The organism is Lelliottia nimipressuralis (genome assembly GCF_004115925.1).
Lineage (GTDB): Bacteria > Pseudomonadota > Gammaproteobacteria > Enterobacterales > Enterobacteriaceae > Enterobacter > Enterobacter nimipressuralis.
The window spans coordinates 1-53,241 of the sequence record NZ_SDDX01000034.1; the positions used below are offsets into that span (position 1 = coordinate 1).

Genomic DNA, 53,241 nt, shown 5'->3' on the forward strand with positions numbered 1-53,241 from the left:
ACTTAACGAATTGAACTAAAAATTCAAAAAAGCAGTACATCGGCGAGTAGCGCAGCTTGGTAGCGCAACTGGTTTGGGACCAGTGGGTCGGAGGTTCGAATCCTCTCTCGCCGACCAATTTTGAACCCCGCTTCGGCGGGGTTTTTTGTTTTCCGTCGTTTATTCCTCTGTTGTCATTTCCCGACAACGTTAATTCAGTTTGTCGCGATTCAGAGACAGCTAATTCACTGTTTTATATGACTATTCTTCTTTAGCGATAATTATGTCGCTCTCAGGAGACACTTGCGCCAAATTTTGGTCCTTTTCAGCTGTTCTGAATACCCCATCAAAATAAAAATTCCTTTCTTCTTATCATGTTGCGAAATGTAAAAGTTCTTTTTGTAACCCTGGCACGTAACGTGCAATAATATACGCGTAGATGCTCATTCCATCTCTTATGTTCGCCTTAGTGCCTCATAAACTCAGGAATGACGCAGAGCCATTTAAGGTGCTTATCGTCCACAGACAGATGTCGCTTCGGCCTCATCAGACACCATGGACACAACGTTGAGTGAAGCACCAAATATGTTGTCAAACAGACCTGTTTAACGCCTGCTTTTATAGCAGGCGTTTTTTTATGGGCGATCCTCAGGATTGCGGCAATAAAAAAGGAGGCCCATGGGCCTCCTGATTCGCAGTGCTTAAGCTTACTGACCGTTGTTCTGCAACGTTAACAGCAGGCCATCGCGACGCATGGCAGCGGCTTCTTCCGGCTTGTGCTGTTTGTCCAGCGTATCGGCCAGCCAGGCGTAGTCAAACGCATCCGGGCGCTGTTTCAGCGCTGCGCGGAAGGCGAGACTTGCCTCCTGCCATTCGCCGTGTTTCATCAGCGACTGGCCCAGCGTACTCCACAGCAGCGGGCGGTCACCCACGGTTTTGATCTGCTGGCGCAGCATCTTTTCCATCTGCTCAGGATTGTTGGTTTTAAGACGTGGGATCACCATCACCAGACGGTCATCATACTGGCGTTTCAGGCCATCAAGGATGATCTCCTGCGCTGTGTCATGATCGTCACATTCGATGAGATGTTCGGCCATCGCCACCTGCAGCGGAACTTGCTGGCGCGTTTTGCGGCTCTGATTTTTCCACCAGGTTTTCAGCCCATCGCTACCCAGATCGGCTCGCGCCTGATCCATCAGACCAATCCACGCCTGGCGCTGCAGCTCATCACGATGCTCATCATCGCCCACGTTGGCTTTCGCCATCGACGGGATGATATCCAGCAGTGAACCCCAGGCGCCGGTGCGGATATAAGCCTGCTCGGCAAGACGCAGCACTTCCGGATGGCGCGGGGTGATCTCAAGCAGACGGTCAACGCCATGACGCGCGGCGTGATTCTCATTGCGTGCCAGCTGGATGCGCACGCGGGTAATTTCTACTGGGATCTGATCATTCGATGCCAGCTCAGATGCGCGCTCCAGATGCTGATTCGCACGCGTTTCATCCCCACGCTGCTGGGCCGCTTCGGCGGCTAACAGATAGTTCACCACCGGCTGCTCGGCATGGTCGGCGTTTTTCGACATCAGCTTTTCAACCTGCTGATAATCGCCTTCGGCCAGTTTAAGCAAAGCCTGTTCAGTCTGTTTGCGCGCGCGGCGGCGTTTGCGACCAACGAACCAGCCACGGGTGTGCGCACCGGTACGGAAGATGCGGCGCAGGATCCATTCGATCGCAAACAACACCACCATGGTGAGGATCGCGATGATCACCAGACCCGTCACGCTGGTTTCAATGTTGTAGTTATCGGTCTGGATCAGCACATAGCCCTGATGGCCAGCAATCAGCGGCCCAAGGACGATCCCGGCGATCAACAATAAGAAGAGTAATAAGACTTTTAACATGATCACTCTCCTTGAGGTGCGCTTTCAGGGGCTGGCGCAGGGGCTGCTGCATCCGGCTGCGCTGCAACGCCAGGCTGGGCCAGCAGGTTGCGCACGCGGGTTTGCATCAGTTTTTCCAGAATCGGCTGGCTTTCGAGTTTGTCCGGGACATTCATGGTGATATTTTGCTGGCTGAGCTTATCAACATCGTCCAGGAACGCGGTCGTCGTGGCATCGCTGGTATCGTAGTAAGCACGTACCCACGTTGAAACATTATCCAGCGCCTGCTTGTAGGTCTCTTCCTGATGACGCGGGACGGCCTGCGCCGCAACCAGCAGTCGGGAGCGGATGTTTTCGCGCAGATAGACATCCTGATTCGGCGCTAACAGCGGAACAGCGGTTTCGTCGCGGCGGCGGACGGTGATAAAGCTGTCCATAAAGTTCTGCCAGCTTTTTTGCAGATTGATACGCCACTCGCTCAGGGAGCTGGACAGCTCCGTGCCGTCGGAATCCATCGGGGAGTCGTCGTCGTTGTTATCCGCGAGGCGCAGGTTATCAATCGAATTCGACAGCTGATTGACCTTGAGAATGATGCCGTCGTAATCGACCTGCGAAACGGCACCCAGGCTGGCGATATCTTCGGTAATGGCGCGACGCGCGGCGATCAGGCTCGGGTCGTTCATGTCGGCCAGGCTGGCGTCGGCGCTTTTCAGCAGCGCGGCGGCGGTGGTGACATCCTGATCGCTCCACAGCTTACGTCCGGCCAGTTTGACCAGGAAATCGGCCTGAGAGAGCAGCCAGGTTTTGGCATCGGTGCCGGAAATGGTCGCCACTTTTTGCTGCACTTCGCCGAGCTGTTTCGTCAGCTCTTCCTGGCGAGAGTTGGCTTCGGCCAGCTGCGTAGACTGCTGCTTAATAACGCCTTCCAGCTCCGCTTTCTGTGTCTCCTGCGCTTTTTGCAGGACGGTGATTTGGTTCACCAGCGCATCACTGGTGACCGTCTGGTTGGTGGCCTGTTTTTTTACCAGACCGTATAAACCGACACCGGCCGCCAGGGCAATGGCGATAGCTATCGCGCTCAGCGCCAGGCTGGTTTTATTGCTGCCGTTTTTTTTCTCAACAGTGTGTTCAGTCTTTTCTGGCTGCGGCGGGGTGGCCACAGTCTCCCTGGTCTCTTCAACCACGGCGGAGGATTTTTCTTGTTCCGTCATTATGGCTTCCCATTATGAGAGTTATTGTAATGCGCGCAGCAGCGCATCGTTGTCGGCGTTATCAGCGATCCGAATATCTTGCCAGCCCAGTTCCCGGGCGAGGTTCGCCAGACGCTCACTGACGACAAGAAGCCGACAGCGGAGTAACCAGTTTTCACGATACCATTGCGGAATGAGCGACCAGAGCTGCTGTAGCATTTCGCCGCTGGTGATGACGATGGTATCCACGCCGCGCGTGTGCCAGCGCATCGCTTCCTGCGCGCCGTCATAATATTTTGCACAGCGCTGGTAGCATTCGCAGAACGTGACGTCAGCCCCACGGGCGCTTAAGGTTTCGCCCAGCAGTTCTCGGCCACCGTTTCCACGTAAAATCAGCGCACGCTTTCCCGCAACAGTTTGTAATTCAGGTAATTGTAGCAAGATTTCGCTGATTTCCCGATCTAACGGGTATTGGACGTCAATTCCGCTGACCGCATGCAGGGCCAGGGCGGTGGTGCGTCCAATGGCGAAATAGCGCGGCGCAGTCGGCCAGTGCTGTTTCTCTTGCTGCAGTTGGGCGTGTGCAAATTCCACGGCATGTTGTGATAAGGCGAAAACCAAATCGCCTTCATTCAATGCGTGCAGATGGTCGGCGAGCGCAGAGAGCTGCCGGCCAGGGGAGAACTCAATCAGCGGAAAACTCCATGCCACCTGCCCCAGTGCGCGCAGACGGCTCACTAACTGCTCTCCTGCGGGAGAAGGGCGGGTGACGAGAATATTCATGCTGGTGGCTCTCCGTTGTAGACGTCTGCCAGAATTTCGCGAGCGCCGTTATTCAGCAGTTCTTCTGCAAGCGAGATGCCGAGCGCTTCGGCGTCTTGCGCCAGTCCGCGGCGTTCGCCACGCACCATCTGTGAACCGTCCGGTGCGCCAACCAGCGCACGCAGCCACAGTTCACCGTCAATGAATTCAGCATAGCTGCCAATCGGCACCTGACAGCCGCCTTCAAGGCGGGTATTCATGGCGCGCTCGGCTTTGACACGAATCTCGGTTTCGTCGTGATTCAGCGGTGCAAGCAGGGCACGGGTGCGGTCGTCGTCAAGACGACACTCAATCCCCACCGCGCCCTGGCCGACGGCCGGAAGTGAAAGCTCTGGCGCAAGGGCAACGCGCACGCGAGACTCCAGCCCCAGACGTTTCAGGCCCGCAACCGCCAGAATAATGGCATCGTAATCGCCGTTATCCAGTTTGCCGAGACGCGTACCGACATTGCCGCGCAGGGAGCGAATCACCAGATCCGGGCGACGCTCAGCCAGCTGACACTGACGGCGTAAACTTGACGTGCCAACTACGCTCCCGACGGGTAAATCGTCCAGAGAAGCGTAGTGGTTTGAGACGAACGCATCGCGCGGATCTTCGCGCTCGCAAATCGTCACCAGGCCCAATCCCTCGGGGAATTCGACCGGGACATCTTTCATGGAGTGGACGGCGATATCGGCGCGGTTCTCAAGCAGTGCAACTTCCAGCTCTTTGACGAACAGGCCTTTTCCGCCCACTTTCGCCAGCGGCGTATCAAGGATCACATCGCCGCGCGTCACCATAGGAACCAGTTCGACACGCAACCCGGAATGGCAGGCTTCGAGGCGCTGCTTAACATATTGTGCCTGCCATAGCGCAAGGGGGCTTTGGCGTGTGGCAATTCTCAAAACATTGTCTAACATGCTTGTTACCGTCATTATCGTCCGCAGACCATCCTAACATTGTTGACTCTGGGATGTCAGTTTTACGGTCGATGAAGGGGTGAGGGACAAGGCGGTGCGCAGGACACCCGCTGCCGTATTAAGGAATTTACACGTACAGAACGGTGCTACACTTGTATGTAGCGCATCTTTCTTTACGGTCAATCGGCAAGGTGTTAAATTGATCACGTTTTAGACCATTTTTTCGTCGCTACCACCATTGAGTGATGACGAAAAAGGGTAACGGTTCTTTTTTGAAATACTGCGGGCTCGTAATCATTGCTCTTTTGAACGATTGCTACGTCCGGCAACATCAGGCGATATGTCTTGTACCTCTATATTGAGACTCTGAAACAGAGACTGGATGCCATAAATCAATTGCGCGTGGATCGTGCGCTTGCTGCCATGGGACCTGCTTTCCAACAGGTTTACAGTCTGCTGCCAACATTACTGCACTATCACCATCCGCTGATGCCAGGTTACCTCGATGGTAACGTTCCCCAGGGCATTTGCCTTTTCACGCCTGATGAAACTCAACAGCACTATCTGACCGAGCTGGAACTCTACCGTGGCATGCCGCCGCAGGTGTCTCCAAAAGGTGAGCTGCCGATAACCGGCGTCTACACCATGGGGAGTACCTCATCCGTAGGGCAAAGCTGTTCTTCTGACCTCGATATCTGGGTCTGCCATCAATCCTGGCTCGATAATGACGAGCGCCAGTTGCTGCAGCGTAAATGCAGCCTGCTGGAGAGCTGGGCGGCGTCGCTCGGCGTGGAAGTGAGCTTCTTCCTGATTGATGAAAACCGTTTCCGCCATAACGAAAGCGGCAGTCTCGGTGGTGAAGACTGTGGCTCCACGCAGCATATTTTGCTGCTCGACGAATTTTACCGTAGCGCCGTGCGCCTCGCCGGGAAGCGTATTCTGTGGAATATGGTACCGTGCGAAGAAGAAGAGCATTACGACGATTACGTCATGTCGCTCTACTCGCAGGGCGTCCTGACGCCAAACGAATGGCTGGATCTGGGCGGTTTAAGCTCCCTGTCCGCCGAAGAGTATTTTGGCGCGAGCCTGTGGCAGCTCTATAAGAGTATTGATTCCCCGTATAAAGCGGTGCTGAAAACCCTGCTGCTGGAAGCCTACTCCTGGGAATACCCTACGCCGCGACTGCTGGCGAAAGATATCAAACAGCGTCTGCATGATGGAGAGATCGTCTCCTTTGGCCTCGATGCCTACTGCATGATGCTTGAACGCGTGACCGAATACCTGAAAGCCATTGATGACACCACACGTCTCGACCTGGTGCGTCGATGTTTCTATCTCAAAGTCTGTGAAAAACTCAGCCGCGAACGTGCATGCGTTGGCTGGCGTCGTGAAGTGGTCAGTCAGTTAGTCAAAGAGTGGGGCTGGGACGAAGAACGTTTGTCTATGCTCGATAACCGCGCCAACTGGAAAATCGATCAGGTGCGTGAGGCGCACAACGAACTGCTCGATGCGATGATGCAGAGCTACCGCAATCTGATTCGCTTCGCCCGCCGTAACAACCTCAGCGTTTCCGCCAGCCCGCAGGATATCGGTGTTTTAACCCGTAAATTGTACGCTGCGTTCGAAGCGCTGCCCGGGAAAGTCACGCTGGTTAACCCGCAGATTTCTCCGGACCTGTCAGAACCTAATCTGACCTTTATCTATGTTCCGCCAGGCCGCGCCAACCGCACGGGCTGGTATTTGTACAACCGTGCGCCAAGCATGGATTCGATCATCAGCCATCAGCCGCTGGAATATAACCGCTATCTGAATAAGCTGGTGGCCTGGGCCTGGTTTAACGGCCTGCTGACATCGCGGACGCGCCTGTTTATCAAAGGCAATGAGGTCGTTGATCTCGCCAAATTGCAGGAAATGGTTGCCGATGTGTCGCACCACTTCCCGCTGCGTCTGCCAGCACCAACACCAAAAGCGCTCTACAGCCCGTGTGAGATTCGCCATCTGGCGATTATCGTCAACCTGGAATACGACCCGACGGCGGCCTTCCGCAATCAGGTGGTCCATTTTGATTTCCGCAAGCTGGATGTCTTTAGCTTTGGCGAGCAGCAAAACTGCCTGGTCGGCAGCGTGGATCTGCTGTATCGCAACTCGTGGAACGAAGTGCGTACCCTGCATTTTAACGGCGAGCAGGCGATGATCGAAGCGCTGAAAACCATTCTCGGCAAAATGCACCAGGACGCCGCGCCGCCGGACAGCGTGGAAGTGTTCTGCTACAGCCAGCATCTGCGTGGCCTGATTCGTACCCGCGTACAGCAGCTGGTGTCAGAGTGTATCGAACTGCGCCTGTCCAGTACGCGTCAGGAAACCGGGCGCTTCAAAGCGCTGCGCGTCTCCGGCCAGACCTGGGGCCTGTTCTTTGAGCGCCTTAACGTCTCTGTGCAGAAGCTGGAAAACGCGATTGAGTTCTACGGTGCGATTTCCCACAACAAGCTGCACGGCCTCTCTGTGCAGGTGGAAACGAACCACGTCAAACTGCCGCAGGTGGTGGATGGGTTTGCCAGCGAAGGGATTATCCAGTTCTTCTTCGAAGAAGCGGCCGATGAGTCCGGGTTTACCATTTATATTCTGGATGAGACCAACCGCGCCGAGGTGTATCACCACTGCGAGGGCAGTAAAGAAGAGCTGGTGCGCGACGTGAGCCGCTTCTATTCGTCCTCACACGACCGCTTCACCTACGGCTCAAGCTTTATCAACTTCAACTTGCCGCAGTTCTATCAGATTGTGAAAGTCGATGGCCGCGCGCAGGTGATTCCGTTCCGCACCCAGGTTATCCCCGCTCCGCCGGCCAACCAGGACGCGAATCAGCCCCTGTTGCAGCAGTATTTTTCCTGAGCCACCATGCCGGATGCACTTCGCTTATCCGGCCTAAGGTTCAGTCGTTGTAAGCCCGATAAGCGTAGCGCATTCGGGCTGCCGCCTAATAAGTCGTTTCAGACACGCCGCAATGATTCACCAAAAACTAGATGGTGGGGCAATGCTCTTACATAAATCTAAATCAATCACAAAGTACCCATGTAGTGAGGCCCCCTGGCACGGATGATATCCAGAAAAAATCAGCCATAATGGCACTAAATAAGATGCGATGATGAAGATTCCGAAAATAACAATGCTAAAAAATAAAAATATACTTCCTGCTAATGTTGGTCGTTCTGTAGTTATGGTTCTTTTCTGAAATAAAGTACGAAGCGTAAAACCAATAATATATAGCGCAAATGGCAATCCTCCAAAACATGCGATTGACATACCATAATTGAAGATAATATCGTTGCGATTAATTAATGATATAACACTTCGTAATGGAACTGATTTAATATTGAATATAATAAATAGAGAGAATACTCCTATGATAAAAATGGATACGATTTTTTTGATGATAAACACTTTCCAGATTAACGTTGTATTTTTTTTCATTCTTACCATCCCTGGCTGAATGAATTGCTAAAAAAATGATCGTTGTGTTGTAGGTTCCAAGCACTGATTTTATTCCTTTCTGTGATCGCTGTAAGGAGTCCTTTTTTTAGGCTTGTAGATAAATTTAATTTATCATCAATAATGTTAAATCCTATGTTCGTAGCAAATCCTATAGCAATTATACAAAAAGGAGTAATTAATATTGATCCGCTTATTAACATAAATCCCCCACCAATCGCTCCAATCACCACTCCGGCAACCATCGCTTTCACCGCATCCATAGGAATATCTACCAGAAAATCATTCAATGTATAGTCAGATTTAAAAATGAGTTCTATCGCTCGCCACGCAAGAGAAAAATAGATACAACATTTAATTCCGCCCGTAATAGCACCGAAATATCCAAGCCTTCCAATCCCCATTTCCATTATCTGTACATTGCGAGCACCATAGCGGGTCCCCTGCAAAATACGACGCAGGCCTGGATAACCAGTGATTTTGATGTAGCTATGGCCATTGAGTGTGTATTCAACCGCTTTGATACCCAGCGATTTAAAGTTAATAAGTAATTGCCCTGCAGGGTTATAGTAAGTTGTCAAACGACTGAGAAAGTGAAAACCATCCATGGCGTCTTTGATATTCCCTGGCCCTGCGCGGTAGGAGAAAAAGCTATCGATGTTTCCAAGCATCTCGTCAGTCACTTCCTGCGCTTCCTCAAGCGTCAGCAAAAGGATATGGTGACTTTGACTAATCAACGTGTCATTCAGCATTGCCATATCACCCAGCATAGGATTCATGCTGGGAAACGGATGAGAGTCGTGGTTGTCCCAGGGGTTTGGATCTGTGTGCCATTCATTCATATTCATTATCGTTCCTTGAGATTATAAAATTCGCTCACTCCACAAACTGTATGCACTGGTTCCGGCTGAGAAATGCTCCCAGGTGATAGATTCATAACTGAAGGAAACTTTTTCCTGTGATTCTGCTCCGTTTTCAATAACGCTGTGCGGAATGACTGTTTCCAGGTGCAAAATGTGGGCGTTGGTCAGCTTTATTTTATAGTAAAGCTCATTCATACCTGCCCGGTTGGTACGGTACACACTGAATTCACAAGTGAGCGTTTCGTTATCATTTATGGCTTTTCCTAACAGAGGAGAAGATTTATCGATGGGTTTTACAATACTTAACTCCTGATGATTAACGTTCTGTACGCGAGAAAGAGCATGCTTGAGCGCATACACCATGATTTGATCAACATGGGCGAGTTGGGCCTTATTACCGATTGAACTCATGGATGCACAGCCAGCAGAAATTAATCCTTGCTGGTCGCCATTTAGGGTTAAATAAACCAAGTCAGACATATCATTTCCTTATTATATATTCAGCCGGATTATAAGTTTTGGAGTTGCAGTGTAATAACGGAAATAATTCTGTGCCCGACCCAAAAAGAAATCAATCAATTTAGTGTAATGATGAGGTGTGAATAAAAGAGGAATTTAAATTAATTAACGGAAGTTCTACTGGGGAGCGATGAAATAAATAAAAAGGAAAAGCGTGTTTTTGTGAATACCGTTTCCAGAAAGAAACGGTATCAATTCACTTAACGGAAGCTGACGTCCTCGCCCGCCTGCTGCGTCGCAGCCTGCTCAAGCAGATCCCAGAACGTTTCGCCGCTACGGTCACACACCCACTGGTCGTCTTTCAGATCGAAATGGTAGCCGCCCTGTTTTGTTGCCAGCCACACCTGGTGCAGCGGCTCCTGGCGGTTGATAATAATCTTACTGCCGTTTTCGAAGCTGAGCGTCAGCACGCCGCCGTTGATTTCACAATCGATATCGCTGTCGCCATCCCAGTCGTCCAGGCGCTCTTCAATGGTCTGCCACAGGGTATCGGCCAGGCGATGGAATTCACTGTCATTCATGGTTTTGTTCCTGTTTTTCGTGATGGCGGCAGTATAACGCTAAATAATTCCCGTTGCAGGAAAGCGGCTAACTCTTGCTTTTGTGTCTTCTCCTGCGATGATAGAAACAGAAAGCATGAACTTACGGGCAACCCATAATGAAAAACGTTTTTCGAACGCTTGCCGTTCTCATCACACTGTTTAGTCTGACTGGCTGTGGTCTGAAAGGGCCGCTTTACTTCCCGCCAGCCGATAAAACAGCGCCGCCGCCAACCAAACCCGTTCAAACCCAGATTGAATCATCGACGCCAGTGAGCAACGATCGCGGCGATAACGGTGGCCCAAGCCAGGTCAACTACTGACAATCAGTTGTTCAACCGCGCAATGGAGTAAATGATGCAGTTCTCTAAAATGCATGGCCTTGGCAACGATTTTATGGTCGTCGACGCGGTAACGCAGAATGTCTTTTTTTCCCCTGAGCTGATTCGTCGCCTGGCGGACAGGCATCTGGGCGTGGGGTTTGATCAGCTGCTGGTCGTTGAGCCACCCTACGATCCGGATCTCGATTTTCACTACCGTATCTTTAATGCTGACGGTAGTGAAGTTTCCCAGTGCGGCAACGGCGCGCGCTGCTTTGCGCGCTTTGTGCGTCTGAAAGGGCTGACCAACAAGCGCGATATCCGCGTCAGTACGGCCAATGGCCGCATGGTGCTCAGCGTCACCGACGACGAGCTGGTGCGCGTGAACATGGGCGAACCCAACTTCGAGCCTTCTGCGGTCCCGTTTAGGGCAATCAAAGCGGAAAAGACCTATATTATGCGTGCGGCCGAGCAGACAGTATTGTGCGGCGTCGTCTCGATGGGCAATCCCCATTGCGTGATTCAGGTTGATGATGTTGATGTCGCTGCCGTTGAAACCTTAGGCCCGATTATGGAAAGCCATGAGCGCTTCCCTGAGCGCGCCAATATCGGTTTCATGCAGGTGGTGAAACGTGAACATATCCGCCTGCGCGTCTATGAGCGCGGCGCGGGCGAAACGCGGGCCTGTGGCAGCGGCGCGTGCGCGGCTGTGGCTGTGGGTATCTCGCAAGGGTTACTGGCAGAAGAGGTTCGCGTGGAATTGCCGGGCGGTCGTCTTGATATCGCCTGGAAAGGTCCGGGTCATCCACTGTATATGACTGGCCCGGCGGCACATGTATACGACGGGTTTATCCATTTATGAAACAACCAGGGGAAGAACTGCAGGAAGCAATAACGGAGCTGGACGACCGGACTGTTGTTGATTATCTGCTGCGCAATCCTGAGTTTTTTATCCGCAATGCACGCGTGGTCGAACAGATGCGCGTGCCGCATCCGGTGCGCGACACCGTCTCGCTGGTCGAATGGCATATGGCGCGCTCGCGCAAGCACATCGATCAGCTGGAAGAGAACATGACCCTGCTGATGGAACAGGCCAGCAATAACGAAAGCCTGTTTTATCGTCTGCTGCATTTGCAGGCGCGGCTCGCGTCGGCGCACAGCCTTGACGAGTTTCTCAGCCGCTTTCATCGCTGGGCGCGTGAGCTTGGGCTGGCAGGCGCCACTATTCGCCTCTTTCCCGACCGCTGGCGCATCGGTGCCCCCTCCGGTTTCACACATCTGGCGCTAAGCCGTCAGGCGTTTGAACCGCTGCGCATTCAGCGTCTTGGTCATGAGCATCACTATCTCGGCCCGTTGAACGGTCCTGAGCTGCTGGTGGTGCTTCCTGACGCCAAGGCCATCGGCTCGGTTGCCATGTCCCTGATGGGGCGTGAAGGCGATTTGGGCGTGATGTTATTCACCAGCCGCGACGCGCATCATTATGAGCAGGGACAAGCCACGCATTTGCTGCAGGAAATCGCCCTGATGCTCCCTGAGCTGCTGGAGCGCTGGATTGAGCGCGTATGACGGATTCCCTGCTTGCGCCTCTGGTGGTGCGTTTCCTGCGCTATCTGGGCGTTGAACGACAGCTTAGCCCGATCACGCTGCTGAACTACCAGCGTCAGCTTGATGCCATCATGCAGATCGCCGATGAAACCGGCCTGAAGAGCTGGCAACAATGTGACGCTGCGACCGTGCGCGGGTTTGTGGTGCGCAGTCGCCGCAAAGGTTTAGGCCCCGCGAGTCTCGCGTTACGTCTCTCTGCCCTGCGCAGTTTCTTCGACTGGCTGGTGAGCCAGGGCGAGCTAAAAGCCAATCCGGCGAAAGGCATCGCTACCCCGAAAGCGCCGCGCCATCTGCCGAAAAATATCGACGTTGATGACGTGAATCGGCTGCTGGATATCGATCTTAACGATCCGCTGGCGGTACGCGATCGCGCCATGCTGGAAGTGATGTACGGTGCGGGCTTACGTCTTTCGGAACTGGTGGGGTTAGATCTTAAACATCTCGATCTGGATACCGGCGAAGTGTGGGTGATGGGGAAAGGCAGCAAAGAGCGCCGTTTACCGATTGGCCGCAATGCAGTGGTATGGATTGAGCACTGGCTCGATCTGCGCGGGCTGTTTGGCGCCGAAGAGAACGCGCTGTTTCTCTCGAAGCTGGGCAAGCGGATCTCCGCGCGAAATGTGCAGAAGCGTTTTGCTGAATGGGGCATCAAGCAGGGGCTGAACAGCCACGTTCACCCACACAAACTGCGCCACTCTTTTGCCACCCACATGCTGGAATCCAGCGGCGACCTGCGCGGCGTTCAGGAGCTGTTAGGTCACGCCAATTTATCGACCACTCAAATCTATACCCATCTTGATTTTCAACACCTTGCTTCGGTGTATGACTCGGCGCATCCACGCGCAAAACGGGGGAAATAATGCGTTTTTACCGCCCACTGGGTCAGATCTCTGCCCTGACGTTTGACCTTGATGACACCCTTTACGATAACCGCGAAGTGATCCTGCGCACCGAGCAGGAGTCGCTGGCGTTTGTGCAAAACTACCATCCCGCTTTAAAAACGCTGCAAAACAAAGATTTTCAGCGCCTACGCCAGGCGTTGCGCGAAACCGAACCGGACATCTACCACGACGTAACCGAATGGCGTCGTCGTGCGGTAGAGCAGGCGATGCTAAATGCCGGGCTGAACGCACAAGAGGCGGCGCTGGGCGCAGAAGCCTCAATGGCAAACTTTGCCAAATGGCGCAGCCGGATCGATGTGCCGCAGGAAACGCACGACACCCTGACGGCTCTCGGCAAAAAATGGCCGCTGGTGGCGATCACCAACGGCAACGCGCAGCCGGAACTGTTTGGCCTGGGCGATTATTTCCAGTTCGTCCTGCGCGCGGGCCCGCACGGGCGCTCGAAGCCTTTTAACGACATGTATCATCTGGCTGCCGAAAAACTCGATCTGCCGCTGGGCGAGATCCTGCACGTCGGCGACGACCTGACCACCGACGTGGCGGGCGCGATCCGCTGCGGAATGCAGGCCTGCTGGATCAAACCGGAAAGGGCCGACCTGATGCAGACCGCCGACAGCCGCCTGTTGCCACACATCGAAATTTCGCGGTTGGCATCCCTCACCACGCTGATATAATCACCAGCAGTATTGTATAAATCAACAGTATGCCCGGCAGAAAAAACGCTGTCGGGCAGATGACTTCTGGCGGTGCCAATGGACGTTTCTTACCTTCTCGACAGCCTTAATGACAAACAGCGCGACGCGGTTGCCGCGACGCGGACCAATATGCTGGTGCTGGCAGGGGCGGGCAGTGGTAAGACGCGTGTTCTGGTGCATCGCATCGCATGGCTGCAGAGCGTAGAGAACTGCTCGCCGTACTCCATCATGGCGGTGACCTTTACCAACAAAGCGGCGGCAGAGATGCGCCACCGTATCGCACAGCTGATGGGCACCAGCCAGGGCGGCATGTGGGTAGGCACGTTCCACGGGCTGGCGCACCGTCTGCTGCGCGCGCACCATATGGATGCCAATCTGCCGCAGGATTTTCAGATCCTCGACAGTGAAGACCAGCTGCGCCTGCTTAAACGCCTGATAAAGGCGATGAATCTTGACGAGAAGCAGTGGCCGCCGCGTCAGGCGATGTGGTACATCAACAGCCAGAAAGACGAAGGGCTACGCCCGCACCATATTCAGAGCTTCGGTAATCCGGTCGAGCAAACCTGGCAGAAGGTCTATCAAGCCTATCAGGAAGCCTGCGACCGCGCGGGGCTGGTGGATTTCGCCGAGTTGCTGCTGCGCGCCCATGAGCTGTGGCTCAACAAACCGCATATTCTTCAGCATTACCGCGAGCGCTTCACCAACATCCTGGTGGACGAATTCCAGGATACCAACAACATTCAGTACGCGTGGATCCGCTTGCTGGCGGGCGATACCGGCAAAGTGATGATCGTCGGCGATGATGACCAGTCGATTTACGGCTGGCGCGGCGCGCAGGTGGAAAACATCCAGCGCTTCCTGAACGACTTCCCGGGCGCCGAAACCATTCGTCTGGAGCAGAACTACCGTTCAACCAGCAATATTCTGAGCGCCGCAAACGCCCTGATTGAAAATAACAACGGGCGTCTGGGCAAAAAGCTATGGACCGACGGCGTCGACGGTGAGCCGATTTCAATTTACTGCGCGTTCAACGAGCTGGATGAAGCTCGCTTTGTGGTCAACCGCATTAAAACCTGGCAGGAAAACGGCGGAGCGCTTGAGCAGTGCGCCATTCTCTATCGCAGCAACGCCCAGTCGCGTGTGCTGGAAGAGGCGCTGTTACAGGTCAGCATGCCGTATCGCATTTACGGTGGCATGCGCTTCTTCGAACGTCAGGAAATCAAAGATGCGCTCTCCTATCTGCGCCTGATTGCCAACCGCAACGACGACGCGGCCTTTGAGCGCGTGGTGAACACACCCACGCGCGGCATCGGCGATCGCACCCTCGACGTGGTGCGCCAGGCCTCCCGTGACCGCCAGCTCACCCTTTGGCAAGCGTGCCGTGAGCTGTTGCAGGAAAAAGCGCTGGCAGGACGCGCCGCGAGCGCGCTTCAGCGCTTTATCGAACTGATTGACGCGCTGGCACAGGAAACGGCAGACATGCCGCTACACGTGCAGACGGACCGGGTGGTGAAAGATTCCGGTCTGCGCACGATGTACGAGCAGGAAAAAGGCGAGAAAGGCCAGACGCGTATTGAGAACTTAGAGGAACTGGTGACGGCAACGCGCCAGTTCAGCTACAACGAAGAAGACGAAGATCTGATGCCGCTGCAGGCATTCCTCTCCCACGCGGCGCTGGAAGCGGGCGAAGGACAGGCGGATACCTGGCAGGATGCGGTTCAACTGATGACGCTGCACTCGGCGAAAGGGCTGGAGTTCCCGCAGGTGTTTATCGTCGGGATGGAAGAGGGGATGTTCCCAAGCCAGATGTCGCTCGATGAAGGCGGGCGTCTGGAAGAGGAGCGTCGGCTGGCCTATGTGGGCGTCACCCGGGCGATGCAAAAGCTGACCCTGACCTATGCCGAAACGCGCCGTCTGTACGGCAAAGAGGTCTACCATCGCCCGTCGCGCTTCATCGGTGAGCTGCCGGAGGAGTGCGTCGAAGAGGTGCGTTTGCGCGCCAGTATCAGCCGTCCGGTCAACCATCAGCGGATGGGCACGCCGATTTCGGAAAACGATACGGGCTACAAGCTGGGCCAGCGCGTTCGTCATTCCAAATTTGGCGAAGGCACCATCGTGAATCTGGAAGGCAGCGGCGAGCACAGCCGCCTGCAGGTAGCGTTCCAGGGGCAGGGGATCAAATGGCTGGTCGCGGCTTACGCCAAGCTGGAAACAGTGTAACATTCAGAAAAATATCACTATTTTGTAATAATCTGCTAGCCTTATAAGCTGAAGGCTATTTATTGCTCTTCAGCGTTCCGTTGCGTGTTGACGCCACAGTTATTGCTGGCGTAACATGCGCGCACGATTACGCTAAGAGGACATTCGCCTTGGACACACCCAGTAGATACTGGCTCAATTCCCTGTCATCCAGGAACAACTCCTAAGGCTATCTCCTCTTGCTGATGGCCTTAGTGGTTGTCAGCGACCTGCTTAATTCCCGTCGCGCTGAGTCAGGCTTTTAATGGTCTGAAACCCATATTGTTTCTGTGTGCCCACCGAACTGTCCGATATTTTTTGCATTGGGAGTCCCGGTCATGTTGAGCGCATTTCAACTGGAAAAAAACCGACTGATTCGGCTTGAAGCTGAAGAGTCACAGCCCCTCATTGATGCCGTATGGGTGGATCTGGTCGAGCCGGACGACGATGAACGCCTTCGCGTACAATCAGAGCTCGGACAAAGCCTGGCGACCCGCCCGGAACTGGAAGACATCGAGGCCTCCGCGCGTTTCTTTGAAGACGAAGACGGCCTGCATATCCACTCCTTCTTCTTCTATGAAGATGCGGAAGATCACGCCGGTAACTCCACCGTCGCATTTACCATTCGTGATGGCCGCCTGTTCACCCTGCGCGAACGCGAGCTGCCTGCGTTTCGTCTCTACCGCATGCGTGCCCGCAGCCAGGCGATGGTGGATGGTAACGCCTACGAACTGCTGCTCGACCTGTTCGAAACCAAAATCGAGCAGCTGGCGGACGAAATCGAAAACATCTACAGCGATCTGGAAAAGCTGAGCCGCGTGATCATGGAAGGCCATCAGGGCGATGAATATGACGAAGCGCTGTCGACGCTGGCGGAGCAGGAAGATATCGGCTGGAAAGTGCGTTTGTGTCTGATGGATACCCAGCGCGCCCTGAACTTCCTGGTGCGCAAAGCGCGTTTACCGGGCGGTCAGCTGGAGCAGGCGCGTGAGATCCTGCGCGATATCGAATCCCTGTTGCCGCACAACGAATCCCTGTTCCAGAAAGTTAACTTCCTGATGCAGGCGGCGATGGGCTTTATCAATATCGAGCAGAACCGCATCATCAAGATCTTCTCGGTGGTGTCGGTGGTGTTCCTGCCGCCAACGCTGGTGGCGTCGAGCTACGGGATGAACTTTGAGTTTATGCCGGAACTCCGCTGGAGCTTCGGCTACCCGGGCGCGATTATCTTTATGATCCTCGCCGGGCTGGCACCGTATCTCTATTTCAAACGTCGTAACTGGCTTTGAGCGTGATGCCGGGTGGCAGCTACGCCTTCTCCGGTCTACGTAATCTGTAGGCCAGAGTGGCAAAGCGCCCACCGGCAAAAAATCACACCCCTTTCCGCACTCTACGCTGGGTATAAATCGCATCGGCGACGAATACCGCCAGCGCCACCCAGATGAACGCGAACGTCACCATCTTATCCGCACCCGGTACTTCGCCGTAGAACACCACCGCCAGCAGGAACATCAGCGTCGGGCCGATATACTGGAAGAAGCCAAGCGTGGAGAGGCGTAAGCGTGTGGCGGCACCGGTGAAGCACAGCAGCGGGATGGTGGTGACAACACCGGCGGCAATCAGCATCAGATTCAGCGACCACGGATTATTCGCCATATGGCTGGTGCTGCTGTCGGCGATGCCGAACAGATAAATCGCGGCCAGCGGCAGCAGCCACAGGGTTTCAAACAGCATCCCGGTTTGCGCTTCCACGGCGATTTTCTTACGCACCAGGCCATAAAACGCAAAGCTAAAAGCCAGCCCCAGAGCGATGATCGGCAGCGAGCCGAAGGTCCACAGCTGTACCAGTACGCCGCACAGCGCCAGGAGCACCGCCACCCACTGCATTCGGCGGAAACGCTCGCCGAGGAACAGCATCCCCAGCACGATATTCACCAGCGGGTTAATAAAGTAACCGAGGCTCGCTTCCAGCATATGGTGGTTATTCACCGCCCAGATGAACAGCAGCCAGTTGCCGCCGATCAGCACCGCAGACAGCGCCAGCAGGAAAATCTTCTTCGGGGTTTGCATCAGCGTTTTCACGCCCGACCACTGGCGGCTCACGCTCATCAGCGCCACCATAAAGAAAAAGGACCAGATCACACGGTGGGTGAGGATTTCGTCGGCCGGGACAAAGTAGATCAGCTTGAAGTACGCAGGCGCGATACCCCATATAAAATAAGCGGCCAGAGCGAGTAAAACGCCCTGCCGCGTCTGTTTAGCATCCATCGGGATAATCCGTTACAAAAAAGTAAATTCATTTTACCCGATTACACCTTCTCAACCCACCATATAAGTGGCGGTTGCGCTGGCGATGTAAACCTGCTCTTCGTTATGCAATTCGACGCGAGCGACGGCGACCTTATTGCCTGCGCGCAGCAGACTGCTGGTGGCGGTAAAACGGTTCCCGCGGCCTGGCCGTAAATAATCTACGCGTAAATCAATGGTGCCCATCCTGGATAAGCGCTGACGCAGTTCATCTTCGTTGATGGTGTCATGGCGCGCCAGCGTGCTGCCCACGCAGACCAGCCCGGCGGCAACATCCAGCGCGGAGGCGATCACTCCGCCGTGCAAAATGCTTTGCGCCCAGTTTCCCACCATCATCGGCTGATTGTTAAAGCTGAGCTGAGCGAATCCCTTCTCGTAACGTTCAAGCTCCAGCCCCAGCGCGCGGTTAAAGGGCATGTGATAGACAAAAATCTCTCCCACCAGTTTCAGAGCTTCTTCAGCGGTAAGCGTGGCTGACATGAAAAGTCGCATCCTTTGTTGTTAACAAAATGTTGATTTTATGCTTCAGAGATAAGGAATTCCACTTTCAGAAACGAAGAGGGGAAGTTAATTGAGAAATAGGTAGAATGTGGCCCACATAACTATTCACATAATTTCATTTTGCAGGAGAACCCCACCGATGCGGACGTATCTGGGTTGGTTACTGGCGGCGGTTACGCTGCCGCCCACAGCATTTGCGCAGGAAGCGACGCTCAAGGAAGTGCACGATAAGCCCGCCGTTCGCGGCAGCATTATTGCCAACATGCTTCAGGAGCACGATAACCCGTTCACGCTCTACCCGTACGACACAAACTATGTGATCTACACCCAGACGAGCGATCTCAACAAAGAAGCGATCAGCTCCTATAACTGGTCTGATAATGCGCGTAAAGACGAAGTGAAGTTCCAGCTCAGCCTGGCCTTCCCGTTCTGGCGCGGCATTCTGGGGCCGAACTCGGTTCTGGGCGGCTCATATACCCAGAAATCCTGGTGGCAGCTCTCCAATAGCGGCGAATCTTCTCCGTTCCGCGAAACCAACTATGAGCCGCAGCTGTTCCTCGGTTTTGCGACCGACGACGAATTTGCCGGCTGGACGCTGCGCGATGTGGAGTTTGGCTATAACCACGACTCTAACGGCCGATCCGATCCGACCTCGCGTAGCTGGAACCGCCTCTATACCCGTCTGATGGCGGAAAACGGCAACTGGATGGTGGAAGTGAAGCCGTGGTATGTGATTGGCGATACGGACGACAACCCGGATATCACCAAATACATGGGCTACTATCAGCTGAAGATTGGCTATCAGCTGGGCGACGCGGTGCTGAGCGCCAAAGGTCAGTACAACTGGAACACCGGCTACGGCGGCGCAGAGCTGGGCCTGAGCTATCCGATGACCAAACATGTACGCATCTATACTCAGGTGTACAGCGGTTACGGCGAGTCGCTGATCGACTACAACTTCAATCAGACCCGCGTCGGCGTGGGCGTGATGCTTAACGATCTTTTCTAGCCTGCTAGAATGTTTTTGCGTTAAACGTTGAAGTTTCTCTCTCAGGCGCTGAAAATAGCGCCTGTTTTGTATCTGGCAAATGGGGTTAACGTGGCGCAGGCGGAAGTAATGAATCAGGAATCGCTGGCTAAACAGGTTTTGCATGAAACCTTTGGCTACCAGCAATTCCGCCCTGGCCAGGAAACCATCATTGAAACCGTGCTGGAAGGCCGCGACTGTCTGGTAGTGATGCCGACAGGCGGCGGCAAATCCCTGTGCTATCAGGTTCCCGCGCTGGTGCTGGATGGTCTTACGGTGGTGGTTTCACCGCTCATTTCCCTGATGAAAGACCAGGTGGATCAGCTGCTGGCGAACGGCGTTGCCGCTGCCTGTATCAACTCCACTCAGACTCGTGAACAGCAGCAGGAAGTGATGGCCGGATGCCGTACCGGGCAGATTCGCCTGCTGTACATCGCCCCGGAACGTCTGATGCTGGACAACTTCCTCGAACATTTGGCGCACTGGAACCCGGTGCTGCTGGCGGTCGACGAAGCGCACTGTATCTCCCAGTGGGGTCACGATTTCCGCCCGGAATACGCCGCGCTCGGCCAGCTCCGCCAGCGTTTCCCGGCGCTGCCGTTTATGGCGCTCACCGCCACGGCGGATGACACCACACGTCTGGACATCGTGCGCCTGCTCGGGCTTAACGATCCCTTTATTCAGGTCAGCAGCTTCGACCGCCCCAACATCCGCTACATGCTGATGGAAAAATTCAAGCCGACGGACCAGCTTCTGCGCTACGTGCAGGAGCAGCGCGGCAAATCCGGCATTATTTACTGCAACAGCCGCGCGAAAGTGGAAGACACCGCCGCGCGTCTGCAAAACCGTGGCTTTAGCGCTGCGGCCTATCATGCCGGTTTAGAAAACCATATCCGCGCCGACGTGCAGGAAAAATTCCAGCGTGATGACCTGCAAATCGTGGTCGCGACCGTGGCGTTCGGGATGGGGATCAACAAACCGAACGTGCGCTTTGTGGTGCATTTCGACATCCCGCGCAATATCGAATCCTACTATCAGGAGACGGGCCGCGCCGGGCGTGATGGTCTGCCTGCCGAAGCGATGCTGTTTTACGATCCGGCGGATATGGCGTGGCTGCGCCGCTGCCTGGAAGAAAAACCGCAGGGGCAGCTGCTGGATATCGAACGTCATAAGCTCAACGCGATGGGCGCGTTTGCTGAAGCGCAAACCTGCCGTCGACTGGTCTTGCTTAACTACTTTGGTGAGGGGCGCCAGGAGCCGTGCGGTAACTGCGATATTTGTCTCGACCCGCCAAAGCAGTACGATGGGCTGATGGACGCGCGTAAGGCGCTCTCAACCATTTACCGCGTGAATCAGCGCTTTGGTATGGGTTACGTGGTGGAAGTGCTGCGCGGGGCAAATAATCAGCGTATCCGCGAGATGGGCCACGATAAGCTGCCGGTTTATGGCATTGGCCGCGAACAGAGCCACGAACACTGGGTGAGTATTATTCGTCAGCTGATTCACCTCGGTTTCGCCACGCAAAATATCGCCCAGCACTCCGCGCTTCAGCTCACGGAAGCGGCGCGTCCGGTGCTGCGCGGTGAGTTAGCGCTGCAGCTTGCGGTTCCACGCGTCGTCGCCCTGAAACCGCGCGTGATGCAGAAATCCTACGGCGGCAACTACGATCGCAAGCTGTTTGCCAAACTGCGCAAGCTGCGTAAGGCGATTGCCGACGAAGAAAACATCCCGCCGTATGTGGTGTTCAACGATGCGACACTGATCGAAATGGCCGAGCAGATGCCGCTCAGCGCCGGTGAAATGCTGAGCGTCAACGGCGTTGGTACGCGCAAACTCGAGCGCTTTGGCAAAGAATTTATGGCGCTCATTCGTTCCCATGCTGATGGTGACGATGAGGAGTAGTCAGTCCGGCTAAAAAGTGCCAGGATGGTGACTCACTGAATTATTTTCCCGCGAGTTAATTATGTTAATGCTATTCCTCACTGTGGCGTTGGTGCACATCGTTGCGTTGATGAGCCCTGGCCCTGACTTTTTCTTCGTTTCGCAGACTGCCGTCAGCCGCTCCCGCAAAGAGGCGATGATGGGCGTGCTTGGTATTACCATGGGTGTCATGGTCTGGGCTGCCGTTGCGCTGCTTGGCCTGAACCTGATCCTCGCGAAAATGGCCTGGCTGCATAATATCATCATGGTCGGCGGTGGCTTGTATCTTTGCTGGATGGGCTACCAGATGCTGCGCGGTGCGCTGAAGAAAGAAGAGAGCGTAGCCGCTGAACCTAACGTTGAGCTGGCGACCGGTGGACGCAGTTTCGTGCGTGGCTTACTGACCAACCTTGCAAACCCAAAAGCGATTATCTACTTCGGTTCGGTGTTTTCCCTGTTCGTCGGTGACGACGTCGGCGCGGGCGCGCGCTGGGGCATTTTCCTGCTGATCGTCGTCGAAACCTTCGCGTGGTTTACCGTGGTAGCGAGCCTGTTCGCCTTACCGTCCATGCGCCGTGGCTATCAGCGACTGGCGAAGTGGATCGACGGCTTTGCGGGTGCGCTCTTCGCAGGGTTTGGGATTCACCTGATTATCTCCCGATAATATCCTGAATGCCGGATGCGGTGCTTGCACCGCCATCCGGCTTTTCCCGGCTAAGCATGCCTCGCCGACGCCAGCAACGCACCCACCAGCATAAACAACGACCCGAACACTTTGTTCAGCGCCTTCATCTGTTTCGGCCCTTTGATCCACGCGGCAATTCGTTGCGCCAGGGTCGCGTAACCAATCATCACAATGATATCGACGATAATGGTGGTGGCGCCGAGCACCACATACTGCATCACCTGTGGCTGATGCGGGACAATAAACTGCGGAAAGAGGGCGGCAAGAAAGACGATGCTTTTCGGGTTGGTCAGGTTCACAAATACCGCGCGTTTAAACAGGCGGCCGCGCGTCTGGGTATGGGCGAGGGTATTCAGGTCAATCGAGCCTGCCGCGCGCCATTGCTGGATGCCCAGCCAGATCAGATAGGCCGCGCCCGCCCATTTGAGCACTTCAAACGCTAGCACTGAACGCGAGAACAGCGTCCCAAGACCAATCCCCACCAGCACGATATGAATACCCAGCCCGGTCTGCAGGCCGGCAATGGACGCGACCGCGCCGCGATAGCCGTGGTTAATGGACGTGGTCATGGTATTGATCGCGCCAGAGCCAGGGGAAAGGCTCAGGATGATGGATGTCAGCAGGTAAGCGAACCACCACTCGAAGGTCATTTGAAACTCCCGAATCGTCTATTTTTATGCCACAATACGCTATTGTCGCGTCATTGTGTGACGCAACCAGAAAAAACGATATTCCTTGGCTTACAGGGGTGGAAACCCGATGTTTCAGCAGAAAAAGGACTGGGAAACACGCGAGAACGCATTTGCTGCTTTCTCCATGGGGCCGCTGACCGATTTCTGGCGTCAGCGCGAAGAAGCCGAAATCACAGGCGTGGACAATGTTCCGGTGCGCTTTGTTCGTTTTCGGAATGTCAAAAACGACCGCGTGATCGTGGTTTGCCCCGGTCGTATCGAAAGTTACGTTAAATACGCTGAACTGGCCTACGACCTTTTCCATCTTGGGTTTGATGTACTGATTATCGACCATCGTGGGCAAGGGCGCTCCGGTCGGTTGTTATCCGACTCGCATCGCGGGCATGTGGTGAATTTCAGCGATTATGTCGACGATCTCGCCGCGTTCTGGGAGCAGGAAGTGCAGCCGGGTCCGTGGCGCAAGCGCTATATCCTGGCACACTCCATGGGCGGGGCGATTGCGACGCTCTTTTTACAGCGTCATCCGCATCAGTGCGATGCCATCGCGCTCACCGCGCCGATGTTTGGCATCGTGATGCGCTTTCCGGACTGGATGGTGCGCCATATTCTCGACTGGGCTGAGGGCCATCAGCGCATTCGTGAAGGCTACGCGATCGGGACCGGTCGCTGGCGCGCCCTGCCGTTTGCCGTGAACGTGCTAACGCACAGCCGCCAGCGGTATCGGCGTAACCTGCGTTTCTACGCTGATGAGCCGCGCCTGCGCGTCGGTGGACCAACGTACCACTGGGTGCGTGAAGGTATCCGCGCGGGGGAGTCTGCGCTGGCCGGTGCGGGTAAAGATGCCACGCCAACGTTACTGATTCAGGCAGAAGAAGAGCGTGTGGTGGATAACCGCATGCACGACCGTTTTTGCGAATTGCGCGCCGCCGCCGGGCACCCCTGTGAAGGGGAGAAACCGTTGGTCATAAAGGGCGCGTACCATGAGATCCTTTTTGAAAAGGACACCATGCGCTCAGTCGCGCTCAACGCTATCGTCGAGTTTTTCGACAGGCATAACTGATTTCCTATTGAGGTTAAATTTTCCTATGTACCAGGTTGTCGCATCTGATTTAGATGGCACGCTGCTTTCTCCCGACCACACCTTGTCGCCTTACGCGAAAGAAACCTTAAAACTCCTGACAGCCCGTGGCGTGAACTTCGTCTTCGCAACAGGCCGCCACCACGTGGACGTGGGGCAGATCCGCGATAATCTGGACATCAAAGCGTACATGATCACCTCCAACGGTGCGCGCGTACACGACACCGACGGCAATCTGATCTTCACCCATAACCTCGATCGCGATATCGCCGCCGACCTGTTTGGCGTGGTGCATAGCAACCCGTCAATCGTCACCAACGTTTACCGCAACGACGACTGGTTTATGAACCGTCATCGTCCGGATGAAATGCGTTTCTTCAAGGAAGCAGTTTTCAACTACACCCTGTACGAGCCGGGTCTGCTGGAGCCTGAAGGGATCAGCAAAGTATTCTTCACCTGCGAAAGCCACGAAGAGCTGCTGCCGCTGGAGCAGGCCATTAACGCGCGCTGGGGCGACCGGGTGAACGTCAGCTTCTCAACGTTGACCTGTCTGGAAGTGATGGCGGGCGGCGTATCGAAAGGTCACGCGCTGGAAGCGGTGGCAAAACGCATGGGCTACGAGCTGAAAGATTGCATCGCCTTTGGCGACGGCATGAACGACGCTGAAATGCTGTCGATGGCCGGGAAAGGCTGCATTATGGAAAACGCGCACCAGCGTCTGAAAGATCTGCACCCGGAGCTGGAAGTGATTGGCACCAACACCGATAACGCCGTGCCGAACTACCTGCGCAAACTGTTCCTTGAGTAATCTTCATTTGATTATTTATTGCTCAGTTGTCAACTGAAGAGTTCGCTACAATGCACGTCCTTCTTTCTGAGAGACATGCATTGTGGCGCTACTCATTATCACCACTATCCTGTGGGCCTTCTCGTTCAGCCTGATCGGTGAATATCTTGCCGGACACGTCGACAGCTACTTCTCTGTGCTGATGCGCGTTGGGCTGGCTGCACTGGTGTTTCTGCCGTTCCTGCGCCTGCGCGGACAGACGCTCAAAACCATTCTGCTGTACATGCTGGTGGGCGCAATGCAGCTCGGCATCATGTATCTGTTCAGTTTCCGCGCCTATGTCTATCTGTCGGTATCGGAATTCCTGCTGTTCACGGTGCTGACGCCGCTCTACATCACGCTGATTTATGACCTGCTGAGCAAACGCCGTCTGCGCTGGGGCTACGTCCTGAGCGCGTTGCTGGCGGTGGCCGGTGCGGCAATTATTCGCTACGACAAAGTGAGCGATCACTTCTGGACCGGGCTGATGTTTGTCCAGCTCGCTAACATCAGCTTTGCGATTGGCATGGTGGGTTACAAACGCCTGATGGAGATCCACCCGATGCCGCAGCACAACGCGTTCGCCTGGTTTTATATGGGGGCGTTCATCGTGGCGGTGGTGGCGTGGTTTATGCTGGGCAATCCGCAAAAATTGCCGACCACCACACTGCAATGGAGCGTGCTGATCTGGCTTGGGGTAGTCGCTTCAGGGCTGGGGTACTTTATGTGGAACTACGGAGCCACGCAGGTGGATGCCGGGACGCTGGGCATCATGAACAACGTTCACGTGCCTGCGGGGCTGCTGGTGAACCTGGCAATCTGGCAGGAACAACCCCACTGGCCGAGCTTTATTATTGGGGGAACGGTGATTCTGGCTTCCCTGTGGGTACATCGCCATTGGGTCGCTCCGCGCTCCGAACAAACGGCAGATGGTCGCAAGCGTGGTTCCGCGCTGAGCGAATAAACGCCTCCGTGACCGGCTGACGCTGCTCGCCATCGCGCACGGCAGCGTACAGTCGGCTCCACAATCCCTCACCCAGGGTTTTGGTTACTACCAGGCCCTGACGTTCAAAGCTCTCCACTACCCAGTGCGGCAGCGCCGCGATCCCCATTTTAGCCGCCACCATCTGAATCAGCAGCAGGGTGTTATCGACACTTTTCAGGTTCGGGTTGATGCCTGCCGGTTGCAGGAAATGGCGCCAGATATCCAGACGACTGCGCTGCACCGGATAGATCATCAACGTTTCGGTCGCCAGATCTTCCGGCGTAACGCGCGTTTTCACCGCCAGCGGATGGTCAGGTGCCAGCACCAGGCGCACTTCATAATCAAACATCGGCGAATAGTGCAGACCGCTGCGCGGCAGAATATCGGAAGTCAGCACCAGATCCAGCTCGCCCTGCTGGAGAGACGGCTGCGGGTCAAAGGTCACGCCCGATTTAAAGTCCATCTCTACCTGCGGCCAGTTCTGACGGAAATTCTCAAGCGCGGGCGTCAGCCACTGAATACAGCTATGACATTCAATTGCGATGCGCAGCCGTGTCTGCTGCGGCTCATTGCAGGATTGCAGGGCGCTGGCGATTTGCGGCAGCACCTGATTTGCCAGCTGCAGCAAAATCTCGCCCTGCGGCGTAAAGCGCAGCGGCTGGCTCTTACGCACGAACAGACGAAAGCCAAGGCGTTGTTCCAGATCGCTGAACTGGTGGGACAGGGCGGATTGTGTTTGATGCAGCGTGGCCGCAGCCGCTGCGAGCGAACCGCAGTTCCGCAACGCTTGTAGCGTTTTCAGGTGTTTTATCTCGATCATGAAAGTCCTTCACTTCGCCATGAACAATTTGCGCTTGTGGATCATACAGTACATTCACATTATGGATGTGTAAACATCTGGATGGCTAAATAACGAATTCATAAGAGGCAGCGACATGACAATTATTAACCACACCCTCGGTTTTCCTCGCGTTGGCCTTCGCCGCGAGCTGAAAAAAGCACAAGAGAGTTACTGGGCGGGCAACGCCACCCGTGAAGAGCTGCTGGCGGTTGGACGCGAGCTGCGTGCGCGTCACTGGGATCAGCAAAAACAGGCAGGCGTGGATCTGCTGCCGGTGGGCGATTTTGCCTGGTACGACCATGTTCTGACCACCAGCCTGCTGCTCGGCAATGTGCCGGCTCGTCATCAGAACAACGATGGATCGGTAGATATCGACACCCTGTTCCGCCTGGGTCGTGGGCGCGCACCGACCGGTGAGCCAGCGGCAGCCGCAGAAATGACGAAATGGTTTAACACCAACTATCACTACATGGTGCCGGAGTTTGTGAAAGGCCAGCAGTTCAAACTGACCTGGACGCAAATCCTGGATGAAGTGGACGAAGCGCTGGCGCTGGGCCACAAAATCAAACCTGTACTGCTCGGCCCGGTAACCTACTTGTGGCTGGGCAAAGTGAAAGGCGAGCAGTTTGACCGCCTGAGCTTGCTGAAAGACATCCTGCCGGTGTACCAGCAGGTGCTGGCTGAGCTGGCAAAACGCGGCATCGAGTGGGTACAAATCGACGAACCGGCGCTGGTACTGGAGCTGCCGCAGGCATGGCTGGATGCGTACAAACCGGCTTACGACGCCCTCACCGGGCAGGTTAAACTGCTGCTGACCACCTATTTCGAAGGCGTCACGCCGAACCTCGACACCATCACCGCGCTGCCGGTGCAGGGCCTGCACGTTGACCTGGTTCACGGCAACGATGACGTAGCTGAGCTGCACAAACGCCTGCCGGCTGACTGGCTGCTCTCTGCCGGTCTGGTCAATGGACGTAACGTTTGGCGCGCCGATTTGACTGAGAAATACGCGCAGATCAAAGACATTGTCGGCAAACGTGATCTGTGGGTAGCTTCGTCTTGCTCCCTGCTGCACAGCCCGATCGATCTGAGCGTGGAAACGCGTCTGGATGCGGAAGTGAAAAGCTGGTTTGCCTTCGCCCTGCAAAAATGTGAAGAGCTGGCCCTGCTGCGCGATGCGCTGAACAGCGGCGACACGGCTGCGATTACCGAATGGAGCGCACCGATTCAGGCGCGCCGCCACTCGACTCGTGTTCACAATGCGGCGGTGGAAAAACGTCTGGCGGCGATCACCGCAAAAGACAGCCAGCGTGAAAATGCCTATGAAGTTCGTGCTGAAGCCCAGCGCGCGCGCTTTAATCTGCCGGCCTGGCCAACCACCACTATTGGCTCATTCCCGCAGACCACTGAAATTCGCGGCCTGCGTCTGGACTTCAAAAAAGGCAATCTCGACGCCAATAACTACCGCACCGGCATCGCCGAACACATCAAACAGGCGATTATTGAGCAGGAACGTCTGGGTCTGGACGTGCTGGTTCACGGTGAAGCCGAGCGTAACGACATGGTGGAATATTTCGGCGAGCATCTGGACGGTTTCGTCTTTACCCAGAACGGCTGGGTGCAGAGCTACGGCTCACGCTGCGTGAAGCCCCCGGTGGTGATTGGCGACGTGAGCCGCCCGGAAGCGATTACCGTCGAATGGGCGAAGTACGCCCAGTCTCTGACCGACAAACCGGTCAAAGGCATGTTGACCGGTCCGGTGACTATTCTGTGCTGGTCCTTCCCGCGCGAAGACGTGACCCGCGAAACCATCGCTAAACAGATTGCGCTGGCGCTGCGTGATGAAGTGGCGGATCTGGAAGCGGCAGGCATTGGCATCATCCAGATTGACGAACCGGCACTGCGGGAAGGTCTGCCGCTGCGTCGCAGCGACTGGGCGGCGTATCTGGAGTGGGGCGTGGAAGCGTTCCGCATCAACGCCGCCGTGGCAAAGGACGACACGCAGATCCACACCCACATGTGTTACTGCGAATTTAACGACATCATGGACTCGATCGCCGCGCTGGATGCGGATGTGATCACCATTGAAACGTCGCGTTCCGATATGGAGTTGCTGGAGTCGTTCGAAGAGTTCGACTACCCAAACGAAATCGGGCCGGGCGTGTATGACATTCACTCCCCGAACGTACCCAGTGTGGAGTGGATTGAAGCCCTGCTGCAGAAAGCCGCCCAGCGTATTCCGGCTGAGCGTCTGTGGGTCAACCCGGACTGCGGCCTGAAAACCCGCGACTGGCCAGAAACCCGTGCGGCACTGGCGAACATGGTGAAAGCCGCGCAGAACCTGCGTCAGGCGTAATGCGATAGGGCCGGGCGATTGCCCGGCCTAGGCATGACCGTCCATTAACCGGCTGATGTGAATGCTCAGCCACGTCAGCTCATCTTTCGGCAGCGTTAGCTGATACTTCTCCTGCACGTAATCGCGAATCACCCACGCGACGGTCATTGCGTCCGGGCGATGGCGCATCAGCTCCTGATAAAAATCCTCGGTCTCACTGACCACCACGCTTCCACTTAACACGCGTTCCGCGAAATAGCGCAGATGGGTGATAAACCGCCGGTAATTCACCGACTCCGTATCGATCGCTTTGCTCAGCTTGTAGCGCACGATCTCGGCGATGCGATTCACCAGTTCGACCTGCTGATGGGCGGAGCTGTTGTCATCCTGGCTGCTGGCGTTAATGAGATGGAACGCAATATTGACCGCTTCTTCTTCAGGTAGCTCTACGTCAAAGCGTTCATTCACGTTGTCTCGCGCCTGCATCCCGACGCGGTATTCTTGCGGGTAATAGCGCTTCACTTCCCAGCTCAACTTATTCAGGATCAACTGCCCGTTACGGCTACGCTCCACCGCAAAATGCAAATGTTCGGCGAGCGTAAACAGCAGCACGGAGTTCAGCTTTTCGCCGCACAGGCTGCGGGCGAGCGTGAGAATCTCATGGCTGACGTCAAAGTACGCCGCAGGAATGGTATCCGTCAGGGATAAAAAATGGTGGGATTTCAGATCGCTAAGCGGCAGAAAGACTTTCTCCACCTGCGCCAGGTCGATATGCGTACCGGGTTTGGCTCCGAACCCAATCCCTTTACCAAACAGGATCATCTCCCGCTGGTCGTGATCGACCAGCAGCATACTGTTATTGAGCGATTTTTTTATCGTTATCACGGTTATTCCTGCGGCCTGGCCGTTTAGCTCATGTCAGCGCCATTGCTGGCAATCACTCTCTGGTACCACCAGAACGACTCTTTTCTCAGGCGTTCCAGCGTGCCGTTACCTTCGTCATCCTGGTCGACATAAATAAAGCCGTAGCGTTTGGACATCTGCGATGTGCCCGCGCTGATAATGTCGATACAACCCCAGGTGGTGAATCCCATCACATCTACCCCTTCGTTGATAGCTGCCAATGTTTGTTCGAAGTGGGCGCGAAAATAGTCGATACGATAGCTGTCGTGGATTTTCCCTTCCTCGACGGTATCTTTTGCCCCTAGGCCATTTTCGACAATAAACAGCGGCTTTTGGTAACGGTCGTACAGTTCGAGCAGGGAGATTTTCAACCCGACGGGATCAATCTGCCAGCCCCACTCGGATGCAGGCAAGTACGGGTTTTTTACCCCCAGAATCGTGTTACCCGCGGTGCGCTCGACATCAGCCTGCGTCGATTCGGTGAGGGACATGTAATAGCTGAAGGAGACAAAATCGACGGTGTGATCTTTCATAATGCGATGATCGTCTGCCTGCATCTCAATCTGAATATCACGGCTGGCGAGATCGCGCAGGATCAGCGGCGGATATTCACCAAAGACCTGCACATCGGCGTAAAAGTAGTTTTCGAGATTTTTTTTCAGCGTGGCCTCTACGTCCTGTGGGCGACAGCTGTGAGGATAGGTGGTGAGCTTCGTCAGCATGCACCCGACCTGGCTGCCGGGAATTTTGGCGTGGCAGTCGCGCGTCACCAGCGCAGAGGCCACAAACTGGTGGTGCAGCCCCTGGTAAATGTCCTGCTGCGCTTTTCCTGGCGCGCTTTTCTCTTCGCGAATCCCGGCGGTGGTAAACGGATGGCGATGAATGCTGTCGATTTCGTTAAAGGTGAGCCAGTAGCGCACCAGATCTTTGTAGCGATCAAAGCAGACATTGCTGAACCGCACGAAAGCATCCACCACGTTACGATGTACCCAGCCGTTGTACTTCTCGCTCAGGGCCAGCGGCATTTCATAATGTGAGAGCGTGACGAGCGGTTCAATATTATGGCGGCGCAGCTCGCGGAACATCTCCTCGTAAAACTGCAGGCCCGCTTCATTAGGGGCCGCGTCCTCGCCTGTCGGGAAGATACGCGACCAGGCAATGGACACGCGCAGAACCTTAAAGCCCATCTCGGCAAACAAAGCGATATCGTCTTTATAGCGGTGATAGAAATCAATGCCGCGACGCTTGGGATAAAGCGCGTCGTTGCGCCCTTCAAACGCATCGCGGATATTTTCATCCGTCAGCGCCATATGACCGTCATAATCCTTCAGCGACAGGTTCGGCTTCCAGGTGATGGCGTCAGCGATGGACGGCCCTTTGCCATCAACGTTCCATGCTCCTTCTGCCTGATTAGCGGCAATCGCGCCGCCCCATAAAAAACCTTGCGGAAACGGGAGGGATTTATCCATTACACGGACTCCTTTAGCGTCATGATGATATTAGGATGAGTGTCTTTGTCGTGGTTACTGCCAGGTGTCAGCGAGAATCGTTCGCCATTCGTGACGATCATGACCACAACCGGATCCAGCCCGGCCGCGGTGATGGTGTCGAGAGAAAACTCAATCAGTGTGTCGCCGCTTTTCACGTGCTGGCCTTCTTTCACCAGCGGGTGGAATCCGTCGCCCTGCAGCCTGATGGTGTCGATGCCGATATGGAAAATCAGCTCAACCCCTGCATCCGTTAAGAGGCTTAGGGCATGACCGCTTTCAAAGACGTTAACGACCGTGCCGTCGGCGGGAGCACGCAGGACGCCCTGCGAAGGGATAATGGCTACACCATCGCCCATGATTTTGCGCGAAAAAACATCGTCGTTAACGTTTTCCAGCGGGATGATTTGCCCCTCTACGGGACGGATAAAGTGCAGTTCTTCGGCCTGTTCCGGGGCTTTATCGCGCCATAACAGCAGAGCACTCAGAAAGGCGATAACAAAAGATAAACCGGCACCCGCAAAGGCCCAGACGATGTTCATTGGGTTATCGGGTGAGACGAACATGGAGATGCTGGCAAGGCCCGGCCCTACCAGCGCAAAGGCTTCGATGGCCATCCAGCCGATAAATGCGCCGCCAACCAGGCTACCCGCAAGCACGCTATACAGTGCTTTTTTATTGAGAAGCGTGACGCCATACAGAGCGGGTTCGGTAATACCAAACAGTGCGGAAATTCCTGCGGAGAAGGCGGTGGATTTCAGTACCTTATCTTTGCTCTTGAGTGCAATGGCCAGACAGGCGCCAGACTCAGCGATGTTATGTGCCAGCGACGCAGGCAGATAGAGCATTTCACGCCCGAACTGGCTCATCGAGGCGACGGCATAAGGCAACATCGGCTTATGCATTCCGGCTGCGACCATAAACGGCAGCGCTGCCGCGAGTAACCCGGTCGCCACAAATCCCAGCTTGCCATAGAGCCATAAGATCACCGTGGCCAGGCCCGCGCCAAGCTCATAGCCCAATGGTCCCAGGATCAGCAACGTCACTGGCACCGTGACCAGCAGAGAGAGCATCGGCGAGAGAAAAATACGCAGTGCGCCGGGAGAGTAACGGTTGAACAGCTTCTCGGTCTGAGCGTAAAACAGCACGCACAGAATGGCCGGGAAGACCTGCGAGGCATAGGCGACATTGCGCAGATCAAACGACATAAACTCTGCGCCATCAGCCAGTTGCTTCGTCATTGCCGGTAACACCATTACCGCTACGGCAGAGACGGCAACCAGTATGTTCACTTTGAGCTTCGTCGCAGTGGTTATCGCCACCAGTATCGGCAGGAAATAGAGCGGGGCCGAGCCGATGTTATCCAGCACTTTGTAAGTGGAACTGTCGCGGCTGAGCCAGCCGAGTACATCCAGCAACAGCAGCAGCGATTTCAGTACGCCGCCGCCCGCAATGGCCGGGACCAGCGGCTGAAAGACGCTTATCACAAAGTCGACGATTTGCGCGCCACGATGGGGTTTGACCGTCTGAGCTGACGCATTTGCCTGGGGTGTGCCGATGAGGGAGCGCGCCGCTTCGTAAACCTGCACCACCTCATGACCGATAATGACCTGGCACTGCACGTTGACGCGCACGCCGAGCACGCCATCAATTTTCGCCAGTTCGCCCTCGTTCACTTTCCCGTTATCGTAAAGGCTCAGCCGTAAGCGGGTGGAGCAGTGCTCGAGATGTTCGATGTTTTCAGCGCCGCCCACCTGGGCGATGATATCCAGTGCTGTCTGCAAGTGATTCATGTCTGGCCCCTGTCTCCAGAGCAAAAAAAAAGACCTGAAGCCCATTTCCCCCCGAAAGAGAGAGATGGGCTTCAGGTCTTGCCTACGGATCGTAGTTACACGCCTGTGCTTTTTATATCGTCGAAATTCTGTTTAAAAGTCAAACAACGGCTGCGGTTGTTGCGTCAATGTGTGAGCAACTTAACCCTTTTTCGCTCCATACTGCCTGAACCAGGCCAGCATACGTTGCCAGCCATCTTTGGCGGATTCTTCGTGATAACTCGGGCGATAGTCGGCGTTAAAGGCATGTCCCGCGTCGGGATAGACCACGATATCGGCTTTGGCATTGGCGGCACGCAGCGCCTGGCGCATGGTGTCCACACTCTCAAGCGAAATCCCGGTGTCTTGGCCGCCGTACAGCCCTAAAACCGGCGCGTTAAGATCGGTCGCGATATCCACCGGATGTTTCGGTGAATTCAGCGTTTTCTCACCGACCAGTTTGCCATACCACGCCACGGCGGCTTTCAGCTGCGGATTGTGCGCAGCATACAGCCAGCTGATGCGCCCACCCCAGCAAAAACCGGTGACCAGCAGACGGTGCGGATCGCCGCCGTTGCGCGCGGCCCAACTGGCGACGTGGTCCAAATCGGCAAGCACCTGCGCATCCGGCACTTTGCTGACCAGATTGCTGAAAAGCGTCGGGATATCGCTGTAATCATTCGGATCGCCCTGGCGGAAATAAAGCTCCGGCGCAACGGCCAGATAGCCTTCCAGCGCCAGACGGCGGCAGATATCGCGAATATGTTCGTGAACGCCAAAAATCTCCTGTATCACAATGACGATCGGCAACGGACTGTCGGCCTCTTTCGGGCGCGCGTGATAAGCGGGCATGTTTTCACCCTGCGAGGGGATCGAGGTTTCGCCTGCGGTAATGGCTTCTTCTGACGTGGAGACGATGGTCGCGGCGAGAGGGGCAGCAGCAGGTGCAAAATGGGTCTTTTGTGTCATGGTATTCTCCGTACCTGTAAGCGCAAAAGTAAATATAGACCTCAAGTTAACAACTCACAGTGCCCGAAACGGGCTATCTTTTGTGCAGCCCTGAACGATATAACTTGTTAATGTGATGTAAATCACTATTTTGTGGAAATTAACTGCAACCATTTTCATTCATGGTGAGGTGTGTCACGAAATTAAGCCTGGTGCTTCTGTAAAGTACCGTTTTACTTCTTCTGACACACCGACCCACAGAGGAGTCACCTATGTCTAAGTCTGATGTTTTTCATCTCGGCCTCACTAAAAACGATTTACAAGGGGCTACGCTGGCTATCGTCCCTGGCGATCCTGAGCGTGTGGAAAAGATCGCCGCGCTGATGGATAAGCCGGTTAAGCTGGCAGCGCATCGTGAATTCACCACCTGGCGTGCTGAGCTGGATGGCAAAGCGGTGATTGTGTGCTCGACCGGTATCGGCGGCCCGTCTACCTCTATTGCAGTGGAAGAGCTGGCGCAGCTGGGCATTCGTACCTTCCTGCGTATCGGCACCACGGGTGCGATTCAGCCGCACATCAGCGTCGGTGACGTTCTGGTGACGACCGCGTCTGTGCGTCTGGACGGTGCAAGCCTGCACTTCGCGCCAATGGAATTCCCGGCTGTTGCTGATTTCGAATGCACAACGGCGCTGGTTGAAGCGGCAAAATCTATCGGCGCAACCACGCACATTGGCGTGACCGCTTCCTCTGACACCTTCTACCCAGGCCAGGAGCGCTACGACACCTTCTCCGGTCGCGTGGTGAGCCGCTTTAAAGGTTCCATGGAAGAGTGGCAGTCGATGGGCGTCATGAACTACGAAATGGAATCGGCAACGCTTCTGACCATGTGCGCTAGCCAGGGTCTGCGTGCGGGTATGGTGGCGGGCGTGATCGTTAACCGTACTCAGCAAGAGATCCCGAACGCAGAAACCATGAAGCAAACCGAAAGCCATGCGGTGAAAATTGTGGTCGAAGCGGCTCGCCGCCTGATCTAATCGCACAACATTCTGTTCAAGGCCGACACGTTCGGCCTTTTCTTTTTTGCGTAACGCCTCGCAGGAAATTCCTTTCAAACTGGACGTTTATACAGCACAATTCTATTTTGTGCGGGTAATGGTTTGATGCAGGAGGCGTTGTGGATATCTCAATCATCGTTTATGCGGCGATAGCGCTGGCGGGGCTGGTCATTGGCTGGCTGATCTCGAGCTATCAACATGCTCAGCATAAAGCGGAACAGCTGCTCGATCGTGAAGAGATGGTCGCTGAGCTGAGCGCTGTCAAACAGCAGCTGGCCCAGAGCAGCCACTGGCGCGATGAGTGCGAGTTGCTCAACAACGAACTGCGCAATCTGCGCGATATTAATACCTCCCTGGAAGCGGATCTCCGCGAAGTCACCACCCGTCTCGAATCCACCCAGCTGCATGCGGAAGATAAAATTCGCCAGATGATCAATAGCGAACAGCGCCTCAGCGAGCAGTTTGAAAACCTCGCCAACCGTATTTTTGAACAGAGCAATCGCCGCGTCGATGAACAAAACCGCCAGAGCCTGAATGGATTGCTGACGCCGCTGCGCGAACAGCTCGACGGTTTTCGTCGCCAGGTGCAGGACAGCTTTGGTCAGGAAGCCCGTGAACGTCACACGCTGGCGCACGAAATCCGTAATCTTCAGCAGTTAAATGCGCAAATGGCGCAAGAAGCGGTCAACCTGACGCGCGCCTTGAAAGGCGATAACAAAACCCAGGGCAACTGGGGAGAAGTGGTGCTAACCCGCGTGCTGGAGGCCTCCGGGCTGCGCGAAGGCTACGAATATGAAACGCAGGTCAGTATTGAGACCGATTCCCGCTCGCGGATGCAGCCTGATGTGATCGTGCGTCTGCCGCAGGGAAAAGACGTGGTGATTGACGCCAAAATGACGCTGGTGGCCTACGAGCGCTACTTCAATGCGGAAGACGATTTCACCCGCGAATCCGCGCTGCAGGAACACATCGCCTCCGTGCGCAATCACATTCGTCTGCTGGGCCGTAAGGATTATCAGCAGTTGCCTGGCCTGCGGTCGCTGGACTATGTGCTGATGTTTATCCCGGTCGAACCGGCGTTCCTGCTGGCGCTCGACAGACAGCCGGAGCTGATCACCGAAGCGCTGAAAAACAACATTATGCTGGTCAGCCCGACCACGCTACTGGTAGCGCTGCGCACCATTGCTAACCTGTGGCGCTACGAACATCAAAGCCGTAACGCGCAGCAGATTGCCGATCGTGCCAGCAAGCTGTATGACAAAATGCGCCTGTTTGTCGACGATATGTCCTCCGTGGGGCAAAGCCTGGATCGCGCGCAGGATAACTATCGACAGGCGATGAAAAAACTCTCCTCCGGGCGGGGTAACTTGCTGGCACAAGCCGAAGCGTTTCGCACGTTGGGCGTAGAGGTTAAGCGCGAGATTAATCCGGAACTGGCGGAGCAGGCCACGGCCCAGGATGAAGAGTATCGTCTGCGCGAAGGCGTGAATGAACGAAATATGAGCAGTGATGACAGTGAGTTAGCGGCACAAACCACCCCTGAAACGCAGTCAGAACGATTCTTTCAGGGTGGTTGAATCGTAGGGCAAACGCGCCCAATCTGTTACACTTCATGCACATTTGACTGATTAGCAGGCACTGAGATGGTTGAAGATTCACGAGAAACAACGCACTTTGGCTTTCAGACTGTCGCCAAAGAGCAGAAAGCAGACATGGTGGCCCACGTATTCCATTCCGTGGCGGCAAAGTACGATGTCATGAATGACCTGATGTCATTCGGCATTCATCGCTTGTGGAAGCGTTTCACTATCGACTGTAGCGGTGTTCGCCGTGGTCAAACCGTTCTGGATTTAGCCGGCGGTACCGGTGATTTGACCGCAAAATTCTCCCGCATGGTCGGTGAAACGGGCCGCGTTGTACTGGCTGATATCAACGATTCCATGCTGAAAATGGGGCGCGAAAAACTGCGCAACATCGGCGTGGTCGGTAACGTTGAATATGTACAGGCTAACGCCGAAGCCCTGCCGTTCCCCGATAACACGTTCGACTGCATCACCATCTCTTTCGGTCTGCGTAACGTCACCGAAAAAGAAAAAGCGCTGCGTTCCATGTATCGCGTGCTGAAGCCGGGTGGACGTCTGCTGGTGCTGGAGTTCTCCAAACCAATTATTGAGCCGTTGAGCAAAGCGTACGACGCCTACTCGTTCCACATTTTGCCGCGTATTGGCGAATTAGTGGCAAAAGACGCAGAAAGCTATCGCTATCTGGCGGAGTCTATCCGTATGCACCCGGATCAGGACACCCTGAAAGCCATGATGCAGGATGCCGAGTTTGAAAACGTTGAGTATTTCAACCTGACGGCGGGTGTTGTTGCGCTGCATCGCGGCTACAAGTTCTGACTGGAGGCAACGTATGCCTTTTAAACCGTTAGTCACCGCAGGCATCGAGAATGTCCTGAATACCTTTTTGTATCGCTCGCCTGCGCTGAAAACGGCGCGCCAGCGGCTAAACGGCAAGGTACTTCGCGTGGTGCTAAAAGAGTTCTCGACGCCGCTGGTGCTGGTGTTCAGCGAACGCCAACTTGATGTCGTGGGCGAGTGGGAAGGCGACGCCGATTGCTCTGTCATTACGCACATGAGCGTGCTGCCAAAACTGCGCGACCGTCAGCAACTCACGGCGCTAATCCGCAGCGGTGAGCTGGAAGTCGAAGGCGATATTCAGGTGGTGCAAAACTTTGTCGCACTGGCCGATCTGGCCGAGTTTGACCCGGCGGAGCTGCTGGCACCTTATACCGGTGACATCGTGGCCGAAGGCATCGGCAAGTTTCTGCGCGGTGGGTCGTCCTTCTTACGTAAAGGCGTGCAGCGCCAGCAACGCTACGTGGCTGAAGTGCTGACCGAAGAATGGCGAATGGCGCCCGGTCCGCTTGAGATGGCGTGGTTTGCAGAAGAAACTGCCGCTGTCGAACGCGCGGTTGACGCGCTAACCCAACGGCTGGAAAAACTGGAGGGCAAATGACGCCTGGTGAAATTCGGCGCCTCTACTTTATCGTCCGCACCTTTTTGAGTTACGGGCTCGACGAGCTTATCCCCAAAATGCGTATTACGCTGCCGCTGCGATTCGGGCGGCGCATGTTGTTCTGGATGCCAAACCGTCATAAAGATCAGCCGCTCGGCGAGCGGTTGCGACTGGCGTTGCAGGAGCTTGGCCCGGTTTGGATTAAATTTGGGCAGATGCTCTCTACCCGCCGCGATCTCTTCCCACCGCAAATTGCCGATCAGCTGGCGTTGCTTCAGGACCGCGTTGCACCCTTCGACGGTGCACGTGCCAAGCAGCAGATTGAAGAGGCGATGGGCGGCATTCCTGTTGAAACCTGGTTTGATGATTTTGAAATCACCCCGCTGGCCTCTGCCTCCATTGCGCAGGTGCATACTGCGCGGCTGAAAGAGAACGGCAAAGAGATCGTCATCAAGGTGATTCGCCCGGATATCCTGCCGATCATTAAAGCAGACATGAAGCTGATTTACCGTCTGGCTCGCTGGGTCCCGCGCCTGTTGCCGGATGGTCGTCGTCTGCGCCCAGTCGAAGTGGTGCGTGAGTACGAAAAAACACTGATCGATGAACTGAATTTACTGCGCGAAGCGGCCAACGCCATTCAGTTGCGCCGTAACTTTGAAAACAGCCCGATGCTGTATGTGCCTGAGGTCTATTCGGACTACTGCACTCAGAATATGATGGTGATGGAGCGCATCTACGGCATTCCCGTCTCGGATGTTGTGGCGCTGGAAAATCAGGGCACCAACATGAAACTGCTGGCCGAGCGTGGCGTGCAGGTCTTCTTCACTCAGGTATTCCGCGACAGCTTTTTCCACGCCGACATGCACCCAGGTAATATTTTTGTCAGCTACGAACACCCGGAAGATCCGAAATACATCGGCATCGACTGCGGTATTGTCGGCTCGCTGAACAAAGAAGATAAACGCTATCTGGCAGAGAACTTTATCGCCTTCTTTAATCGCGATTACCGTAAGGTGGCCGAGCTGCACGTGGATTCGGGGTGGGTTCCGCCGGATACCAACGTCGAAGAGTTCGAGTTTGCGATCCGCACTGTCTGTGAGCCGATTTTTGAGAAGCCGCTGTCAGAAATCTCATTTGGTCACGTTCTGCTGAATCTCTTTAACACCGCGCGACGCTTCAATATGGAAGTGCAACCGCAGTTAGTTTTACTTCAGAAAACACTACTTTACGTTGAGGGCGTAGGCCGCCAGCTCTATCCTCAGTTAGACTTATGGAAAACAGCGAAACCTTTCCTTGAGTCGTGGATTAAGGATCAGGTGGGCCTTCCTTCGCTGGTGCGTGCGTTTAAAGACAAAGCGCCGTTCTGGATCGAAAAAATGCCAGAGATCCCTGAACTGGTTTACGACACTTTGCGTCAGAGCAAGAACCTTCAGCACAGCATGGATAAAATCGCCAGCGAGCTTCAGTCCAATCGCGTGCGTCAGGGGCAGTCTCGCTACCTCTTTGGCATTGGCGCTACCTTGTTGCTCAGCGGCACGCTGTTGCTGATCAACCGCCCGGACTGGGAGATGATGCCTGCCTGGGTGATGGCCGGAGGCCTTGTGGTCTGGCTGATCGGCTGGAGAAAAACGCGCTGAATTTGCGTCGCTATCGCCAGGTTGCATACGTATAATGCAACCTGATTAATTAATCATCTATCGAGGATGTAGTATGGGTGGTATCAGTATCTGGCAATTGTTAATCATTGCCGTCATCGTCGTGCTGCTGTTCGGCACCAAAAAGCTCGGTTCTATCGGTTCCGACCTTGGCGCGTCCATCAAAGGCTTCAAGAAAGCCATCAGCGATGATGAAGACAAGCAAGAAAAATCCAGCCAGGACGCGGATTTTACGGCTAAAACCATCGCAGACAAACAGGACGAAGCCAAAAAGGAAGACGCTAAACGCCACGATAAAGAGCAGGTGTAAGTCGTGTTCGATATTGGTTTTGGTGAACTGCTGCTGGTATTCGTGATTGGCCTGATTGTATTAGGGCCGCAACGTCTGCCGGTGGCAGTAAAAACTGTCGCAGGCTGGGTACGCGCGCTGCGCTCGCTGGCCACGACGGTGCAAAATGAACTGGCGCAGGAACTCAAGCTCCAGGAGTTTCAGGACAGCCTGAAAAAGGTTGAAAAGGCGAGCATGGATAATCTGTCGCCTGAGCTGAAAGCCTCGATGGATGAATTGCGTGAAGCTGCGGAGTCCATGAAGCGTTCTTACAGCGTCAACGATCCTGAAAAAGCGAGCGATGAAGCGAACACTATTCGTAATCCGCTGGTAAAAGATAGCGACGCTCAGCGCGAAGGCGTTACGCCTGCCGAAGCGGAGCATCAGGCCAGTGCGCCATCGCAAGCCCCTGATCTGCAAGAGCCCGTCCCTGCACAAGAGCCTGAGGTAAAACCGAAAGCCGCAGAAGCAAAAGCCGCCGCGCCCGTTTCCGAATCCGCCCCCTCGTCGAGTGATAAAGCGTAAACATGGCAGTAGATGATACTCAACCACTTATTACGCACCTCATTGAGCTGCGTAAGCGTCTGTTAAACTGCATTATTGCCGTTTTCCTGATTTTCTTGTGCCTGGTCTATTTCGCTAACGACATCTATCAGGTTGTCTCCGCGCCGTTGATTAAGCAGATGCCGCTGGGTGCAACGATGATTGCCACCGATGTGGCGTCGCCGTTCTTCACGCCAATCAAGCTAACCTTCTGGGTCTCGCTAATTGCGTCTGCACCGGTGATTCTGTACCAGGTGTGGGCGTTTGTGGCGCCAGCGCTCTACAAACATGAACGTAAGCTGGTGATTCCGCTTCTGGTCTCCAGCTCGCTGCTGTTTTATATCGGCATGGCCTTTGCCTACTTCGTCGTCTTCCCGCTGGCCTTCGGCTTCCTGACGCACACCGCGCCGGAAGGGGTGCAGGTCTCGACGGACATCGCCAGCTACCTAAGCTTTGTGATGGCGCTGTTTATGGCGTTCGGCGTGGCCTTCGAGGTACCGGTCGCGATCGTCCTGCTCTGCTGGATGGGCGTCACCACGCCGGAAGATCTGCGTAAGAAACGCCCGTATATGCTGGTGGGCGCGTTCGTGGTCGGGATGTTGCTGACACCGCCGGATGTCTTCTCGCAAACCCTGCTGGCGATACCGATGTACTGCCTGTTTGAGGTTGGCGTGTTCTTCTCGCGCTTCTATGTGGGCAAACGTCGCTCACGGGATGACGAAGAAGATGAGCCAGAGAATCCGACAGAAGAGTAAAACCAGCCGCCCGACAGGGCGGTTGTCATATGGGAGAGAGCATGTTTGATATCGGTTTAAATCTGACCAGTTCGCAGTTTGCCAAAGATCGTGATGAGGTGGTGGCGCGTGCCTTTGCCGCGGGCGTCAACGGGCTGTTGCTGACGGGCACCAACCTTCAGGAAAGCGAGCATGCGCAGCAGCTGGCGCAAGGCTTTGAGCACTGCTGGTCAACCGCAGGCGTACATCCTCACGACAGTAGCCACTGGAATGATGAAAGCGCCGGGACGCTGTATGCGCTGGCGAAAACAGCAGAGGTGGTGGCGATTGGTGAATGTGGTCTCGATTTTAACCGCAACTTTTCTACCCCTGCCGAGCAGGAGAAGGCGTTTACTGCGCAGCTGGCGCTGGCGGCAGAACTCGGGATGCCGGTGTTTATGCATTGCCGCGACGCCCACGAACGTTTTCTGACGCTGCTGGAACCCTGGCTGGACAAGCTGCCTGGCGCGGTGCTGCACTGTTTTACCGGCTCCCGCCAGGAGGCTATTGAGTGTCTGGATCGCGGGCTGTATCTGGGCATTACCGGCTGGGTGTGCGATGAACGACGCGGACTGGAGCTGCGCGAGCTGCTGCCGGTTATTCCTGTCGATCGGCTGTTAGTCGAAACGGATGCACCGTACCTTCTGCCGCGCGACATGCGGCCCAAACCCGCCTCACGACGCAACGAACCGGCTTATCTTGGCCATATCGTGGAGCGGATCGCGCACTGGCGGGGCGAAGAATTGCAGTGGCTGGACGCACAGACGGATGAAAACGTCCGTCGACTGTTCGGCGTGACGTTTTAAACCTTGCGGAATTCGGTATTTTTGACGCTCTGACGTACCTGTTTATTAAGGAAGTTCAGCAGCAGCATTGAGCGCGCTTCGCCGTCTGGCTCGGCAAATATTGCCTCAAACCCCTCGAATGCCCCTTCGGTGATAACAACGCTATCGCCGGGGAAAGGCGTTTCAGGGTCGGTAATATCTTCCGGCTGTTTGTAGACCGAAAGCTGGTGGATCACCGTCGACGGCACGGTGGCCGGATGCGCGCCAAAGCGCACGAAGTGGCTGACACCCCGCGTGGCATTGATGGTGGTGGTGTGGATCACTTCCGGGTCGAATTCGACGAAAAGGTAGTTAGGGAACAGCGGCTCACTGACTGTTGTACGCTTGCCGCGCAGCATTTTTTCGAGCGTAATAACAGGCATCAGACAATTGACTGCCTGACGCTCAAGATGTTCCTGCGCACGCTGAATTTGCCCGCGTTTGCAATACAGTAAATACCAGGCTTGCATAATCACTCTTTCCCTTTGTTCGCGGCGCAAGCATATCAAAACCCCGAAGGGATCGCTAAGGTGATTATAATGGCCGAAAGCGGAAGTTGAGGCAGAACTTCACGCTTATTTAACAAAATTACAGCGTCATGATGACGAACGCCGTATAATGAAGCGCTTACAGAGAGGCCATGACTAACTGCATGAAATACCACGATCTACGCGACTTCCTGGCGCTGCTGGAAAAGCAGGGCGAACTCAAACGCATTACGCTCCCTGTTGATCCTTATCTGGAAATGACAGAAATCGCTGACCGCACCCTGCGTGCCGGTGGCCCAGCGTTGCTGTTTGAAAATCCGAAAGGTTATTCCATGCCGGTGCTCTGCAACCTCTTCGGCACGCCTAAGCGTGTGGCGATGGGGATGGGCCAGGAAGATGTCAGTGCGCTGCGTGAAGTCGGTAAACTGCTGGCATTCCTGAAAGAGCCAGAGCCGCCGAAAGGCTTCCGCGATCTGTTCGACAAACTGCCGCAGTTTAAGCAGGTGTTGAATATGCCAACCAAACGCCTGCGCGGTGCGCCGTGCCAGCAGAAAATCCTCGAAGGCGATGCCGTCGATCTGACCAAAATCCCTATCATGCAGTGCTGGCCTGAAGATGCCGCGCCGCTGATCACCTGGGGTTTGACGGTTACCCGTGGCCCGTATAAAGAGCGTCAGAATCTCGGTATTTATCGCCAGCAGCTGATTGGCAAAAACAAACTGATTATGCGCTGGCTGTCGCATCGCGGCGGTGCGCTTGATTTCCAGGAGTGGTGTGCGGCACATCCGGGCGAGCGTTTCCCGGTTTCAGTTGCGCTAGGAGCCGATCCGGCGACCATTCTCGGCGCCGTAACGCCGGTGCCTGATACATTGTCGGAATACGCTTTCGCAGGCCTGCTGCGCGGCACCAAAACGGAAGTGGTGAAGTGTATTTCTAACGATCTGGAAGTGCCTGCCAGCGCGGAAATCGTGCTTGAAGGCTATATCGAACAGGGCGAGCTGGCACCGGAAGGGCCTTATGGTGACCATACGGGATACTACAATGAAGTGGATAGCTTCCCGGTGTTTACCGTTACGCATATTACGCAGCGTGAAGATGCGATTTATCACTCGACCTATACCGGCCGCCCGCCGGATGAGCCTGCCGTACTGGGCGTCGCGCTGAATGAAGTGTTCGTACCGATTCTGCAAAAGCAGTTCCCGGAAATTGTCGATTTCTATCTGCCGCCGGAAGGGTGTTCCTATCGCCTGGCTGTGGTGACGATGAAGAAACAGTACGCAGGTCACGCCAAGCGCGTGATGATGGGCGTGTGGTCATTCCTGCGCCAGTTTATGTATACCAAATTTGTTATTGTCTGTGATGACGACGTCAATGCCCGCGACTGGAATGACGTTATCTGGGCCATCACCACGCGTATGGACCCGGCGCGCGACACGGTGTTAGTGGAAAATACACCGATTGATTATCTGGATTTTGCCTCGCCGGTTTCTGGGCTTGGTTCAAAAATGGGACTGGATGCCACCAATAAATGGCCCGGCGAAACTGAGCGTGAATGGGGTCGCCCGATTAAAAAAGATCCTGAAGTGACCGCGCGAATTGACGCGATTTGGGACGAGTTGGCCATATTGAATGACGGTAAGCCCGAGTCTGACCGTTAAGCCCTATAGACTTCCCGACAGAGAGAGCGAATGACAACCTTAAGCTGTAAAGTGACCTCGGTAGATGCTATCACCGACACCGTATATCGCGTCCGTTTGGTTCCGGAGGCGGCGTTCTCTTTCCGCGCTGGCCAATATTTGATGGTGGTGATGGATGAACGTGATAAGCGCCCTTTCTCTATGGCGTCTACGCCAGCGGAGCAGGAATTTATTGAGCTGCATATTGGTGCGTCAGAGCTTAATTTGTATGCCATGGCGGTGATGGACCGTATTCTGAAAGAGCGTGAAATCAATGTCGATATCCCGCACGGCGAAGCCTGGCTGCGTGAAGACGAAGATCGTCCGCTGATTCTGATTGCCGGGGGAACGGGCTTCTCCTATGTGCGTTCGATTCTGCTGACTGCGCTGGCGCAAAATCCGGACCGCGACATCACCATCTACTGGGGCGGTCGAGAAGAGAAACATCTCTACGATCTTTCCGAGCTGGAAGCACTGAGCGTGACGCACCCGAATCTGCGCGTTGAGCCTGTGGTTGAGCAGCCGGAAGAGGGCTGGCGCGGGCGCTCAGGTACAGTGCTGACAGCGGTGTTGCAGGATCACGGGACGCTCGCCGGACACGATATCTATATTGCCGGGCGTTTTGAGATGGCGAAGATTGCTCGCGACCTGTTCTGCCATGAGCGTGATGCGCGGGAAGATCGCCTGTTCGGCGATGCGTTTGCGTTTATCTAAATAAAAAACCCGCCCCTGACAGGCGGGAAAAACGGCAACTAAATCATTTATTCTGTTACAGGCCGGGGAGCGAAACGCCCCCGGCCTTCTCATTACACCCGCTCAAACACCGTCGCGATCCCCTGACCCAACCCGATACACATCGTCGCCAGACCAAACTGAGCGTCTTTGCGTTCCATCAGGTTGATAAGGGTGGTGCTGATACGCGCGCCCGAACAACCCAGCGGATGACCCAGCGCAATCGCGCCGCCGTTGAGGTTGATCTTCTCGTCGATCTGCTCCATCAGCCCCAGATCTTTAATGCACGGCAGGATCTGCGCGGCGAACGCCTCATTCATCTCAAACAGGTCGATATCGCTCGCCATCAGCCCGGCTTTTTTCAGCGCCAGTTTTGATGCCGGAACCGGGCCGTAACCCATAATCGAGGGATCGCAGCCCACAACGGCCATGGAGCGGACGCGAGCGCGCGGCTTCAGGCCTAACTCGCGAGCGCGGCTTTCGCTCATCACCAGCATCGCCGCTGCACCGTCGGAAAGGGCAGAGGATGAGCCTGCCGTCACCGTGCCGGTGACCGGGTCAAACGCCGGGCGCAGCGTGGAAAGAGCTTCGACGGTGGTTTCCGGGCGGATCACTTCATCGAAGTAGAACTGTTTCAGTACGCCGTCAGCGTCGTGGCCGCCGGTCGGGAGGATCTCATTTTTAAAGGCGCCGGACTGCGTGGCGGCCCAGGCGCGGGCATGAGAGCGCGCAGCAAAGGCGTCCTGCATTTCGCGGCTGATGCCGTGCATGCGGGAGAGCATTTCGGCGGTCAGACCCATCATGCCCGCGGCTTTCGCCACGTTACGGCTCATGCCTGGGTGGAAATCGACGCCGTGGCTCATCGGCACATGGCCCATGTGTTCCACGCCACCGACCATACAGACCTGCGCATCGCCGGTCATGATCATGCGAGCCGCGTCGTGCAGCGCCTGCATCGACGAACCGCACAGACGGTTGACGGTGACCGCCGGAACCGAATGCGGGATTTCAGCCAGCAGGGAAGCGTTACGGGCGATGTTAAAACCCTGCTCCAGCGTTTGTTGTACGCAGCCCCAGTAAATATCATCCAGCGCAGCCGCTTCCAGCGCAGGATTACGCGCCAGCAGACTACGCATCAGGTGCGCGGAGAGATCTTCCGCGCGCACGTTGCGGAATGCGCCGCCCTTCGAACGGCCCATCGGGGTGCGAATTGCATCGACAATGACAACCTGTTCCATTGTGACTCCTTAAGCCGTTTTCAGCTCGCCAACCGGACGGGCAGGCGCAACTGGGGGATAGTACGGTTCGTTATGACGCGCTTTATTACGCAGGCCTTCCGGCACGTCATACAACGCCCCGAGATGCTGATAGTGCTGCGCCATGTCGAGATACTTCGCGCTGCCGAGCGTATCCAGCCAGCGGAACGCACCGCCGTGGAACGGAGGGAAGCCGAGGCCGTAGACCAGCGCCATATCTGCTTCTGCCGGGCTTGCGATAATGCCTTCTTCCAGGCAACGCACCACTTCGTTGACCATCGGGATCATCATGCGGGCGATAATCTCTTCGTCGCTGAAATCACGCTTTGCCTGGCTGACGCCAGCCAGCAGATCTTCAACGGCAGCATCGTCCTCTTTCTTCGGTTTGCCTTTGCTGTCTTCTTTATAACGCCAGAAACCCAGACCGTTTTTCTGCCCAAAGCGACTGGCGTCGAACAGCGCATCGATGGCGTCGCGATAATCTTTCTGCATCCGCTGTGGGAAACCCGCGGCCATCACAGCCTGCGCGTGGTGCGCCGTATCAATGCCGACCACGTCGAGCAGATACGCCGGGCCCATTGGCCAGCCGAATACTTTTTCCATCACTTTGTCGACTTTGCGGAAATCCGCGCCGTCGCGCAGCAGCTGGCTGAATCCGGCAAAGTACGGGAAGAGCACGCGGTTGACGAAGAAGCCTGGGCAATCGTTCACCACAATCGGGGTTTTGCCCATTTTGCTGGCCCACGCCACCACTTTGGCAATGGTTTCGTCGGAGGTTTTTTCCCCGCGAATCACTTCGACCAGTGGCATACGATGGACCGGGTTAAAGAAGTGCATGCCGCAGAAGTTTTCCGGGCGCTTCAAGACGCTCGCCAGTTCGCCAATCGGAATGGTCGAGGTATTGGACGCCAGAACCGTATCCGGGCGCACTTTCTCTTCCGTTTCTGCCAGTACCGCTTTTTTCACTTTCGGGTTTTCGACGACCGCTTCAACGACGATGTCCACGCGGTCAAAACCGGTGTACTCCAGCGTTGGCTGAATGGTTGAGATCACACCCGACAGCTTCAGACCGTCAATTTTGCCGCGCTCAAGCTGTTTGTTGAGCAGCTTGGCCGCTTCGTTCATGCCCAGCGTCAGGGATTTCTCGTTGATATCTTTCATCACTACCGGCACGCCTTTCCAGGCCGACTGGTAGGCAATCCCACCGCCCATAATGCCTGCGCCGAGTACCGCCGCGTGTTTTGGCGTTTCAACGTTTTTGGTGAGTTGTTTGGCTTTCCCTTTCACGTACTGATCGTTGAGGAAAATGCCGACCAGCGCGCGCGCTTCGCTGGTATGCGCCAGCGGCACGAAGCTTTGGTTTTCTAATTTAAGCGCGTCTTCGCGGCCAAAGCGTGCGGCGGCTTCAATGGTTTTGACGGCGGTGATCGGTGCCGGATAGTGTTTTCCGGCGGTCTGCATCACCATGCCTTTGGCAATGGTAAAGCTCATGGTGGCTTCAATTTTGCTGAGTTTCAGCGGCTCAAGCTTCGGCTGGCGTTTGGCTTTCCAGTCGAGATCGCCATTGATCGCCTGACGCAGAATGCTGATCGCACCGTCGCGCAGTTTTTCCGGCTTCACGATGCCGTCAATCAGGCCAATTTTCAGCGCCTGATCTGCGCCTACGTCTTTACCTGCAGCAATAATTTCCAACGCGCTGTCGGCGCCCAACATGCGTGGCATACGTACGGAACCGCCAAAGCCCGGCATGATGCCCAGCTTGGTTTCCGGCAGGCCGATGCGCAGGTCCGGCGTGGCGAGACGATAGTCTGTCGCCAGCACGCATTCGCAGCCGCCGCCCAGCGCGTAGCCGTTGACGGCAGAGATCGTGGGAACAGGAAGATCTTCCAGGCGGTTAAAGACGCTGTTGGCAAAATGCAGCCACTGGCTGAGCTGTTCTTCCGGCACCTGGAACAGGGAGAGGAACTCGGTGATGTCGGCACCGACAATAAAGGCGGCTTTCTCAGAACGCAGCAGCAGCCCTTTCAAATCAGATTGTTTTTCGAGGACATCCAGCGCGTGGCCTAGGCTGGCCACCGTCGCGGTGTCGAGTTTGTTGACTGAGCCGGGGGCATCGAACACCAGTTCGGCGATGCCATCTTCCAGCCAGTCTACGTACAGGGTGTCGCCTTTGTAGAGCATGTCAGTCTCCTGAATCCAGCAATTGGATCTGGTCATACCAGATGAAGTCGAGTGTGGAATTTATGTTAATAAAATGCAAATTACTCATTAAATAAATGCTGCATTGATCACGCTCGGTGGAAATCACGCAGTAAAAGCGAGGTATGCTAAGATGCGAAGACTTGAGCTCAATAAAGAAAGGAAGAATGATGGACTCACTGGCCTCACTTTATAAAAATCATATTGTTACGTTACAGGAACGTACCCGCGATGTACTGGCCCGCTTTAAGCTCGATGCGCTGCTTATTCACTCTGGTGAGCTGGTCAATGTCTTCCTGGATGACCATCCGTATCCCTTCAAGGTAAATCCGCAGTTTAAAGCCTGGGTGCCGGTGACGCAGGTTCCCAACTGCTGGCTGCTGGTGGATGGCGTGAACAAGCCGAAACTGTGGTTCTATCTGCCGGTCGATTACTGGCACAACGTGGAGCCGCTGCCGACCAGCTTCTGGACCGAAGAAGTGGATGTGATTGCCCTGCCAAAAGCCGACGGTATCGGCAGCCAGCTGCCTGCTGCGCGTGGCAACATCGGGTATATCGGTCCGGTACCGGAGCGTGCTCGGGGTCTGGATATTTCTGCGGATAACATCAACCCGAAAGGCGTGATTGATTATCTGCACTATTACCGCTCGTATAAGACCGACTATGAACTCTCCTGCATGCGCGAAGCGCAGAAAACGGCGGTGAACGGTCATCAGGCGGCCCAGGAAGCCTTCCTTTCCGGGATGAGCGAGTTCGACATCAATCAGGCGTACCTGACGGCGACCGGCCATCGCGATACGGACGTGCCTTATAGCAACATCGTGGCGCTAAATGAGCATGCTTCCGTGCTGCACTATACAAAACTGGATCACCGCGCGCCGGCCGAGATGCGCAGTTTCCTGCTGGATGCGGGCGCTGAATACAACGGTTATGCAGCCGATCTGACCCGTACCTGGGCGGCGAACGCCGATACGGATTTCGCGCAGCTGATCAAAGACGTCAATGACGAACAGCTGGCGCTTATCAGCACCCTGAAGGCGGGTACCAGCTACGTCGATTACCACGTTCAATTCCATCAGCGCATCGCCAAACTGCTGCGTAAACATCAGATTCTGACGGATATGAGCGAAGAGGCGATGGTGGAAAACGATCTCACCGGGCCGTTCATGCCGCACGGGATTGGTCATCCGCTGGGCCTGCAGGTTCATGATGTGGCTGGCTTTATGCAGGATGATACCGGCACCCATCTGGCTGCGCCGTCGAAGTATCCATACCTGCGCTGCACCCGTGTGCTGCAACCGCGCATGGTTCTGACCATTGAGCCAGGCATTTACTTCATCGACTCTCTGCTGCAGCCGTGGCGTGAAGGCCCGTTCAGCAAACACTTCAACTGGCAGAAAATTGAGGCGCTGAAGCCGTTCGGTGGCATTCGTATCGAAGATAACGTGGTGATTCACGAAAACAGCATCGAGAACATGACGCGAGATCAGAAACTGGCGTGATGGACAGCTGGCTGATACCGGCTGAGCCGGTCACCTTCGTCGAAGAGATCAAAAAGAGCCGCTTTATCACGCTGCTGGCCCATACGGACGGCGTGGAGGCGGCGAAAGCCTTTGTTGAATCTGTTCGCGCAGACCATCCCGATGCCCGCCACCACTGCGTGGCGTGGGTCGCCGGTCCGCCCAATGATTCGCAACAGCTTGGCTTTTCTGATGATGGTGAGCCCGCAGGAACAGCGGGTAAACCGATGCTCTCTCAGTTGATGGGAAGCGGCGTCGGGGAGATCACCGCCGTGGTGGTTCGCTACTACGGCGGCATCCTGTTAGGAACCGGTGGGCTGGTAAAAGCCTACGGCGGAGGAGTGCAGCAGGCGCTTAATCTGCTGCAGACGGTCCGCAAAACGCCACTTACCGAATATACTTTGTTGTGTGATTACGCTCAGTTATCTGGCATCGAAACGCTGCTTAAAAACGTTAACGGCGTGATTGTGCAGAGTGATTACCAGGCGACGGTACAATTACGCGTGGCGCTTCCTCAGGCGGAACTGGCGGCTTTTTCAGCAAAACTGGCTGATTTTAGTCGTGGTGCGTTGCAATTACTGCCGATTGAAGAATAATCCCCACCTTACTTTTTGAATACCAAAGGAACGGCAGAGATGCATTTTCGTGCCATAACCCGAATTGTTGGACTGCTGGTCATACTCTTTTCCGGGACGATGATCCTCCCAGGGCTGGTAGCGCTTATCTATCGGGACGGCGCGGGGCGTGCGTTCACGCAGACCTTTTTCGCCGCGCTGGTGATTGGCTCAATTCTCTGGTGGCCTAACCGTCGCGAGAAGGGCGAGCTGAAGTCTCGCGAGGGCTTTCTGATTGTGGTGCTGTTCTGGACCGTGCTGGGGAGCGTGGGTGCGCTGCCGTTTATCTTCGCGGAACAGCCGAATCTGACCGTGACCGACGCGTTTTTTGAATCCTTTTCCGGGTTAACGACCACGGGGGCGACCACGCTGGTGGGGCTGGACTCGCTACCGCATGCCATTCTCTTTTATCGGCAGATGCTGCAATGGTTCGGCGGTATGGGGATCATTGTCCTCGCCGTGGCGATTCTCCCGATACTGGGTGTCGGTGGGATGCAGCTCTATCGTGCTGAAATGCCAGGTCCCCTGAAAGATAACAAGATGCGTCCGCGTATTGCCGAGACGGCAAAAACGCTCTGGTTCATCTACGTGTTACTGACCGTCGCATGTGCGCTGGCCCTGTGGTTTGCCGGGATGCCTGCCTTCGATGCGATTGGCCATAGCTTCTCTACGATTGCGATTGGCGGGTTCTCGACCCACGACGCCAGCGTGGGCTATTTCGATAGCCCGACTATCAACACTATTATTGCTATCTTCCTGCTGATCTCAGGCTGTAACTACGGCCTGCATTTCTCTTTATTGAGTGGGCGCAGCCTAAGGGTCTACTGGCGCGATCCAGAGTTCAGAATGTTTATCGGCGTGCAACTGACGCTGGTCATCATCTGTACGCTGGTGCTGTGGTTCCACGATGTATACAACTCGGCCGTGATGACCCTTAACCAGGCTTTCTTCCAGGTAGTGTCGATGGCCACGACGGCGGGCTTTACCACGGACAGCATTGCCCGCTGGCCGCTGTTCCTGCCGGTACTGCTTCTGTGCTCTGCTTTTATCGGCGGCTGTGCGGGGTCCACGGGCGGGGGCCTTAAGGTCATCCGTATTCTGCTGCTGTTCAAGCAGGGTAACCGTGAACTGAAACGTCTGGTACACCCGAATGCGGTTTATAGCATTAAGCTTGGCAACCGCGCGCTGCCGGAACGTATTCTTGAAGCGGTGTGGGGCTTCTTTTCTGCCTACGCGCTGGTCTTTATCGTCAGCATGCTGGCGATTATCGCCACCGGCGTTGATGATTTCTCGGCGTTTGCTTCCGTGGTAGCAACGCTCAATAACCTTGGGCCGGGGCTTGGCGTGGTGGCGGATAACTTTGCCAGCATGAACCCGGTAGCGAAGTGGATCCTGATTGCCAATATGCTGTTCGGGCGTCTTGAAGTATTCACATTGCTGGTGCTGTTCACCCCAACATTCTGGCGCGAGTAAGGATCTAGCTGGTGAAGACACTTATTTTATTTTCGACACGAGATGGTCAGACGCGTGAGATCGCCTTTTATCTGGCGTCTGAATTGAAAGAGCAGGGCGTTTACGCTGATGTGGTGAATCTCAATCGGACGGAAGAGATTCACTGGCAGGATTACGATCGCGTGGTGATTGGCGCTTCTATTCGTTATGGCCATTTCCATCCTGCGCTGGATCGCTTTGTGAAAAAACATCTGGCGACATTAAACAGCCTGCCCGGTGCGTTCTATTCGGTGAACCTGGTTGCACGTAAAGCGGAGAAACGCACGCCGCAGACCAACAGCTATACGCGTAAGTTTTTATTGAACTCACCGTGGCAGCCAGAACGCTGTGCTGTGTTTGCGGGCGCACTGCGTTATCCACGTTATAGCTGGTATGACCGCTTTATGATCCGCCTCATTATGAAGATGACCGGGGGGGAGACGGATACCCGTAAAGAAGTGGTTTATACGGACTGGCCGCAGGTAGCCAGTTTTGCGCGGGAAATCGCGCAATTAACGGTCGATTCGCGGGTTTAATCGACGGTGAGTTTGAAAAATAAGCGAACGATAACTTTTTTCGATTTTATGCTTGTCACCCCAGAATAACTCCCTATAATGCGCCTCCACTGACACGGAACAACGGCATACACGCCGCCGGGTTAGCGGGGTTCAGAGATGAACACCAACAGAGATAAGCGAAAATAAAGCTTGACTCTGAAGCGGGAAAGCGTAATATGCACACCCCGCGCCGTTGAGAAAAACGAAGCGGCACTGCTCTTTAACAATT

At 55.2% G+C, this 53,241-nt stretch carries 50 protein-coding genes and 1 tRNA gene; 32 read left to right on the forward strand and 19 right to left on the reverse strand.

Features of this window, described 5'->3' with window-relative positions:
- Positions 1-40 precede the first annotated feature (40 nt).
- Positions 41-117, forward strand: a tRNA-Pro gene (locus tag ETG88_RS21475).
- Between the two features lie 569 nt (positions 118-686).
- Here the strand turns inward: ETG88_RS21475 and hemY are convergent.
- The 4 genes from hemY to hemC are packed head-to-tail and all read right to left on the reverse strand — an operon-like array spanning position 687 to position 4,770.
- Positions 687-1,880: a protoheme IX biogenesis protein HemY gene (hemY, locus tag ETG88_RS21480; protein WP_129036354.1), complete on the reverse strand. Its 1,194-nt coding sequence runs from the start codon at positions 1,878-1,880 to the stop codon at positions 687-689.
- Positions 1,881-1,882: 2 nt separating this feature from the next.
- Complete coding sequence (gene hemX / locus ETG88_RS21485; protein ID WP_129036355.1) at positions 1,883-3,070, reverse strand: uroporphyrinogen-III C-methyltransferase; 1,188 nt, start codon at positions 3,068-3,070, stop codon at positions 1,883-1,885.
- A 21-nt stretch (positions 3,071-3,091) separates the two neighbouring features.
- Positions 3,092-3,832 carry a uroporphyrinogen-III synthase gene (hemD, locus tag ETG88_RS21490; protein ID WP_107702637.1) on the reverse strand — a complete coding sequence of 247 codons (741 nt, stop codon included), beginning with the start codon at positions 3,830-3,832 and terminating at the stop codon, positions 3,092-3,094.
- Positions 3,829-4,770, reverse strand: coding sequence for a hydroxymethylbilane synthase (hemC, locus tag ETG88_RS21495; protein WP_129036356.1), 942 nt, complete (start codon positions 4,768-4,770; stop codon positions 3,829-3,831). Before hemC ends, hemD begins: the two co-directional genes overlap by 4 nt.
- Before the next feature lie 345 nt (positions 4,771-5,115).
- Between hemC and cyaA the strand changes: the two genes are divergently transcribed.
- Positions 5,116-7,659, forward strand: coding sequence for a class I adenylate cyclase (gene cyaA / locus ETG88_RS21500; protein WP_102105657.1), 2,544 nt, complete (start codon positions 5,116-5,118; stop codon positions 7,657-7,659).
- Between the two features lie 117 nt (positions 7,660-7,776).
- Here cyaA and ETG88_RS21505 read toward each other — a convergent pair whose 3' ends face one another.
- The 4 genes from ETG88_RS21505 to cyaY all read right to left on the reverse strand — a co-directional run bounded on the left by ETG88_RS21505 (position 7,777) and on the right by cyaY (position 10,159).
- Positions 7,777-8,238 carry a DUF1240 domain-containing protein gene (locus ETG88_RS21505; protein ID WP_129036357.1) on the reverse strand — a complete coding sequence of 154 codons (462 nt, stop codon included), beginning with the start codon at positions 8,236-8,238 and terminating at the stop codon, positions 7,777-7,779.
- A 2-nt stretch (positions 8,239-8,240) separates the two neighbouring features.
- Positions 8,241-9,104, reverse strand: coding sequence for a hypothetical protein (locus tag ETG88_RS21510; protein ID WP_129036358.1), 864 nt, complete (start codon positions 9,102-9,104; stop codon positions 8,241-8,243).
- Between the two features lie 15 nt (positions 9,105-9,119).
- Positions 9,120-9,599: an Hcp family type VI secretion system effector gene (locus ETG88_RS21515; protein ID WP_129036359.1), complete on the reverse strand. Its 480-nt coding sequence runs from the start codon at positions 9,597-9,599 to the stop codon at positions 9,120-9,122.
- 239 nt (positions 9,600-9,838) lie between these two features.
- A complete protein-coding gene (cyaY, locus tag ETG88_RS21520; protein ID WP_100778439.1) occupies positions 9,839-10,159 on the reverse strand; it encodes an iron donor protein CyaY in 321 nt (106 codons plus the stop codon).
- Between the two features lie 137 nt (positions 10,160-10,296).
- Here cyaY and lptM point away from each other — a divergent pair, with 137 nt between their 5' ends.
- From lptM to corA, 8 genes are all read left to right on the forward strand, one after another.
- Positions 10,297-10,500, forward strand: a complete 204-nt coding sequence (gene lptM / locus ETG88_RS21525; protein ID WP_102105653.1) for an LPS translocon maturation chaperone LptM — start codon at positions 10,297-10,299, stop codon at positions 10,498-10,500.
- Positions 10,501-10,534: 34 nt separating this feature from the next.
- Positions 10,535-11,359 carry a diaminopimelate epimerase gene (gene dapF, locus ETG88_RS21530; protein WP_102105652.1) on the forward strand — a complete coding sequence of 275 codons (825 nt, stop codon included), beginning with the start codon at positions 10,535-10,537 and terminating at the stop codon, positions 11,357-11,359.
- Entirely contained in the window at positions 11,356-12,063 is a 708-nt protein-coding gene (locus tag ETG88_RS21535; RefSeq protein WP_129036360.1) for a DUF484 domain-containing protein, read from the forward strand. The genes dapF and ETG88_RS21535 overlap by 4 nt, the downstream gene beginning before the upstream one ends.
- Positions 12,060-12,962, forward strand: a complete 903-nt coding sequence (gene xerC / locus ETG88_RS21540) for a tyrosine recombinase XerC (protein ID WP_123429980.1) — start codon at positions 12,060-12,062, stop codon at positions 12,960-12,962. Before ETG88_RS21535 ends, xerC begins: the two co-directional genes overlap by 4 nt.
- A complete protein-coding gene (yigB, locus tag ETG88_RS21545; RefSeq protein ID WP_100778444.1) occupies positions 12,962-13,678 on the forward strand; it encodes a 5-amino-6-(5-phospho-D-ribitylamino)uracil phosphatase YigB in 717 nt (238 codons plus the stop codon). The genes xerC and yigB overlap by 1 nt, the downstream gene beginning before the upstream one ends.
- A gap of 78 nt (positions 13,679-13,756) precedes the next feature.
- Positions 13,757-15,919, forward strand: a complete 2,163-nt coding sequence (gene uvrD, locus ETG88_RS21550; RefSeq protein WP_107702642.1) for a DNA helicase II — start codon at positions 13,757-13,759, stop codon at positions 15,917-15,919.
- A 149-nt stretch (positions 15,920-16,068) separates the two neighbouring features.
- Positions 16,069-16,125 (forward strand): YsgD/CorL family protein, encoded by a 57-nt coding sequence (gene ysgD / locus ETG88_RS22390; RefSeq protein WP_212743980.1) that lies wholly within the window; start codon positions 16,069-16,071, stop codon positions 16,123-16,125.
- A 150-nt stretch (positions 16,126-16,275) separates the two neighbouring features.
- Complete coding sequence (gene corA, locus ETG88_RS21555; RefSeq protein ID WP_095283883.1) at positions 16,276-17,226, forward strand: magnesium/cobalt transporter CorA; 951 nt, start codon at positions 16,276-16,278, stop codon at positions 17,224-17,226.
- Between the two features lie 82 nt (positions 17,227-17,308).
- Here the strand turns inward: corA and rarD are convergent, their stop codons facing one another.
- Positions 17,309-18,205: an EamA family transporter RarD gene (rarD, locus tag ETG88_RS21560; protein ID WP_100778446.1), complete on the reverse strand. Its 897-nt coding sequence runs from the start codon at positions 18,203-18,205 to the stop codon at positions 17,309-17,311.
- Positions 18,206-18,256: 51 nt separating this feature from the next.
- Entirely contained in the window at positions 18,257-18,724 is a 468-nt protein-coding gene (yigI, locus tag ETG88_RS21565) for an acyl-CoA thioesterase YigI (protein ID WP_095283881.1), read from the reverse strand.
- A 160-nt stretch (positions 18,725-18,884) separates the two neighbouring features.
- Here yigI and pldA point away from each other — a divergent pair, with 160 nt between their 5' ends.
- The 3 genes from pldA to rhtC all read left to right on the forward strand — a co-directional run bounded on the left by pldA (position 18,885) and on the right by rhtC (position 22,356).
- Positions 18,885-19,754: a phospholipase A gene (gene pldA, locus ETG88_RS21570; protein ID WP_129036361.1), complete on the forward strand. Its 870-nt coding sequence runs from the start codon at positions 18,885-18,887 to the stop codon at positions 19,752-19,754.
- Positions 19,755-19,844: 90 nt separating this feature from the next.
- Positions 19,845-21,674 (forward strand): ATP-dependent DNA helicase RecQ, encoded by a 1,830-nt coding sequence (gene recQ / locus ETG88_RS21575; RefSeq protein WP_100780793.1) that lies wholly within the window; start codon positions 19,845-19,847, stop codon positions 21,672-21,674.
- Positions 21,675-21,735: 61 nt separating this feature from the next.
- Positions 21,736-22,356, forward strand: coding sequence for a threonine export protein RhtC (rhtC, locus tag ETG88_RS21580; protein WP_100778448.1), 621 nt, complete (start codon positions 21,736-21,738; stop codon positions 22,354-22,356).
- Positions 22,357-22,406: 50 nt separating this feature from the next.
- Here the strand turns inward: rhtC and rhtB are convergent, their stop codons facing one another.
- A complete protein-coding gene (gene rhtB, locus ETG88_RS21585) occupies positions 22,407-23,027 on the reverse strand; it encodes a homoserine/homoserine lactone efflux protein (protein WP_100778449.1) in 621 nt (206 codons plus the stop codon).
- 109 nt (positions 23,028-23,136) lie between these two features.
- On the opposite strand from rhtB, the gene pldB reads away from it, so the two are divergent.
- From pldB to ETG88_RS21600, 3 genes are all read left to right on the forward strand, one after another.
- On the forward strand, positions 23,137-24,129 hold the full coding sequence (gene pldB / locus ETG88_RS21590) for a lysophospholipase L2 (protein WP_102105646.1): 993 nt from the start codon (positions 23,137-23,139) through the stop codon (positions 24,127-24,129).
- Between the two features lie 25 nt (positions 24,130-24,154).
- A complete protein-coding gene (yigL, locus tag ETG88_RS21595) occupies positions 24,155-24,955 on the forward strand; it encodes a sugar/pyridoxal phosphate phosphatase YigL (protein ID WP_100778451.1) in 801 nt (266 codons plus the stop codon).
- An 82-nt stretch (positions 24,956-25,037) separates the two neighbouring features.
- Positions 25,038-25,937 carry a carboxylate/amino acid/amine transporter gene (locus ETG88_RS21600; protein ID WP_129036362.1) on the forward strand — a complete coding sequence of 300 codons (900 nt, stop codon included), beginning with the start codon at positions 25,038-25,040 and terminating at the stop codon, positions 25,935-25,937.
- Here the strand turns inward: ETG88_RS21600 and metR are convergent.
- Positions 25,825-26,778: an HTH-type transcriptional regulator MetR gene (metR, locus tag ETG88_RS21605; protein ID WP_129036363.1), complete on the reverse strand. Its 954-nt coding sequence runs from the start codon at positions 26,776-26,778 to the stop codon at positions 25,825-25,827. The two genes, ETG88_RS21600 and metR, sit on opposite strands and share 113 nt — an antisense overlap.
- A 115-nt stretch (positions 26,779-26,893) precedes the next feature.
- Here metR and metE point away from each other — a divergent pair, with 115 nt between their 5' ends.
- Positions 26,894-29,155 (forward strand): 5-methyltetrahydropteroyltriglutamate--homocysteine S-methyltransferase, encoded by a 2,262-nt coding sequence (metE, locus tag ETG88_RS21610; protein WP_129036364.1) that lies wholly within the window; start codon positions 26,894-26,896, stop codon positions 29,153-29,155.
- Positions 29,156-29,182: 27 nt separating this feature from the next.
- Here metE and ETG88_RS21615 read toward each other — a convergent pair whose 3' ends face one another.
- The 4 genes from ETG88_RS21615 to ETG88_RS21630 all read right to left on the reverse strand — a co-directional run bounded on the left by ETG88_RS21615 (position 29,183) and on the right by ETG88_RS21630 (position 34,304).
- On the reverse strand, positions 29,183-30,019 hold the full coding sequence (locus ETG88_RS21615; protein ID WP_129036365.1) for a PRD domain-containing protein: 837 nt from the start codon (positions 30,017-30,019) through the stop codon (positions 29,183-29,185).
- 23 nt (positions 30,020-30,042) lie between these two features.
- A complete protein-coding gene (locus ETG88_RS21620) occupies positions 30,043-31,506 on the reverse strand; it encodes a glycoside hydrolase family 1 protein (RefSeq protein WP_129036366.1) in 1,464 nt (487 codons plus the stop codon).
- Positions 31,506-33,317, reverse strand: coding sequence for a beta-glucoside-specific PTS transporter subunit IIABC (locus tag ETG88_RS21625; protein WP_129036367.1), 1,812 nt, complete (start codon positions 33,315-33,317; stop codon positions 31,506-31,508). The genes ETG88_RS21620 and ETG88_RS21625 overlap by 1 nt, the downstream gene beginning before the upstream one ends.
- A gap of 180 nt (positions 33,318-33,497) precedes the next feature.
- Complete coding sequence (locus tag ETG88_RS21630) at positions 33,498-34,304, reverse strand: dienelactone hydrolase family protein (RefSeq protein WP_129036368.1); 807 nt, start codon at positions 34,302-34,304, stop codon at positions 33,498-33,500.
- 251 nt (positions 34,305-34,555) lie between these two features.
- Between ETG88_RS21630 and udp the strand changes: the two genes are divergently transcribed.
- The 9 genes from udp to tatD all read left to right on the forward strand — a co-directional run bounded on the left by udp (position 34,556) and on the right by tatD (position 42,461).
- Positions 34,556-35,317: a uridine phosphorylase gene (udp, locus tag ETG88_RS21635; protein WP_095283865.1), complete on the forward strand. Its 762-nt coding sequence runs from the start codon at positions 34,556-34,558 to the stop codon at positions 35,315-35,317.
- Positions 35,318-35,457: 140 nt separating this feature from the next.
- Positions 35,458-36,915 carry a DNA recombination protein RmuC gene (rmuC, locus tag ETG88_RS21640; protein WP_129036369.1) on the forward strand — a complete coding sequence of 486 codons (1,458 nt, stop codon included), beginning with the start codon at positions 35,458-35,460 and terminating at the stop codon, positions 36,913-36,915.
- Between the two features lie 66 nt (positions 36,916-36,981).
- Positions 36,982-37,737 (forward strand): bifunctional demethylmenaquinone methyltransferase/2-methoxy-6-polyprenyl-1,4-benzoquinol methylase UbiE, encoded by a 756-nt coding sequence (gene ubiE, locus ETG88_RS21645; protein ID WP_129036370.1) that lies wholly within the window; start codon positions 36,982-36,984, stop codon positions 37,735-37,737.
- 13 nt (positions 37,738-37,750) lie between these two features.
- Complete coding sequence (gene ubiJ / locus ETG88_RS21650) at positions 37,751-38,356, forward strand: ubiquinone biosynthesis protein UbiJ (protein WP_100778461.1); 606 nt, start codon at positions 37,751-37,753, stop codon at positions 38,354-38,356.
- Positions 38,353-39,993 carry a ubiquinone biosynthesis regulatory protein kinase UbiB gene (gene ubiB / locus ETG88_RS21655; RefSeq protein WP_129036371.1) on the forward strand — a complete coding sequence of 547 codons (1,641 nt, stop codon included), beginning with the start codon at positions 38,353-38,355 and terminating at the stop codon, positions 39,991-39,993. Before ubiJ ends, ubiB begins: the two co-directional genes overlap by 4 nt.
- Positions 39,994-40,066: 73 nt before the next feature.
- Positions 40,067-40,321 (forward strand): Sec-independent protein translocase subunit TatA, encoded by a 255-nt coding sequence (gene tatA, locus ETG88_RS21660; RefSeq protein WP_100778463.1) that lies wholly within the window; start codon positions 40,067-40,069, stop codon positions 40,319-40,321.
- Between the two features lie 3 nt (positions 40,322-40,324).
- Positions 40,325-40,864, forward strand: coding sequence for a Sec-independent protein translocase protein TatB (gene tatB / locus ETG88_RS21665; protein WP_102105638.1), 540 nt, complete (start codon positions 40,325-40,327; stop codon positions 40,862-40,864).
- A 2-nt stretch (positions 40,865-40,866) separates the two neighbouring features.
- A complete protein-coding gene (gene tatC, locus ETG88_RS21670) occupies positions 40,867-41,637 on the forward strand; it encodes a Sec-independent protein translocase subunit TatC (protein ID WP_100778465.1) in 771 nt (256 codons plus the stop codon).
- Positions 41,638-41,678: 41 nt separating this feature from the next.
- Positions 41,679-42,461 (forward strand): 3'-5' ssDNA/RNA exonuclease TatD, encoded by a 783-nt coding sequence (gene tatD, locus ETG88_RS21675; protein ID WP_129036372.1) that lies wholly within the window; start codon positions 41,679-41,681, stop codon positions 42,459-42,461.
- Here the strand turns inward: tatD and rfaH are convergent.
- A complete protein-coding gene (gene rfaH, locus ETG88_RS21680) occupies positions 42,458-42,949 on the reverse strand; it encodes a transcription/translation regulatory transformer protein RfaH (protein ID WP_102105636.1) in 492 nt (163 codons plus the stop codon). The two genes, tatD and rfaH, sit on opposite strands and share 4 nt — an antisense overlap.
- 170 nt (positions 42,950-43,119) lie before the next feature.
- Here rfaH and ubiD point away from each other — a divergent pair, with 170 nt between their 5' ends.
- Complete coding sequence (gene ubiD / locus ETG88_RS21685; protein ID WP_129036373.1) at positions 43,120-44,625, forward strand: 4-hydroxy-3-polyprenylbenzoate decarboxylase; 1,506 nt, start codon at positions 43,120-43,122, stop codon at positions 44,623-44,625.
- A 30-nt stretch (positions 44,626-44,655) separates the two neighbouring features.
- Positions 44,656-45,357, forward strand: coding sequence for an NAD(P)H-flavin reductase (fre, locus tag ETG88_RS21690; RefSeq protein ID WP_100778469.1), 702 nt, complete (start codon positions 44,656-44,658; stop codon positions 45,355-45,357).
- A 92-nt stretch (positions 45,358-45,449) separates the two neighbouring features.
- Here the strand turns inward: fre and fadA are convergent, their stop codons facing one another.
- Both fadA and fadB read right to left on the reverse strand, forming a co-directional pair.
- On the reverse strand, positions 45,450-46,613 hold the full coding sequence (gene fadA, locus ETG88_RS21695) for an acetyl-CoA C-acyltransferase FadA (protein WP_129036374.1): 1,164 nt from the start codon (positions 46,611-46,613) through the stop codon (positions 45,450-45,452).
- Positions 46,614-46,622: 9 nt separating this feature from the next.
- Positions 46,623-48,812 (reverse strand): fatty acid oxidation complex subunit alpha FadB, encoded by a 2,190-nt coding sequence (gene fadB, locus ETG88_RS21700; RefSeq protein ID WP_107702653.1) that lies wholly within the window; start codon positions 48,810-48,812, stop codon positions 46,623-46,625.
- 188 nt (positions 48,813-49,000) lie between these two features.
- Between fadB and pepQ the strand changes: the two genes are divergently transcribed.
- From pepQ to hemG, 4 genes are read left to right on the forward strand one after another with little or no spacing between them, the layout of a single operon-like run.
- Complete coding sequence (pepQ, locus tag ETG88_RS21710) at positions 49,001-50,332, forward strand: Xaa-Pro dipeptidase (RefSeq protein ID WP_107702654.1); 1,332 nt, start codon at positions 49,001-49,003, stop codon at positions 50,330-50,332.
- Positions 50,332-50,946: an IMPACT family protein gene (locus ETG88_RS21715; protein WP_100778473.1), complete on the forward strand. Its 615-nt coding sequence runs from the start codon at positions 50,332-50,334 to the stop codon at positions 50,944-50,946. The genes pepQ and ETG88_RS21715 overlap by 1 nt, the downstream gene beginning before the upstream one ends.
- Before the next feature lie 39 nt (positions 50,947-50,985).
- Positions 50,986-52,437 carry a Trk system potassium transporter TrkH gene (gene trkH, locus ETG88_RS21720; protein ID WP_129036376.1) on the forward strand — a complete coding sequence of 484 codons (1,452 nt, stop codon included), beginning with the start codon at positions 50,986-50,988 and terminating at the stop codon, positions 52,435-52,437.
- An 11-nt stretch (positions 52,438-52,448) separates the two neighbouring features.
- Positions 52,449-52,991 (forward strand): menaquinone-dependent protoporphyrinogen IX dehydrogenase, encoded by a 543-nt coding sequence (hemG, locus tag ETG88_RS21725; protein ID WP_100778475.1) that lies wholly within the window; start codon positions 52,449-52,451, stop codon positions 52,989-52,991.
- The last annotated feature ends 250 nt before the right edge of the window (positions 52,992-53,241 follow it).

Excerpts from the sequence above, each read along its gene's own strand:
- hemY (WP_129036354.1), bottom strand. The coding sequence starts at position 1,880 with ATGTTAAAAGTCTTATTACTCTTCTTATTGTTGATCGCCGGGATCGTC.
- hemX (WP_129036355.1), bottom strand. The coding sequence starts at position 3,070 with ATGACGGAACAAGAAAAATCCTCCGCCGTGGTTGAAGAGACCAGGGAG.
- hemD (WP_107702637.1), bottom strand. The coding sequence starts at position 3,832 with ATGAATATTCTCGTCACCCGCCCTTCTCCCGCAGGAGAGCAGTTAGTG.
- hemC (WP_129036356.1), bottom strand. The coding sequence starts at position 4,770 with ATGTTAGACAATGTTTTGAGAATTGCCACACGCCAAAGCCCCCTTGCG.
- ETG88_RS21505 (WP_129036357.1), bottom strand. The coding sequence starts at position 8,238 with ATGAAAAAAAATACAACGTTAATCTGGAAAGTGTTTATCATCAAAAAA.
- ETG88_RS21510 (WP_129036358.1), bottom strand. The coding sequence starts at position 9,104 with ATGAATATGAATGAATGGCACACAGATCCAAACCCCTGGGACAACCAC.
- ETG88_RS21515 (WP_129036359.1), bottom strand. The coding sequence starts at position 9,599 with ATGTCTGACTTGGTTTATTTAACCCTAAATGGCGACCAGCAAGGATTA.
- cyaY (WP_100778439.1), bottom strand. The coding sequence starts at position 10,159 with ATGAATGACAGTGAATTCCATCGCCTGGCCGATACCCTGTGGCAGACC.
- lptM (WP_102105653.1), top strand. The coding sequence starts at position 10,297 with ATGAAAAACGTTTTTCGAACGCTTGCCGTTCTCATCACACTGTTTAGT.
- dapF (WP_102105652.1), top strand. The coding sequence starts at position 10,535 with ATGCAGTTCTCTAAAATGCATGGCCTTGGCAACGATTTTATGGTCGTC.
- ETG88_RS21535 (WP_129036360.1), top strand. The coding sequence starts at position 11,356 with ATGAAACAACCAGGGGAAGAACTGCAGGAAGCAATAACGGAGCTGGAC.
- xerC (WP_123429980.1), top strand. The coding sequence starts at position 12,060 with ATGACGGATTCCCTGCTTGCGCCTCTGGTGGTGCGTTTCCTGCGCTAT.
- yigB (WP_100778444.1), top strand. The coding sequence starts at position 12,962 with ATGCGTTTTTACCGCCCACTGGGTCAGATCTCTGCCCTGACGTTTGAC.
- uvrD (WP_107702642.1), top strand. The coding sequence starts at position 13,757 with ATGGACGTTTCTTACCTTCTCGACAGCCTTAATGACAAACAGCGCGAC.
- corA (WP_095283883.1), top strand. The coding sequence starts at position 16,276 with ATGTTGAGCGCATTTCAACTGGAAAAAAACCGACTGATTCGGCTTGAA.
- rarD (WP_100778446.1), bottom strand. The coding sequence starts at position 18,205 with ATGGATGCTAAACAGACGCGGCAGGGCGTTTTACTCGCTCTGGCCGCT.
- yigI (WP_095283881.1), bottom strand. The coding sequence starts at position 18,724 with ATGTCAGCCACGCTTACCGCTGAAGAAGCTCTGAAACTGGTGGGAGAG.
- pldA (WP_129036361.1), top strand. The coding sequence starts at position 18,885 with ATGCGGACGTATCTGGGTTGGTTACTGGCGGCGGTTACGCTGCCGCCC.
- rhtC (WP_100778448.1), top strand. The coding sequence starts at position 21,736 with ATGTTAATGCTATTCCTCACTGTGGCGTTGGTGCACATCGTTGCGTTG.
- rhtB (WP_100778449.1), bottom strand. The coding sequence starts at position 23,027 with ATGACCTTCGAGTGGTGGTTCGCTTACCTGCTGACATCCATCATCCTG.
- pldB (WP_102105646.1), top strand. The coding sequence starts at position 23,137 with ATGTTTCAGCAGAAAAAGGACTGGGAAACACGCGAGAACGCATTTGCT.
- yigL (WP_100778451.1), top strand. The coding sequence starts at position 24,155 with ATGTACCAGGTTGTCGCATCTGATTTAGATGGCACGCTGCTTTCTCCC.
- metR (WP_129036363.1), bottom strand. The coding sequence starts at position 26,778 with ATGATCGAGATAAAACACCTGAAAACGCTACAAGCGTTGCGGAACTGC.
- metE (WP_129036364.1), top strand. The coding sequence starts at position 26,894 with ATGACAATTATTAACCACACCCTCGGTTTTCCTCGCGTTGGCCTTCGC.
- ETG88_RS21620 (WP_129036366.1), bottom strand. The coding sequence starts at position 31,506 with ATGGATAAATCCCTCCCGTTTCCGCAAGGTTTTTTATGGGGCGGCGCG.
- ETG88_RS21625 (WP_129036367.1), bottom strand. The coding sequence starts at position 33,317 with ATGAATCACTTGCAGACAGCACTGGATATCATCGCCCAGGTGGGCGGC.
- ETG88_RS21630 (WP_129036368.1), bottom strand. The coding sequence starts at position 34,304 with ATGACACAAAAGACCCATTTTGCACCTGCTGCTGCCCCTCTCGCCGCG.
- udp (WP_095283865.1), top strand. The coding sequence starts at position 34,556 with ATGTCTAAGTCTGATGTTTTTCATCTCGGCCTCACTAAAAACGATTTA.
- ubiE (WP_129036370.1), top strand. The coding sequence starts at position 36,982 with ATGGTTGAAGATTCACGAGAAACAACGCACTTTGGCTTTCAGACTGTC.
- ubiJ (WP_100778461.1), top strand. The coding sequence starts at position 37,751 with ATGCCTTTTAAACCGTTAGTCACCGCAGGCATCGAGAATGTCCTGAAT.
- ubiB (WP_129036371.1), top strand. The coding sequence starts at position 38,353 with ATGACGCCTGGTGAAATTCGGCGCCTCTACTTTATCGTCCGCACCTTT.
- tatA (WP_100778463.1), top strand. The coding sequence starts at position 40,067 with ATGGGTGGTATCAGTATCTGGCAATTGTTAATCATTGCCGTCATCGTC.
- tatC (WP_100778465.1), top strand. The coding sequence starts at position 40,867 with ATGGCAGTAGATGATACTCAACCACTTATTACGCACCTCATTGAGCTG.
- tatD (WP_129036372.1), top strand. The coding sequence starts at position 41,679 with ATGTTTGATATCGGTTTAAATCTGACCAGTTCGCAGTTTGCCAAAGAT.
- rfaH (WP_102105636.1), bottom strand. The coding sequence starts at position 42,949 with ATGCAAGCCTGGTATTTACTGTATTGCAAACGCGGGCAAATTCAGCGT.
- ubiD (WP_129036373.1), top strand. The coding sequence starts at position 43,120 with ATGACTAACTGCATGAAATACCACGATCTACGCGACTTCCTGGCGCTG.
- fre (WP_100778469.1), top strand. The coding sequence starts at position 44,656 with ATGACAACCTTAAGCTGTAAAGTGACCTCGGTAGATGCTATCACCGAC.
- fadA (WP_129036374.1), bottom strand. The coding sequence starts at position 46,613 with ATGGAACAGGTTGTCATTGTCGATGCAATTCGCACCCCGATGGGCCGT.
- fadB (WP_107702653.1), bottom strand. The coding sequence starts at position 48,812 with ATGCTCTACAAAGGCGACACCCTGTACGTAGACTGGCTGGAAGATGGC.
- pepQ (WP_107702654.1), top strand. The coding sequence starts at position 49,001 with ATGGACTCACTGGCCTCACTTTATAAAAATCATATTGTTACGTTACAG.
- ETG88_RS21715 (WP_100778473.1), top strand. The coding sequence starts at position 50,332 with ATGGACAGCTGGCTGATACCGGCTGAGCCGGTCACCTTCGTCGAAGAG.
- trkH (WP_129036376.1), top strand. The coding sequence starts at position 50,986 with ATGCATTTTCGTGCCATAACCCGAATTGTTGGACTGCTGGTCATACTC.